The organism is Kribbella sp. NPDC050459 (genome assembly GCF_040655315.1).
Taxonomy (GTDB): domain Bacteria; phylum Actinomycetota; class Actinomycetes; order Propionibacteriales; family Kribbellaceae; genus Kribbella.
Map to the genome: position 1 here is coordinate 227989 of NZ_JBFAJQ010000004.1, position 55430 is coordinate 283418.

Here is a 55430-nt window from a genome sequence, read left to right on the forward strand (position 1 = left end):
GAGCCCGATCGCCAGTCCGCCGACCACGAGCACCCAGTACGACGCCTTGCCGAGCGACGCCAGGGTGGCGACAGTGCTGACCGCGACCAGCGCCCAGGACGCCGCGACGATCAGCAACCGCACCCGGTCGTGCCGGTCCGCGAACGCCCCCGCGAATGGCCCGAGCAGCAACGGCGCCAGCCGCACCGCCGTGTAGACCGCGACCAGGAAGTCGGAGTGCGTCGTCTCCCACGCGAGCCACCCGAGCACGAGCGTCTGCGTCCACACACCGCCGAAGAAGAACAGGTTCGAGAACCAGAACAGCCGGAAGACGCGGTTGTCCTGCAGTGAGCCCAGCGTCCGCCCGACCGCCGTACCGCTGCTCACACCCGGAGTTCGCCGTCGCGGACGACGACCTGCCCGCCGGCGATCACGAGCTCGCGACGCGGCGCGCGCACCAGCACGTCCGGCGCGTTCTCGGCGTCGAGCAGCACGATGTCGGCCCGCGCGCCCACGGTGAGGCCGTGGTTGGCGCGGTGCACGAACCCGGCGCCGTACGTCGTCGCAAGCTCGACGGCGTACGTCAGGTCCTCGTCGGTGCGGAGCCCGTGCAGCCGGGCGAAACCGCGCGCGACCTGCAGCAGGTCGCCGTCGCCGTACGGCGACCACAGGTCCCGGATGCCGTCGGTGCCGAGACCGAGCGGAACGCCCGCCGCGCGCATCTCGCGGAACGGCAACGGCGCCGACGTCGGCGGGGCGACCGTGGTCCAGGAGATCCCGGCCGCGCCGAGGTGGTCCACCAGCTCGGCCCGCCGCGCCGGCGGCAGCTCGCCGAGCGCGAACCCGTGCGAGACGTTCACCTTGCCCTGCAGCCCTGCCTGCACGGTGCGCTCGGCGATCAGCTCGTATTGGAAGCCGCCGAGGTCGCCGCGGTCGTGCAGGTGGATGTCGATCCCGACCCCGCGCCGGGCGGCGATCTCGAACAGCGCATCCAGCTGGCCGACCGGGTCGCGGTCGATCGTCGCCGGGTCCAGACCGCCGATACTCGTCGCGCCTTCGGCGGCGGCCTGGTCGAGCAGGTCGAGGACGCCGGGACGCCGGAGCACACCGTCCTGCGGGAACGCCACGATCTCCACGTCGACCGCGCCGTCGAGCGCGGCCGCGGCCTCGCGCACCGTGGCGATGCCGCGCAGCCCGACCCCGAGGTCGACGTCGACGTGCGTGCGGGTGGCCGTCGTCCCGTGCCGGAGGAACTCACGCAGCACGGCCTGCGCACCGCTCACGCTCGGGATGCCGTACTTGTCCCGCTCGGCGCGCTCGTGGGCGATCCGGCCCTGAGTCGTCGGCTCCCCGCCGTACGACACCCACGGCTGGCCCCACCAGCTCTTGTCGACGTGCGCGTGCGCGTTGACGAACCCCGGCAGCGCCAGGAGGCCGCGGCCTTCGATCCGCTGCTCAGCGGTCGCTCCGCTCCCGGCGGGAGAGAGGTCGGAGATCACGCCGTCGACGATCGTCACGTCGACCGGGTCGCCGCCCCAGGGGCGCACGTCAGCCAGCAGCAAGGAGGTCATGCCGGGAATGGTATACCAAAATTCTCACTCACCCGCGCGCCTGTTCCGGATCAGGGTCCGGGACTGCGTGAGGTGTTCGCCGGCCAGCCGTTCGGCGGCCTCGACGTCGCGGTTCGCGATCGCGGTGAACAACTCCTGGTGCTGGTCGGCGACCGCGACCAGGTCGTCGTGCTGGGTCAGCAGCCAGCGCATCCGGCTGCGCAACGGGCGCTCGATCTCGACGAGCAGCTCGTTCGACGCCAACTCGGTGACGAGCTCGTGGAAGTCGGCCGCCGTGCGCCGCGAGACGACGGCGTCCCCGGCGCGCGCCGCGCCGAGTTGCTCGTCCAGAACGGCCCGCAGGCGGTCGAGTCCGGCTCTGGTACGCCGCTCCGCCGCGAGTCGGAACGTCAGAGGCTCGAACGCGGACCGGACCTCGCTCAGGTCCGCGATGTCGGAGTCGGTGAACGTCCGCACCACCGCCCAGGACCGCGGCCGCAACGTCACGAGTCCCTCGCCGACGAGCGCCTTCAGAGCCTCGCGCACCGGCACCCGGCTGACGTCGAGCGCGGCCGCGAGCTCCCGCTCGACCAGCCGCTCACCCGGCAGCCGTGCGCCGTCCAGGATCTCGTCCCGCAGTTGCCGTGTGACCCGCTCGGTCTCCGACTCCCGGCTTTCGCTCATCGGCCTCTCCAGGGTTTGGTATGCCATTGTCCAGCATCTCGTACCAGCGGGTCCGCGGGCGAATCAGGTGCTACTGTCCGCGCAATGGAGGCACCGGAACCGCTGACCTGGACCACATCCGCGCGTGGACGGCGCGTCTCGGCGCCGTTCGTGATCTCGCAGCCGTACCTGAACTTCCGGATCGGCGGCGGCGACTACGAGTACAAGACCTGCTTGAACGTCGTCGTCAAGGGCGAGATCGTCCGCACCGAGACCGGCCGCGGCACCGAGCGGCCGCACCCGGCCTCCTTCGACCTGACGGACAGGCTCGGTCAGGAGGCGCACCTGGAGATCGTCTCCGAGGCCGGCCACAGTGACGTGCACGTGAGCGACGTCGTGCCGAGCTCGACCCCGGCGGTCGGCACGACGAGACCCCCGCTGTACCGGGAGGCGCTGCGCCCGCAACTGCACTTCACGGCCCGGCAGTGGGCCATGCACCGGCTGAACCCGGTCGAGCGCGAGGAGGGCTGGCTCAACGACCTCAACGGTCTGGTCTTTCACGAGGGCGAGTACCACCTGTTCGCGCAGCGCTGGAACAAGTGCTGGATCCATGCCGTGAGCAACGACCTGGTGCACTGGACGGAGCTCCAGCCGGCGTTCTTCGAGGAGTCCCTCGACACCGGCGTACAGTCGGGCAGCTGCGTTGTCGACGTCGGCAACACCTCCGGCCTCGGCGAGCCCGGCGGGGAGCCGGCCATGGTCGCCTTCTGGTCGCGCAACGACAATCGGTCGCAGTGCGTCTCGTACAGCCTCGACCGCGGCCGGACGTGGACGCATTACGCCGGCAACCCGATCATTGACCTGCCGGAGCGCGATCCGATGGTGTTCCGCGATCATCGGCGCTCGCAGTGGGTGATGGTGCTGTACGGCGACGACCGGTACCAGCTGTTGCGCTCCGACGACCTGCTGCACTGGGAGCTGCTGGACAGCTCGATCGCGGACAGCTTCGAATGCCCGGACTTCTTCGAGCTCCCGGTCGCCGGCACCGACGAGTCGCGCTGGGTCCTCGTGCGCGGCGACGGCCGCTACTCGGTCGGCAGCTTCGACGGGCAGGCCTTCGTCGAGGAGACACCGCAGTTGCAGGTCGACGGCGGGCCGCACTTCTACGCGACCCAGAGCTGGGCGGCCGATCCCGCCCCGCGCCGCGTCCAGGTCGCCTGGATGCGCGGCGGCCGCTACCCGAACATGCCGTTCAACCAGCAGGTGAGCATCCCGTGCGACCTGAGCCTGCACCGCACCGCGGACGGCCTACGCCTGTACCGCACGCCGGTGCCGGAGCTCGCGAGCCTGGAGCGCGACCGGAACGCCTGGCCGGCCCGGGTGCTGTCCACCAGCAGTCCCTGGCAGATCGGTACGGCGTGGCCGCTGCTCCGCATCACCTGCGAGGTGACCCTGCCGGCAGACGGCGAGCTGGCGTTCGACATCTGTGGCACGCGAGTCTCTGTGACGTCGGGCAGCATCGCCGTACTCGACGGTGAACAGCCGACGATCACCGCGCTCACCAAACTCGACATCCTCGTGGACATGACGTCCGTCGAGGTCTTCGCCAACGACGGTGAGGCCTCGCTGACGGCCTGCGTCCAGCCGGGTCACCACGAGCTCACTCTCACCGCGTCCGGAGCCGATTGCACGATCGAACGCCTCGAGGTCGCCGAGCTCGATTCGATCTGGCCGTAACCGGTCAGCTTGCGCTCTTCTGTTTGATCAGGTCCTCGACGGCCTTCGGGATCGTGGTCTCGAAGTCGAGCAGCTTGGCCCAGGTCAGCGTGATCGTGATGACGACCATCTCGTCGTACAGCCCCTTCACACCGGCCTCCCAGGCCGGGTACTGCTCGTCGGTCATCACCTTGTGACCGGCGACGAGGTAGCCCTCGGGGACACCCGGGACGGTGCTGAGCTCGGCGGTGCCGCGCAGCAGCAGGACCTTGGGCGGGAACGCCCCGGTGTCGATGGTCAGCGCGACCTTCGGATTCTTGCGGAGCGCGGCGACCTTGGCGGCCTTCGGCACGGTGGCGATCAGGATCTGGTCGCCCTCGACCCAGAAGCCGATCGGGACGACCCGCGGGTCCCCGTCCAGGCCGTCGTAGGCGAACCGGGCCGGCTCCGGCCCGTCGAGGAGCTGGCGTGCGTACGGCTCGGCGAGGATCTCGGCGATCTGCTGCTTGTTCATCTCGGTTCCCATCGCTGCGGAGGTCGGTTCTCATCAGGGGGACGGAGCCGTCGCGCGGTTCTCGACATCGATAGGTTGGCGGATCGTGGAAAGTTTTGATTTCGGTCGCGGGACGGTCCAGCTCGCCGACGACGGCTCGGTCGCGCAGGTGCTGCATCCGGACGGCAGACGCATCCTGCTGGACGAGGGGGTTGTGCACGACAGCCTGCACGCCTGGGGCAAGGGCTTCGTGATCACCGATCGCGGCGCGCACCGGTTCGACACCCCCGCGTTCACCCGGTGGCGGAGCAGCGGCATCGACCTCATGTACCGGTTCGGCGATCTCGAGTTGCGCGTCGGCCGCCGCTTCGGCGAGCAGTGGACCGAGACGTACGAGCTGCGCAACACCGGCACGGATCCGGTCGAGATCGGGTCGCTGGCCATCAGTACGCCGTACCGCGACGTCTACACCTCCAGCCGGGAGAGTCTCACCGGTGCGGTGCACGCCCATGTCTGGACCGGCGGCGCGGACGCCTGGGTGTGGGCGGTGCCGATGGACGGCAGCGGTCCGGGGCTCGGCCTGCAGCTCGAGGAAGGCGAGCTCTGGGCGTACTCGGTCGAGTCCCGCGAGCCCGGCACGAGCAGCAACATCCGCGGCCACATCTACCTCCACGTCACCGACCACGCCCGCGCGCCGCACGCGATGGGCGGCCAGCCGACCAAGGTCCTGGACCCCGGCCAGTCGTACCGCTGGACCTGGCAGCTGGCCTGGTACGACGACCTGCCCGCCTTCCACGCGGACCGCGCGCCGCTGATCGGCGCCGACCGCCTCGCGGCCGAGCTCGGCGAGACGATCCGGCTGCACGACGGACGCGAGATCACCGCCACCGAGCCGGGTCTCCAGTACGTCGACGCGCCGGACGGCAACGCGCGGATAGCCGTACTGTTCCACGAACCGCTCCGGCAGGTCGCCGAGCGCCGGGCACGGTTCGTGCTGGACCGGCAACGCCGGCCCGAGCTCGACGACAGCCGCAAGTACGCGTTCGTGCCGTACGACAACGACAGCGGGCTCACAGTCCTCTCGAGCGCGTGGCGCGACTGGTCCGACGCCCGTGAACGCGTCGGCATGGCGCTGCTGCTGCAGGAGGTCCGCGACCGCGGGTGGGGCGACCGCGCCGAGCTGGACGAGGCGCTGGCCGGCTACGAGCAGTTCGTCCGCGACCATCTGCTCGACGACCAGGGCACGATCCAGGACGACAGCATCCACCAGAACGCCGTCCGCCTGTATAACTTCCCCTGGTTCGCCCGCTTCCTGCTCGGCCAGGGCGATCGCGCCGGGGCGACCCGCATCCTGGACCGGTACTACGAGCTCGGCGGCGACCACTTCCTCGCCTTCGACCTCGGCCCGCTGCTCAGCGAGCTCGGCCTGCACGACCACCTGGTCCGGCACGCGAAGACCTTCGTCTCGTACGGCGACGAGCTGCCGCCGCACGAGGTCAACTACGAGCAGTCGATGGTCGCCCCGCTGCTCGAGCTGCTCGTCGCGGCGTACCGGATCGCGCCGGACGAGATCGACGGCGCCGAGCTGACCCGGCGCCTGCCGTGGCTGACCGCGTTCGCCGCCGACCAGCCCGACGTCCGGCTGCGGCACGTCCCGATCCGGCACTGGGACGGCTACTGGTTCGGGCGGCTGCGGCTGTGGGGCGACGTCTTCCCGCACTACTGGTCCGCGTTGAGCGCGGTCGTGTACGCCGCCTGGCCGCGCGAACTCGGCACGCCCGCGGACGCCGCCTGGCTGGACCGCGCGGAGGACGCGATCCTCCGCGCGAACCTGGTCAGCTTCGCCACGGACGGATCGGCGACCTGCGCATTCGTGTACCCGAGCTGCGTCAACGGGCAGCCCGCCCACATCGCCGATCCGCTCGCGAACGACCAGGACTGGGCGCTCGTCTACGCCTTACGACGTGAGCGTCGGGAGTAGCTCCCGGAGCTGCGTCATCAGGTAGTCGTGCACGCTCGTCCCGTACGAGATCCGGGTGGCGCCGGCGGCGGCGAGCTCGGCCGGCGTCGGGCCGCCGACCTTCGCGTGGCCGTTGATCGGCCCGCCGACCTCGGCCGCCACCTGGGCCAGCTGGTCCAGCGGCGCGAGGATCGGGTAGACGCAGTCGACGCCGGCGCGACGGTATTCGCGCCCCCGCCGGACGGCCTCGCCGACCGGGTCGTCGACCGGGCGGATGAAGGTGTCGACGCGGGCGTTGATCACCAGCTCGGCTCCCGCGGCGGCCCGTACCTCGGCCAGGTAGTCGGCCTGCCGCGCGACGTCGACCAGCGCGCCGCCGGCCGAGTCCTCGAGGTTGCAGCCGACCGCGCCGGTCTCCAGCAACCGCTCGGCGAACTCCTTCGGCGGCAGGCCGTACCCGGCCTCCATGTCGGCCGTCACCGGTACGTCGACCGCGCCGGCGATCCGTGCGACGGCGGCGAACATCGTCTCCGGCGGGGTCAGCTGCCCGTCGTCGTACCCGAGCACGCGGGCGACGGCTCCGCTGCTGGTGGCCACGGCGGCGAAACCGGCCTCGGCGACCAGGCGGGCGCTCACCGGGTCCCACGCGTTGGGGAGGACCAGGGGAGTGCCGCCGTGGTGCTGGGCCCTGAACTTCTCGGCAGTCATCGATGCGACCTCACGGCTGGTAGTGACCGGGCTCCATCTTCCCGGTCACCCCGACCCGGGTCCACATGTTGATCGTGATGATCAGCGAGATCAGCCGCGCCAGGTCCTTCTCGTCGAACGCCTGCGCCGCGACCTCGTACACGTCGTCGGGGACGTGGTCCACGCTGATCAGCGTGATCGCCTCGGTCAGCTGCAGTGCGGCCTTCTCCTGCTCGGTGTAGAACTTCGCCGATTCCCGCCAGACCGGGAGCAGGGCGATCCGTTGCTGCTGGTCCGCGCCGAACTGCAGCAGGTCGAGGGAGTGCATGTCGGTGCAGTACGAGCACCCGTTGATCTGCGAGGCCCGGATCCGCACCAGGTGCGCGAGCTTCGGGTCCAGGCCGGTGTCGGACACCCGATCCAGCTCGATCATCGCCTGGTAGAAGTCAGGCGCCAGGTTGGCGAGCTTGACCCGCCGCATCGTCGTTGTCATACCCTCAACCTACGGCCGGATCGGCCCAGATACCTGGTCCACTTCACTCGCGGATCGAAGGGCCATTTCGGGATGACGCGAGGTTCGCCTCGAGCTGCGCCAGAAGGTCGAGGGCGTCGGACCGCTGCTCCGGCGTGAGGTCGCCGACCGCGATCCTCTCCAGCTCCGCCCAGCTGCGCTCGACCTCGCGGCGGACTGCCTGGCTGGCCGGCGTCGGCTCGACGATCGTGGCGCGCTTGTCGGTCGGGCTCGGCCGGGTGCGGACGAAGCCCGCGTTCTCGAGGCGCCGGACCATCCGGGTCATCGTCGCGGAATCCGAATCGAGCGTGCGGACCAGGTCGGTCTGGGTCTGCGGACCGCGCTCCCACAGCTGCATCATCACCAACTCCTGGCCGAGGTGCAGGCCGACGCCGCGCAGCATCTGCTGCGCGAGCAGGCGCTGCAGCCGGGCCACCCGGACGATCGCGTTGGTCAGCGGCTGGGCCGGCATCGACGGCTGAGTCATCGGTTCCTCTGGTAGCTGTTCGGACAGCTGAACTCTAGCATGCCTTATTCAAAAGCGGTTCGGGAATGGATCCCGTACATTACCTGTTCGAACAGGTAATGCTCTCCGGACAGAACGGAACCCCTATGTCCCTCGCGTTCGATCCCTACGAGCTGGGCGGCGTACGCCTGGCCAACCGCATCGTCATGTCGCCGATGACGAGGAGCCGCGCCCACGGGCCGGGCGCCGTTCCCGGCGACCTCGCGGCCGAGTACTACGCGCAGCGCGCCGGCGCCGGCCTGATCGTCACCGAAGGAACCCAGCCGTCGCCGGTCGGCCAGGGGTATCCCGACACCCCCGGGCTGCACTCGCCCGAGCAGGTCGCGGCCTGGCGCCGGGTGACGGACGCGGTGCACACGGCCGGCGGCGTGATCTACGCCCAGCTCCTGCACACCGGCCGGATCGGGCATCCGAGCCTGCTGCCTGACGGCCTGCACCCGGTCGCCCCGTCGGAGACCCGCGCGGCCGGGCAGGTCTTCACCCATGACGGCCCGAAGGCCTTCGTCACGCCGGCCGCGTTGACCGACGCCGGCATCGCGCGCACCGCCGACGACTTCGCCGGCGCGGCGCGCAACGCGATCGCGGCCGGCTTCGACGGGGTCGAGCTGCACGGCGCCAACGGGTACCTGATCCACCAGTTCCTCGCGCCGAACACGAACCGCCGTACCGACAGGTGGGGCGGATCGCCGGCGGCCCGGGCCCGGTTCGGCGTCGCGGTGGCGACGGCGGTGACCGCGGCGATCGGGCCGGGCAGGACCGGATTCCGGATCTCGCCGGGCAGCCCGGTCAACGACATCGCCGAGGACGATCCGGAGGACACCTACCTGGCGTTGCTGACAGGTCTCGCACCGCTCGGGCTCAGCTACCTGCACGTGATGGAGGCGCCCCGCGGACGCGAGCTGACGCACCGGCTGCGCAAAGAGTGGGCAGGCACGCTGATCCTCAACCCGCACACCTCACCCGAGCCGACCGGGCCCGACGAACTGCGCCTGATCGAGGACGGTACGGCGGACCTGGTCGCCTTCGGCGCGCTGTTCCTCGCCAACCCCGACCTGCCGGCCCGGCTCGCGGCCGGCGGTCCGTACAACTCCCCGGACCGCGGCACGTTCTTCGGCGGCGACCACCGGGGCTACACCGACTACCCGCGACTCGGCCAGGAGGCCTGACCCGTGTCCAGCCAAACGCTCCCCAGGACCGGTCGTCTGATCCTCGCGCTGGCCTGTGTCAGTCAGTTCATGGTGATCCTCGACGCCTCGATCGTGAACGTCGCGATGCCCTCGATCCAGGTGGACCTGGGATTCAGCGGCACCGGCCTGGCCTGGGTCGTGAACGGGTACCTGCTGACCTTCGCGGGCTTCCTGCTGCTCGGCGGCCGCGCCGCGGACCTCTTCGGTCGTCGTCGCCTCCTGGTGTCGGGACTGCTCCTGTTCGCCGCGGCCAGTCTGCTGGCCGGCCTGGCGACCTCGCCCGAGGTTCTCGTCGCTGCCCGGGTCGTCCAGGGCATCGGGTCGGCTCTGCTGGCGCCGGCGACCCTGGCCGTGCTCAACACGGCCTTCACCGAGCCGCACGAGCGGGCGCGAGCGTTCGGCGCCTGGTCGGCCGCGGGCGGCATCGGAGGTACGGCGGGTGCGCTCGCCGGCGGCGCCCTCACGACCGGGCTGTCCTGGCGCTGGATCTTTCTGATCAACGTGCCGATCGGTGTCGCACTCATCGCGGCGGCGCTGACATCGCTGCCCGGCGCCCGTCCACTGCGACGCGAGCCGCTCGACCTGACCGGTGCGCTGACGGCAACAGCGGGGCTGGCGGCGGCGATCTTCGGGGTCATGCAGAGCGCGGACCACGAGTGGACGTCGGTCCGGGTCGTCGGCCCGGTGCTCGCCGGGGTGCTGCTCCTCGTCGCGTTCACGATTGTCGAGGCGCGGATCGCCGTCCGGCCGATGCTGCCGTTGCGGTTGTTCCGGAGCCGCAGGGTCGCGGTCGGCACCGCCATGTTGCTGGTGTTCGGCGGGATCGGGATCGCGATGTGGTACTTCGGTTCGCTGCTGCTCCAGAACGTGCTCGGCTACAGCGCGTTGCGCGCCGGGCTCGGACAGACACCTGCAGCCGTCACGTTCGTGGTCGTCGCGCGGCTGGCCGCCGGGCTGCTTCCGCGGACCGGCGTGCGTCCGCTGATCCTCGCCGGCGCCGTCCTGTTCCTGGCCGGCTTCGGCTGGCTGTCCCAGGCGGGCTCCGGCAGCGGGTACCTGCTCGCCGTGCTCGGGCCGATGCTGCTGGTCGCGGGCGGGATCGGGCTGACGTTCCCGACGCTGATGGCCACGGTGACCGCCGGGGTGGCCGAGGACGACGCGGGGATCGTCGGCGGGCTCGCCAACACCGCGAGCCAGATCGGCGGATCGATCGGCCTCGCGGTGCTGACCACGGTCGCAGTCGGCGGCTACCACCTGGTGTTCCTGGTTGCGGCCGCTCTGGGACCGGCGATCGCGCTGGTGAGCGCGCTCCTGCCGAGGTCCTCGCGGGCCTGATCGCTGTATGGTCCCGTGCCATGGAGGATTCGGGGGCCGACCTGCATCTCGAGCTGACGTCGGCGCGCGGCCGGGGGGACCTGGTGCGGGCGTTGCACGAGTCGATCCGGAGTGGGCGGCTGGTGGCCGGGACCCGGTTGCCGTCGTCGCGGTCGTTGGCCAAGGACCTCGGGATCGCGCGGAACACCGTCGCGGACGCGTACGGGCAGCTGGTCGCGGAGGGGTGGCTGACGGCGCGGCAGGGGTCCGGGACGGTCGTCGCGAACCGGGCTGCCGTGCCGCCGGCGCCGTCCGTGCTGTTGCCCGAGGCCCGCACCTTCCGGTACGACCTGACGCCGGGAGCGCCGGACGTGGCGACGTTCCCGCGGACCGAGTGGCTGGCGGCCGCGCGCAAGGCGCTCATCTCGGCGCCGAACGAGGCGTTCGGGCTGAGCGATCCGCGCGGCCGGATCGAGCTGCGCACCGTGCTCGCGGACTACCTCGCCCGGGCCCGCGGCGTCCGCGCCGACCCGGAACGGATCCTGATCTGTTCGGGTTACGTGCAGGCTGTGAGCCTGCTCGGCGAGGCGGTCCGGACGCTCGGCGGGACGACGATGGCGGTCGAGGAGTTCGGGTACGGGCTGCACCGCGACGTGATCCGGGCCCGCGGCCTGGAGGTGGCCGCCGTACCGGTGGACGAATTGGGTGCGCAGACGTCGAGGCTGACCGGGCAGGGGGTGCTGCTCACGCCGGCGCACCAGATGCCGACGGGCGTGCCGCTGGCGCCGGAGCGTCGTACGGCTGCTGTCGAATGGGCGCGGGAGTCGGGGGCGGTGCTGATCGAGGACGACTACGACGGGGAGTTCCGCTACGACCGGCAGGCGGTCGGGGCGTTGCAGGCGCTCGACCCGGAGCGCGTCGTCTACACCGGCACGGCGAGCAAGAGCCTCGCGCCCGGACTGCGGCTGGCGTGGATGGTGCTGCCGCAGCGCCTCATCGAGCCGGTCGTCGCCGCGAAGCGGACCGCCGACTACCAGACCGCGACGCTGGAACAGCTCGTCCTCGCGGAGTTCATCGCCTCCGGCCACTACGACCGGCACGTACGGCGGTCCCGCCTGCACTACCGGCGCCGCCGCGACCGCCTGGTCGAGCTGCTCGCGGTCCGCGCGCCGACCGTCGAGGTCGCCGGCATCTCGGCCGGAATGCACGTCCTGCTCGACGTGCCCGGCGACGCCGAGGACATCGTCACCCGGGCCGCCCGGCAGGGCCTCGGCCTGACCACGCTCACGACGTACCACTTCGACCCCACGCCGGCCACCCGCCAAGCCGTGATCGTCGGCTACGGCACCCCACCCGACCACGCCTACCCCGGCGCCCTGGACCTCCTCTGCCAGGTCCTGGGTGTCTGAGGGACGACCGGCTCATCCACTCAGAGAACTGAGGCGGCGGATGTCGTCCGGGCCGACTCGGCAGCAACCGCCGATGTACGTCGCTCCGGCCGCCAGCCAATCGGGGGCGAAGGTCGCCGGGCCGGTGCCGTCGCCGATCCAGCGACGGGCGATCGGGTCCCAGGACTCGCCGCGGTTGGGATAGGCGATCGCGGGTTTGCCGGTGGCGGCGACCGCAGTCCGGACGGCGGGCAGGACGTCCGCGGGACGGCAGCAGTTGATGCCGACAGCAACCACTTGGTCGACGGTCGCGATGCCGAACGCCTCGGCGAGCGGTTGCCCGGCCCGGGTGCGGTCGCCCTCGATCGAGTAGGAGAACCAGGCGGGGAGATCGAGATCACGCAGGAGCTCGGCCAGGACCTCGGCCTCCTGGGTGTCGGGGATGGTTTCGACGGCCAACAGATCAGGTCCCGCGGCGGCGAGGAGTTCCAGCCGCGGACCGTGGAAGTCGCGCAGGACCGTCGAGCTGACGCCGTACCGGCCGCGGTACTCCGAACCGTCGGCGAGCATCGCGCCATACGGGCCGACGGAGGCCGCGACCAGCCGTCCGGGGAACTCGTCGCGGACCTCGCGAGCGATCCGTACCGAGCTCGTGATCAGGCGCTCGGCCTCGGAGCGGTCGACGCCGGCACGCTCGAAGCCGGGCACGCTGGCCTGGTAGCTCGCCGTGGTCGCGACCATTGCGCCGGCCTCGTAGTACGCGCGGTGCACCGCCGCGATCTCCGCCGGATCGTCCCGCAGCAGCCGGGCCGACCACAGTGTGTCCGACAGGTCATGGCCGCGGTCCTCGAGCGCGTTCGACAGACCGCCGTCCAGGACGACCGGCCGGTCAGACACCTTGGACAAGTTCGAAGACCTCGTCCGCGCAGCCCCACGAGACGGTGACCCCGCTGCCGCCGTGGCCGTAGCAGTGGATGATCGGCTCGCCGGAGCGAGTGCGGACGAGCTCGCACCGGATCGTCGGTCGCGCCGGACGCAGCCCCACGCGCTGCCGGATGACCTTCGCCATACGGAGTTGGGGAACCAGCTCGGCGGCGCGCTCCAGGATCTCCGACGAGGTCCTCGGGTCGACCGTCAGGTTCCAGTCGCCGGGCTGGCTGGTGCCGCCGACGACGACGTCGTTGCGGCGCGGGACCACGTACGTCATCTCGTCCGGCGAGCGGTCCGCGAGCAGCCATTCGGTGAGCCCGCACGGCTCGACCGTCAGCACCTGCCCCCGGACCGGTGTCACGGTCGGATCGCTCGCCGTCAGCCGGGCACCCAGTCCGGTGCAGTTCACGACGAGATCGGCTCCGGTCGGCAGCGCGGACAGCGCAGCGCGGGTCAGCGTCCCGCCGGCCGCCTCGAGCCGTTTCACCAGCGCGGGCAGGTACGCCGGCATGTCGATCACCGGGGTCGTGAACGACCAGCCGTCCGCGAATCCAACCGGCGGCGAGCCGACCCGGGTGAGATCCGGCAGGACGTCGGCCCATCGCGGATCCGGCGTCCGCTCCACCAGGAACTCCCGCCCGTGCAGCAGCTGCACCGACGGCTCGACCTCCGCCAGCTTCGCGAACTCCTCGTACGACGTCCGCGACCAGCCGGCCACTCGATCTTCCGGCGCCGACAGGTACGGGTACCAGATCGCGGCCGCCACCGACGACGTGGTCTCCAGCGGCAGGTCGCGGGCGAACACCGCCACGTCGTACCCGCCCTCCGCGAGCCGGATGGCGCAGCTGAGCCCGATCACGCCCGCACCGACAACGATCACGCGCATTCACCCAGTGTTACGCACGCACCGACATCGCACCACCCGGCAACGAATCTGCAGCTCGACCGTCGAAGTCGCCGACCTACTCGCTGACGCCGCGGCTCAGCAGGACGGTCGCGATGAAGGTCCGATACAGCCGCAGCGGATCGTCGTTGCGCAAGACAACGACTCTCTCTTCGCGCCGCTCGACGCCGCGCAGCTCGCAGGCCAGCTCGGCGAAGGCCCGGGTGTGGAACCGGACGGTCAGCTCGGCCGGCAGCGTGATGCTCGGCAGCCGGATGTCGCTCAGCCGGGCGAGCGCGCGGCGGGCGCCGTCGTGGATCAGCTCGCGGGCCCGCTCGGGATGGACCGACAGGGCGGCGTTGTGCGACACCGAGTTCTTCACCACGACCGACTCGATGTCCGGACAGAACGCCTGCGCCTCGTCGATCGTGATCCGGTCACCGGAGATCAGCACGACGGGCACCCGGCAGGCGAGCGCCACCAGGGCGTTGATCCCGGCCTCGCCGGTGATCGCGCCGTTCAGCCGGACCTCGGCGATCGCCCGCGGGTTGTACGTGTGGTGCAGCACGGACCCCGTCGCGCCCGCCGACCCGTGGTACGAGACGAAGAACGCGGCGTCGAACGACTCGTCCAGGCCCTGCATCATGTAGAGCGGCTTGTGCTTCCCGGACAGGTAGCTCGCGCGCCCGTGCAGCTCGTCGGGGCGCAGGTTCTGCATCGTCGAGTGCGAGTCGTTCACCAGGAACTCGGTCCCGCCCGCGGCCAGCGCGCCGTCGATCGCGGCGTTCACCTCGGCCTGCAGCTGTCCCCGGTAGTACTCGTACTCCGTGGCGGGTCCGCGGGCCTGGCTCCAGTCGACGACCCCCGCCGTACCTTCCATGTCCGTGGAGAGGAAGACCTTCATCTAACGCACCATACAAGGCCGTTTCGGGTCGAACTCCCAGTCCTCGACCAGGCACCGCATCGCGATCGCGTCGTCGCGGGCTCCGAGGCCGTGCTCCAGGTACAGCTCGTGGGCGGCGGCCAGCGCCTCGCGGTCGAGCTCGATCCCGAGCCCGGGTTTTGCCGGTACGGCGATCTCGCCGCCGGCGATCCGCAGCGGGTCCTTGGTCAGCGCCTGACCGTCCTGCCAGATCCAGTGCGTGTCGAGCGCGGTGATCTCACCCGGTGCGGCCGCGCCGACGTGTGTGAACATCGCCAGCGAGATGTCGAAGTGGTTGTTCGAGTGCGAGCCCCAGGTCAGCCCGAAGTCGTGACACAGCTGGGCGACGCGCACCGATCCGGCCATCGTCCAGAAGTGCGGATCCGCCAAGGGGATGTCGAGGGCGTCGGTGCGGATCGCGTGTGCCAGTTCGCGCCAGTCGGTCGCGATCATGTTCGTGGCCGTCCGCAGACCGGTCTGCCGCTTGAACTCGGCCATCGTCTCCCGCCCGGAGAACCCGGGCTCGGCGCCGCACGGGTCCTCGACGTACGCGAGGACGCCGTCCAGACCCGAGCAGACCGCGACGGCTTCGCGGACCAGCCACGCGCCGTTCGGGTCGACGGTGATGCGCGCGGACGGGAAGCGGTCGTGCAGCGCCCGGACCGCGTCGATCTCGACATGCGGATCGAAGACGCCGCCCTTCAGCTTGAAGTCCGCGAACCCGTACCGCTCCTGAGCCGCCAGAGCCAGTTCGACAATCGCATCAGCAGTCAGCGCCGGCCGCCGACGCAACTCCGACCACCTGTCGCCGGCATCCTCCGCCCGGTAGGGCAGGTCTGTTTGGGTCGCATCGCCTACGTAGAACAGATAACCCAGTACGGGGACCGCGGTGCGTTGCTGTCCTTCCCCGAGCAGATCCGCGACGGGCACGCCGAGGTGCTGCCCCAGGAGATCCAGCAGCGCCGACTCGAGACCTGTGACCGCATGCACCGTCGTACGGAGGTCGAACGTCTGTAGTCCACGGCCGTCGCTGTCGAGGCCCTGGAATCTGGTGGACACGGTGCGGAGCAGGGATCGGTAGCGGGCGAGCGGTTGGCCGACGAGCAGCGGAGCGGCTTCGCGGATCGTGGCGGCGATCTTCTCGCCGCCGGGGACCTCGCCGAGGCCGGTGTTGCCCGAGCTGTCGGTGACGATGACGACGTTGCGGGTGAAGAACGGACCGTGCGCGCCGCTCAGGTTGAGCAGCATGCTGTCGTACCCGGCGACCGGCACGACCTGCACCGCGGTGACGGTCGGGGTCATCCGACCTTGCCGATCAACTCGGTGAGCTGTGCGAGCTCCTCGTCGCTGAGGTCCTGCAGCGGCGGCCGGACCGGCCCGGCGCCGCGGCCGATCGCGTTCACACCGGCCTTCACGATCGACACGGCGTACCCCTTGGTCCGGTCGCGGATGTCCAGGTACGGCAGCACGAACTGGTTCAGCTTCCGGTACACCGAGGCGCGGTCCTGTGCGATCACGTCGGCGTAGAAGCCGAGCGCGAACTCCGGCACGAAGTTGAAGATCGCCGACGAGTACGTGCTGTAGCCGAGTTGCAGCAGCGGCAGCGCGAACGTCTCGGCCGTCGGCAGCCCGCCGACGTACGTGAGCCGCTCACCGACCCGCGCGTACGTCCGCGTCATCTGCTCGACGTTCCCGACGCCGTCCTTGAAGCCCACCAGGTTCGGGTTCCGGTCCGCAAGCTCCGCGACCGTCACGTCGGTGAGGATCGCGTTCGCCCGGCTGTAGACCGTCACCCCGAGGCTCGTGCTGCGACAGACCGCCGACACATGCTCGATCAAACCACGCTGACCCGCCTCGGTCAGGTACGGCGGGAACACCAGGATCCCGTCCGCGCCTGCCTCCTCCGCCGCTCGCGCACCCGCCACCGCCGACGCGGTCCCGCCGGTCGCCGGCGCGATCACCGGCACGCGCCCGTTCACCTCCGACACAGCCGTCCGGACGACGGTGTCGATCTCCGCCGGTGTCAGCGAGAAGCCCTCGCCGGTACCGCCCGCGGCGAACAGACCCGCGATGTCGTACCGGCTCAGCCAGGACAGGTGCTCGCGGTACCCGGCCTCGTTGAAGCTGAGGTCGGCGTGGAAGTGCGTGACGGGGAACGACAGCAGCCCGGTCTTCAGCTGCGCGGCGAGTTCTGCGGGGGAGTAATGGGTCACGCCGGTCAGCGTAAGAACGTCGGTGGATACCTGTCCAAGATCGATTTTGGATCTAATGATGCTCTGGGAGCATCGTGAGCACGCGCTGCAGGACCGGGCTGGTCGCGTCGCGGCGCCAGATCGCGTGCAGTTCGACCGGGCTGCCCGGGCCGTCCAGGTCGCAATACGTCACACCCTCGACGCCGAGGTGCCGGGCCGACGCGGGCACCAGCGCGACGCCGCGGCCGGCCGCCACCAGCAGGATCACGGTCAGGATCTGCTGCACCCGCTGCTCGATCCGGGGATGCGACTCGGCGAGGAACCGGACCGTCAGCTCGTGGAAGTACCGGGCCTGGGTCGGTGAGTAGCTGATCACCTGCTCGCCGCTGAAGTCCGCCGACGTCAGCGGCCGGCCGAGGGCGGCGAGCCGATGGTTGCCGGGGACAACGGCGCACAGCGGTTCGCGGGACACGATCCGGGAGTCCAGGACGTCGGAGTCGAACGGCGGCCGCCCGAGCCCGAGGTCCAGCTCGCCGCGCAGCAGCCCGTCGATCTGTGCGGGCGTGACCCGTTCGTGCAGGATCACGTCGACGTCCGGCAGCTCCTCGGACAGCCGGCGCAGCAGCGGGCCGAGCGTCCGGATCGCCGACGTGGCCGTGAACCCGAGCCGCAGCGTCCCCGCCGCGCCCCGGTCGACCCGCCGGGCGAGGTCTCCCGCAGTCTCGACCAGCGCCAGCAGCCGGCGCGCCTCGGTGAGGAACGCCTGCCCCGCCTCGGTCAGCTCGACCTTGCGGTTGTCGCGTTCCAGCAGCCGGGCGCCGACGGCGCGCTCGAGTTTCTGCACCTGACGGCTCAGCGGCGGCTGGGTCATGTTCAGCCGCTCGGCGGCGCGGCCGAAGTGCAGCTCCTCGGCGACGGCGACGAACGCGCTCAGCTGGTCGAGCGAAAACATGATGCAGGAAAGGTATCACTCGATGCCACATCGGCCTTGGACACGCATGATCGACCCTTCCTACGCTCACGCAATCGAGCCGGGGGACCACGCTCCGCAAAGGAGGAGATCCGATGCAGTTCACGCGCAACCGCCACGTCCTGGTGATGGCGGTCAGTGCTTCAGTCCTGTTGGCCGGCTGCAGTGGGGTGAAGACGACCTCGACCGGCGGCGACGGCGACTATCCGACGGGCAACATCCAGATGAGCGTCGGTGCGTCTCCCGGCGGCAGCACCGACCTGATCACCCGCGCGATCGCGGAGGGCATCGGCAAGGAGCTCGGCGTCTCGGTGCCGGTGGTCAACAAGCCCGGCGCGAACGGCGCGCTGAACGCCAAGGAACTCCAGTCCGCGAAGGCCGACGGCTACAAGATCGCGGTCCAGAACGCGTCGCTGTTCACCATCACGCCGCTCGCGGTCTCGGCCGACGAGGTCGTCAAGCTCGACGACTTCGACCTGCTCGGCGGCATCTCGCAGGACGACTACGTGCTGATCGCTCCGGTCGGCTCCGGCTACAAGACGATCGCCGATCTGAAGAAGGCCGGCAAGAACATCAAATACGGCACGACCGGCGTCGGCACCGGGGCACAGCTCGCGTCCGCGCTGACGTTCAAGCAGGCCGGGATCCCCGCCACCGACGTACCGTTCGACGGGGGTGCGCCGGCGCTCACCGCGCTGCTCGGCAGCCAGGTCGACGTGGCGACGATCCAGGTCGGTGACGGGATCGAGCAGGTGAAGGCGAAGAAGGTCGTCCCGCTCGCGGTCTTCTCGGCCGAGCGGATCAAGTTCCTGCCCGACGTGCCGACGGCCAAGGAGCAGGGGTACGACGTGGTGGTGTCGCAGTACCGCTTCCTCACGGCGCCGAAGGGTACGCCGGACGCCGCGAAGACGAAGCTGCTCGACGCGGCGCAGAAGACGTACGCGACCGACGCGTACAAGAAGTTCAACGACGCGCACTGCCTGACGCCGATCGAGGTCTCGCCGGACGAGGTGCGCAAGATCCTCGACGAGTACGCGACGAAGTACAAGGGACAGCTCGACCAGCTCGGCATCTCGCTGGCGGCGAAGAAGTGAGTGAGGCCGCGCTGCAGGAGCAGTTGGCCGCGGACCGGCCGCCGCACGCGGGGCCGTGGTCCCAGCTCGGAGCGGCGATCGTTGCCGGTGTCATCGGGGCCGGCGGCCTGATCGGGTCGCTCGCGCTCGGGCTGGGCCGGTTGACTCAGCCGGGGCCGGGGCTCTGGCCGTTCGTGGTCAGCGTCGTCGTGACCGTGCTGTCGATCGTCCTTGCGCTGGTCGGCCGGCGGGGGACGGACACCGAGAAGTTCTCGCGGTTCAGTGTGCTGACCGCGGTCGCCGTCCTGACCCTCGTGGTCTTCGCGGCCGTGCTGCCGTTGATCGGGTTCGAGATCCCGTCGCTGCTGCTGGCGTTCGTGTGGCTGCGGTTCCTCGGCAAGGAGTCGTGGATCTCGTCGGTCGTGATCAGCGTCGGCACGGTCGCCGCGTTCTACGTCCTGTTCGTGCTGGTGCTCCAGATCCCGCTGCCCAGGCTGATCTGATGGGCGGCCTGATCGACGGCTTCGGCGTCGTGCTGGAGCCGGCCAACCTGCTGTACTGCCTGGTCGGCGTCGTCATCGGCATGCTGATCGGCGTGCTGCCCGGGCTCGGTCCGGCCGCGACGATCGCGATCCTGCTGCCGATCACGTACGGCGTCGAGCCGGTGTCGGCGATCATCATGCTGGCCGGCATCTTCTACGGCGCGCAGTACGGCGGCACGATCACGTCCGTCCTGCTGCGGCTGCCGGGCGAGGCGTCGTCGGTGGTCACGGTCTTCGACGGGTTCGCGCTGGCGAAACAAGGACGGGCCGGTACGGCGCTCGGCGTGGCGGCGATCGGGTCGTTCATCGGCGGCACGGTGTCGATCATCGGGCTGACGCTGCTGGCTCCGGTGGTGGCCGGCGTGGCGCTCGACTTCGGCCCACCGGAGTACGCCGCGCTGTCGTTGTTCGGCGTGCTGCTGGTGGCGACCGTCGGGAACGGCGGCCGGCTGAAGGCCGTGATCGCCGCCGGCCTCGGGTTGCTGCTGGCCACCGTCGGGCGGGACACGTTCACCGGTGCGAGCCGGTTCACGTTCGACAGCCTGAACCTTGCCGACGGCATCGACTTCGTGCCGATCGCGATGGGCCTGTTCGGGCTCGGCGAGATCCTCTACAACCTCGAGGAACGCCACACCAAGCAGCACGAGCCGGTCGCGGTCGCGAACGCCTGGCCGTCGCGAGCGGACCTGCGGCAGGCGCGCGGCGCGATCGGGCGCGGCTCGGTGATCGGGTTCGTGCTCGGTGTCCTGCCGGGCGGCGGCGCGACGCTGTCGTCGCTGGTCGCCTACGCGGTGGAGAAGCGGCGGGCGAAGCAGCCGGAGCGTTTCGGCCGCGGCGCGGTCGAGGGCGTCGCAGCCCCGGAGACGGCGAACAACGCGGCGGCCACGTCGTCGTTCATCCCGCTGCTGACGCTCGGCATCCCGGCGAACGCGACGATGGCGCTGATGTTCGGCGCGCTGCTGATCCAGGGGATCCCGCCGGGGCCGCAACTGGTCTCGGAGCACCCGGACCTGTTCTGGGGCGTGATCAACTCGATGTACCTGGGCAACATCCTGCTGCTGATCATGAGCATTCCGCTGGTCGGGCTGTTCGTGAAGATCCTGAGGGTCCGGCCGGCCGTGCTCGCGCCGATCACCGTGCTGATCACGCTGCTCGGCGTGTACACCGTCGCGAACCAGGTGTTCGACATCTTCCTGGTGATCGTGTTCGGCGTCGTGGGCTACCTGATGAAGAAGTTCGGGTTCGAGCCGGGCCCGCTGGTGCTGGCCTTCGTGCTCGGCAGCGTGATGGAGACCGCGGTCCGGCAGTCGCTGCTGATCTTCGGCGGCAACCCGGCCGGCTTCTTCACCCGGCCGATCTCCGGCACGATCCTCGCCGCGTTGATCGTCGTCCTCGCCCTGCCCGCACTCCGGTTGCTCGTGAAGCGCCAGAAGGAACGTGTATGACCAAGATCGCCCGTGTCGAACTCACCCCGGTCGCGTTCGCGGACCCGCCGCTGCTGAACGTGGTCGGCGTCCACGAGCCGTACGCCCTGCGCACGATCGTCCAGCTCCACACCGACGACGGACTCGTGGGCCTGGGCGAAACCTACGCGGCAGCTGACCATCTACTCCGTTTGCAGGCGGTCGCGGACGTCCTGCCCGGGCTGGATGCCTTCGACCTCAACGGGCTCCGTCGGCGAGTGAGCGACGTACTGACGGCGGGAGGTGCGCAGGTCGGCGGAATGCTCAACCTGCAGGACCCGGCCGACGTGGTGTCCTCGCCGTACGAGGTCGCGCTGCTCGACATCCAGGGCAAGGCGCTGGGGCGGCCGGTTGTGGATCTGCTCGGAGGTGCGGTGCGTGAGGCAGTGCCCTTCAGCGCTTATCTGTTCTACAAGTGGGCCGCGCATCCGGGGCGTGAGCCGGATGAGTGGGGCGAGGCAGTCGACCCGGACGGGATCGTGCGGCAGGCGCGGAAGATGATCGGGGAGTACGGCTTCTCGGCGATCAAGCTGAAGGGCGGCGTGTTCCCGCCGGCGCAGGAGGCCGACGCGGTGCGCGCGCTGGCGGAGGCGTTTCCCGAGCACAAGCTGCGGATCGATCCGAACTGCGCGTGGACCGTGGACACGTCGGTGCGGGTCGCCCGGGAGCTGGCCGGCGTCCTCGAGTATCTGGAGGATCCGACGCCGGGGATCGAGGGGATGGCGGCCGTGGCGCGGCAGACCGCGATTCCGTTGGCGACGAACATGTGCGTAATCGCGTTCTCGCATCTGAAGCCGGCTGTGCTCGCGGACGCCGTACAGGTGGTGCTGTCGGATCATCACTACTGGGGTGGGCTGCGGCGGTCGCAGCTGCTGGCGGGGATCTGCGACACGTTCGGGATGGGGTTGTCGATGCACTCCAACTCGCACCTCGGGATCAGCCTGGCGGCGATGACGCATCTCGCGGCGGCGACGCCGAACCTCACGTACGCGTGTGACACGCACTATCCGTGGAAGACCGAGGACGTGATCAAGCCCGGCGTGCTGTCCTTCGAGTCCGGGAGCGTGCGGGTGCCGTCCGGGCCCGGGCTCGGCGTGGAGCTGGACGCCGACGCGTTGGGGACGCTGCACGAGCAGTACCTGGCGTGCGGGATCCGGAAGCGCGACGACACGACGTACATGCGGACCGTCGATCCCGGCTTCAGCCCGAACACGGCGCGGTGGTAGTTAGATCGGCCAGCCGTTGGCGGAGAGGGCGTTCAGTACGGCGGTGCGCTGCGGGTTGAGCGGGACGTACAACAGGGTCTTGCCGTCCGGGCCGCGAAGGCGCACGTACCGCCGTCCGATCGAGCTGGAGGTGACCGCCGTCCGCTGCACCACCTGCGAGGCGAGCGTGCCGTGGGCAACCGTGACCCGATCCGGCCCGACGGTGACAGCCAACCTGACCCGCAATGCATGCCGAACAGACAACCCGACCAGCCCCAACGCCAGCAGAATGCTCGGCCCCAGCACAACCGCCACGATCGCAGCCGGCGACCCACCCTCGAACGCCAGCACCATCACCCCAGCCGCGCCCACCACAGCCCACCCCATGGCAACCTTCGGGGCGACCCGACTACCAGCCCACGGCAACGGCCCTCGACCGCCGTCCCGAAGCAGAACGCGGGTCTCCCGCCGGACGGCCGCCCCGCCTCCGCCACCCGACGCGAGCCCAGCAGCCCGCCCAGCCGGGGCGGGGGACCAGGGCCAGCCTTCGGTGTGCGTGGCCTCCTGGATCTCGTCGACGTCGAACCGGGCGAGGGGGATTCGGCCGCTGGACGTCATGCCGTCGAGCTGCAGATAGGGCCGGCCCTGGGACTGCACAATCCGCAAGACGCTGTCGTCGTTGCGGATGAGTTCCCACGAGGCTCCGGAAAGGCGTAAGGCCGTGATGCCATCGGATCGCACGTCGATCCGGTCCGGATGCCGCCGGACGGCCCGCCCAGCGATCACGAACGCCACCGGTAGCAGCGCCACCGCCAAGACCGCCAGCGCCGCTGCGACCTGCCACACACCGTCCGCGAACGCCAGCACAGCGAACGCACCCAGCGCGACCGACCCGCCGAACTCGACCCGCGTCCGCGGCGGCACCGGCTTGCGGGCGTGTACGAGCTGCGCCATGCCGCGCAACGCTAGCCGGGGCTCTGGGTCAACCGGTGCCGGGTGCCGGACAGGTGCACACGCATCGCCGCCCGCGCCGCCTCCGCATCGGACCGGCCGATCGCCGCGGCGATGTTCTCGTGCTCGTGCACGACGCGGGTCAGGTGCCCGGGGTCCGACATCTCGTACGCCGGGTCGAGCCGGGTCCGCGGCAGCATGATCATCATCGGCCCGAGCTCCCCGACCAGGTCCGCGTAGAACCGGTTGCCCGAAGCAACAGCAACCTTCAGGTGGAACGCGAAGTCGGCCGCCACCGACCGGCTCGGATCGTCCCCGACCCGCCGGAAGTCGTCCAGCGCCCGCTCGATCCCCTTCAGCTGATGCTCGGTCCGCCGGACCGCGGCCAGCCCGGCCGCCTCGCTCTCGACACCGATCCGGAAGTCCATCAGGTCGAGGACGTCGCGGTGCGACCGCACCTCGCGCAGCCCCGGCGTACGCTCCGGGACCTCGAGAACGAACGACCCGCGCCCCTGGAACGTCTCCACCAGCCCGGCCGCCTGTAGCCGCGAGACCGCCTCGCGAACGACCGTCCGGCTGACCCCGAACTCCTCGACCAGGCTGTTCTCAGCCGGCAGCTTCGCGCCCGGCGCGATCCCGCCGTCGAGGATCCGCCGCTTCAGATCGTCGACGATCTGATCGGCCAGCCCGCTCACGAGAACTCGCAGCGGTCGACCGTCCAGCGCGCGCACTGCTCGCTGGTGGTGAACCCGAGCCCCGGGCGGTCCGGGACCAGCATCCGCCCGTCGACCGTCTCCAGCCGCTCGTTGAACAAGGGATTCAGCCACTCGAAGTGCTCGACCCAGGGCTCCCGCGGGTACGCCGCGGCGAGGTGCAGGTGGATCTCCATCGCGAAGTGCGGCGCCAGCTGCAGACCGTTGTGGTCGGCGAGCGTCGCGAGTTTCAGGAACGGTGTGATGCCGCCGATCCGCGGCGCGTCCGGCTGGATGATGTCGGCCGCGCGAGCCTCGATCAGCCGCACGTGCTCGCCGACGCTGGACAGCATCTCGCCGGTCGCGATCGGGGTGTCGAGGGCCGCCGCCAGCTCCGCGTGCCCGAGCGCGTCGTACGCGTCCAGCGGCTCCTCGATCCACACCAGCCCGAACTGTTCCAGCACCCGTCCGATCCGCAGCGCCGTCGGCCGGTCCCACTGCTGGTTCGCGTCCACCATCAGCGGTACGTCGTCGCCGAGGTGTTCCCGCACCGCGCGGACCCGCTCGAGATCGATCCGGCTGTCGGGCTGGCCGACCTTGATCTTGATCCCGCCGATACCGTCGGCGAGCGACTTCGACGCGCGTTCCTTCACCTCGTCGAGAGGGGCGTGCAGGAAACCGCCGGAGGTGTTGTAGGCGCGGACCGAGTCGCGGTGCGCGCCGAGCAGCTTGGCGAGCGGGAGACCGGCCCGCTTGGCCTTCAGGTCCCACAGCGCGATGTCGATCGCGGCGATGGCCTGCGTCGCGACACCCGAGCGGCCGACCGAGGCACCGGCCCAGAGCAGCTTGTCGTACACCTTGCCGATGTCGGACGGGTCCTCGCCGATCAGGTTCGCTGCGATCTCCTTCGCGTGCGCGTACTGCGCCGGTCCGCCGGCCCGCTTCGAGTAGCTGAACCCGATGCCGTGCTGGTCCTGCTCGGTCGCGATCTCGGCGAACAGGAACACCACCTCGGTCATCGGCCGCTGCCGCCCGGTCAGCACCTTGGCGTCGCTGATCGGCTGGTCGAGCGGGAGGACGACGGACTTGAGCTGCACGTGGCGGATGCGGTCCATGCCGAGTGATCATACAAGTAGGAAACTTGTCCTACAACGTCGTCGTTTGATGCTGCCGTAACACCAGGTGACCTCTCCGGAAACACAAGAAGGACAAGCTGCTGCGCGCCGACAGCGTGGTCGTGCACGCCCGCCTGCCGCCAGCTGGGGAAGGAAGCAGCCAATGGACGTCTCGGAGAAGCTGCTCCGGTCGTACGCGACGATCGACACCGACGACGACGGCCGGATCTGGTCCTGGGAGTTGCTCAACACCCTCGGCCGGGCCGGGATCATGCCGGACGATCCGCGGGTCCGTGCGGCGCTGGACGGTGTCCGTGACGCCGCCGGCCGGCCCGCGATCACGCCGTACGCCCAGCCTGTGCAGCTCGATCTCGACACGTTCGCCGAGGTCGCGCGGCACGAGGTCATCCAGCGAGCGCTGACCGGTGATCTCGCCGTTCCCGCGGACGAGTTCGCGGCGTTCGCGCAGGCGGTGGAGCGGATCCACACCGACCTGCTGGACGAACGGTCCGGTGAGACCGCGGACTACATCCCGACCTTGCGGGACGCCGATCCGGAGAAGTTCGGGATCGCGATCTGCACCGCCGACGGCCAGGTGTTCTCGATCGGCGACACGGCGGCGGAGTTCAGCGTCCAGTCGACGTCGAAGCCGTTCAACTACGCGATCGCGCTGGAGCAGCTCGGGCCGGATGAGGTGCACCGCTGGGTCGGTCAGGAACAGAGCGGCGGTCCGTTCAACGATCCGCTGCTGTCGCTGGGTGCGGACGGCCGGCCGCACAACCCGATGATCAACGCCGGAGCGATCGGGACGCTCGCACTGGTCGACGCCGGGAAGGACCTGTCCGCCAGGTTCACCACCGTCCGGGACACGTGGGCCGCGATGACCGGCGAGCGTCCGCAGCTGCACGGTGCGACGTTCCTGGCCGAGCGCGAAACCGGGTTCGGGAACGTCATGTTCGCCAACGCGCTGGCGCGGAACGGGAAGCTGTACGGCGCGAGCCCGACCGACCGGCGCGCCCCCGAGGACGCCACCGAGCTCTACACGATGGGCTGCTCGCTCACCATGACCGCCGACAGCCTGGTGAAGGCCGGTGCCACGCTCGCGAACGGTGGAGTCGCACCCTTGAGCGGCCGGCAGGTGTTCTCCGAGGACACCGCTGCCCGTGTGCTGTCCATGATGGGCCACAGCGGGATGTACAACGACTCCGGACAGTTCTCGAACGAGGTCGGGCTGCCGGCCAAGAGCGGGGTGTCCGGCAACGTCATGATGGTGGTGCCGTCGAAGCGGATGGCCGTCGTGGTGTTCTCACCGCGTCTGGACGCGGTCGGCAACTCGGTGCGCGGGGTCGAGGTGTGCAAGCGGCTCGTCAACGAGTTCGGCCTGCACCCGTACCGGAGCATGGGCGCCGAGCGCGGCCGCGCCGCGGGGCAGCTGACCGGTGCGCTCAACGGGGCCGACCGGCGCGCGGAGGCGGCGAGCGCGGCCGACCGCGCCCTCGGCGGACTGGCCCGCCCGGGATCCGGCCGGGTGAACGTTGCCCGCGACGCCGAACAAGCCGCGACCACGGGCGCCGCCGCTACCCGGTCGCAGCGCGGCCCGGCAGCAATCGGGGACTGATCGCGGATCTCCAGCCCATCACAAAGCGGCGGCCCCCGTCACGCTCAGCGTGACGGGGGCCGTGGTGTCGCGATTGCGATGGCCTGCAGATCCGCAGGTTCTACTCGACGGTGACCGACTTCGCCAGGTTGCGCGGCTTGTCGACGTCGTGGCCGAGGGCGACCGCGGCGTAGTACGCGATGATCTGCAGCGGAATCGTCAGCAGGATCGGGTCCAGCTCGGCCTCGTTCTTCGGGACCACGATCTTCGCCGCGACCCCGTCCGGCACGTCGACGCCCGGGTGCGTGACGACGTACAGCGGGCCGGAGCGGGCGCCGATCTCGTGCAGCGCGCCGATGTTGCGGTCGAGCAGCTCGTCGTCGGGGACGATCGCGACGCTCGGCACGTCCGGCGAGATCAGCGCGAGCGGGCCGTGCTTCAGCTCGGAGGTCTGGTACGCCTCGGCGTGCCGGTACGAGATCTCCTTCAGCTTCTGCGCACCCTCGCGCGCGACCGGGTACCCGCGGGTCCGGCCGACGAAGAACAGGCTCTCGTGCTGCGCGAGCCGGCCGGCGATCTTGGCCAGCTCCTCCTCCTGCGCCACGATCGCGGCGATGTGCTCGGGGAGCTTCTTCAGGCCGTCGATCAGCCGGCGGCCGTCGGCGGGGGAGACGTCCCGGATCCGGCCGAGGTGGATGCCGAGCATCGCGAACCCGACCGCCATGTTGGTGAGCGCCTTCGTCGAGGCCACCGAGACCTCCGGGCCGGCGTGCAGGTAGACGCCGCCGTCGACCTCGCGGGCGATGCTCGACCCGACCGCGTTCACCAGGCCGATCACGCGGCCGCCCTTGCGCTTCAGCTCCTGGACGGCGACGAGCGTGTCGAGGGTTTCACCGGACTGCGAGACCGCGACGTACAGCGTGTCCCGCTCGACCACCGGGTTGCGGTACCGGAACTCCGACGCGGGCTCCGCGTCGGCGGGGATCCGCGCGACCTCCTCGATGAACTGCGCGCCCATCTGGCCGGCGTAGTACGCCGAACCGCAGCCGAGGATCTTGACCCGCTTGATCTCCCGCGCCTCGCGGGCGTCCATGTTCAGGCCGCCGAGGTGCACAGTGTGGAACCGCTCGTCCAGCCGGCCCCGGATGACCCGGCCGACCGCGTCCGGCTGCTCGTGGATCTCCTTCATCATGAAGTGCTCGTGCAGGCCGCGCTCGAACTCCTCGGCCTCCCACTCGACCGTCTTCGCGGTCTTGGTGGTCGGGGACGCGTCCTGGGTGAAGGTGCGGTAGCCGTCGGCCCGGACGGTCGCGAGCTCGCCGTCGTCCAAGTACACGACCTGGCGGGTGTAGCGGATCAGGGCGGCGGCGTCGGAGGCGATGTGCATCTCGCCGTCGCCGATGCCGAGGATCAGCGGGCTGCCGTTGCGGGCGACCACGATCCGGTCCGGGAAGTCGAGGTCGACGACCGCGATGCCGTAGGTGCCCTCGATCCGGCGCAGGCTGGCCAGCACCTTCTCCTCGAGGGTGTCGCCGTCGGCCTGCTCGATCAGGTGCGCGAGCACCTCGGTGTCGGTCTCGGAGCGCAGCTTGACGCCGGCGTCCTCCAGTTGCGCGCGGATCGCGGCGGCGTTGTCGAAGATGCCGTTGTGCACGACCGCGATCCGCTCGTTGCCGCTGGCGTGCGGGTGTGCGTTGTCCTTGCTCGGACCGCCGTGGGTGGCCCACCGGGTGTGGCCGATGCCGAGTTTGCCGCCGAACCGCTTCGGCAGCGACGCCTCCAGCTCACGGACCCGTCCGGCGTCCTTGTGCACCTTCAGCTCGCTCGACCCGAGGACGGCGACGCCCGCCGAGTCGTAGCCGCGGTACTCCAAGCGGGCCAGTCCGTCCACCAGGATGGGCGCGGCCGGCTTGGTGCCGACGTACCCGACGATTCCGCACATGTGATGGTGCCCCTTCGTAGGTTCGGTTGAGCGGCCCGGTCAGCCGTAGACGATCCGTCGCAGCTGCCGGGCGGAGAGTTCGGGCGAGCGGACCGGCCAGTGCCGGAGCTCGGCGCCGAGGCGCGCGAAGATCTCGTCGTTGCGGGCGCCGTAGGTCTGCAGCTCACGGTGCCGGCGCCGGACGTACTCCTCGGTCGTCTCGGTGAAATAGGCCAGTACGTCGGCGACCACCCGCCGCGCGACATCCGCCGACAGTCCCGTCGTCCGGCTGACCTGCTCGGCCAGCTCGTCGACCGGCTCCACGGCCGCCTCACTGATCACCCGTCAACCATGCAGTCTTTCCGGGGTCAACGCAAAGCATCTGCCCGAAATCGGGCAAATTCCCTGCTTTGTCAGGAGCTAGAAGAGACGGAGTACGTCGGACTCCATGCCGCGCAGGGCGTCGTAGTCGACGGTCAGGCACTCCAGGCCGCGGTCGGTGGCCAGGAACTGGGCCTGCGGCTTGATCAGCTGGGCGGCGAAGATGCCGCGGACCGGCGCGAGCAGCGGGTCGCGGTTCAGGAGTTCGATGTACCGGGTGAGCTGCTCGACGCCGTCGATCTCGCCGCGGCGCTTGATCTCGACCGCGACGTGCTTGCCGTCGGCGTCGCGGAGCAGCAGGTCGACCGGGCCGATCGCGGTCGGGTACTCCCGGCGGACCAGCGTCCAGCCCTCGCCGAAGGTGTGCACGTGCTCGGCGAGCAGTTCCTGCAGGTGCGCCTCGACGCCGTCCTTGATCAGGCCGGGGTCGGTCCCGAGCTCGTACGCCGTGTCGCTGTGCACCCCCTGGAGGGTGATCCGGAGCTCCTCGCCGGCCTTGTTGGTGACGCTCCAGACGCCGTCCTCCTCCGTCAACTTGCACGGTGGCGACATCCAGTTCAGCGGCTTGTACGACCCGCCGTCGGCGTGGATCAGCACGGACCCGTCCGCCTTCACCATCAGCAACCGGGGCGCCATCGGCAGATGAGCCGTCAGCCGCCCCGAGTAGTCAACAGAACACGTAGCAATCACCAAGCGCACGACAAAGCACCGTAGTGCACCGGGTGCGGGGAGTGGGAAGGTGGTGACCATGATGCCGAAAGTGAGTGACGCGGCGGTCGCGGCGTACGAGGATGTCGCGGCCGGGCTGGAGGCAGCCGGCGTGGTCCGGGGCAGCATGTTCGGTATGCCGTGCCTGAAGATCGGCAAGAAGGTGCTCGCCGGGATGTACGGCGACGGGATGACCTTCAAGCTCCCGCCGGAGCCGCGCGCGCAGGCGCTCGATCTGCCCGGTGTGGAGCAGTTCGACCCAGGGATGGGTCGACCGATGAAGGAGTGGGTAAGGATCCCTCTGGATCAGTCGGCCGTCTGGCCGGAGTACGCCGCCGAGGCCTTGGAGTACGTCGGTAGATGAACCTGATGTGTCCCGCCCGGATCCTGCTGCTGCCCGGTGACGTCCAGGACGCGGCGGTCGGCGAGCGGGTCGCCCTGGTGTACGCCGGCCCGTTCGAGGCGGCCGCCGGCGCCCGGCTGGCCGATCGCCTCGGTGTCAGGCTGACCGTCGTCCCGGAGCTGACCCAGCGCCCGGACGCCGAGCTGCAGTCGATCGCCGATCTGCACCGCGGCGAGACCGTGGTCGTGCTCGGGCTGGACCTCGGCCTCCGGCTCCCCGCGATCGTCGAGCACACCGGCGACGGCTGGACGCGGATCGCCTCCGACAACGAGGTGACGCTGGCGTCGTACGAGCAGGCCGCCGGCAAGTTCCGCGACTCGATCCCGACCGACGCCAACAACCTCCTGATCGACCTGCTCGCCGATTGCGTGGCTCCGGGCGGACGTCTGCTCGAGCTCGGCAGCGGCACCGGCAAGGACGCGATCGAGCTGGAGAGCCGCGGGTACGTCGTACGGCGCACCGACGCGACCCAGGCGTTCGTGGAGATGATGCGGTCCGACGGGTACGCCGCCGACCGGCTGAACGCGATCACCGACGACTACGGCGGCCCGTACGACGCGGTGTACGCGAGCGCGGTGTTCCTGCACTTCGACCGCGCCCAGCTGGACGGCGTACTGCGGAAGGCGGCCCGCGCCGCGCCGGTGCTCGCCTTCGCCACCCGGGAGGGCAAGGGGGAGGAGTGGTCGAACCGGCACCTCGACCTGCCGCGCCACTTCGTCCTGTGGCAGGAAGCCCCGCTGCGCGATCTGCTGGCCGCGACCGGATGGTCCGTCCGGCGACTGGAGCGCGGCGACTCCCGCATCGGAACCTGGCTGCAGATCCTGGCGGTGCGGGCGTGATCCGCGCCGGCGTCGTGCTGCTGAGCGAGCACGGGATCGCGGCGATCGAGCGGGTCCGCGGCGGCCGGACGTACCACGTGCTGCCCGGCGGTCAGGTGGAGGACGGGGAGAGTCCCGCGGAGGCCGCGCGCCGGGAGGTGCAGGAGGAGCTCGGCCTGCTGGTGAAGATCCGGGCGGCGGTCGCGGTCGTGCACTTCGGCGACAGCACGCAGCACTACTTCGTCGCCGACGTGATCGGCGGCGAGTTCGGGACCGGCGACGGTCCGGAGATGGCAAGCGCGGCCGACTCGGAGCGGGGGAGTTACCGCGCCGTGTGGATGCCGGTGACCGACCTCGTTGCGCGGGACCTCCGGCCACGACCCGTTGCGGCCGCACTGGAGGGCGCGCCCGACCCGCGGTGGCTGCTCGAAGGCTGGATGGAGACCCCGGTCGTCATCGACGAGGGTGTGTGAGGTTGACCTCGCCGGTGACGCAACTCATGGGCGGACCAGTACCCGGACTGGCATAGTGCAGAGCATGGCTCGGGAATTGACGACGGTTGGTGTGGTGGGTCTCGGCACGATGGGCGCCGGGATCGCCGAGGTGTTCGCGCGCAACGGCCTGACGGTGGTCGGTGTCGAGCGCGACGAGGAGGCCGTCGAGCGCGGCCGTGGGCACATCCAGCACTCGACCGACCGGGCCGTGAAGCGCGGCAAGCTGTCGGTCGAGGACCAGCAGGCGCTGTTCGACCGGGTCACGTTCGCCACCTCGCTGGAGGCGCTGGCCGGCTGCGACCTGGTGATCGAGGCCGTCGTCGAGCGGCTCGAGCTGAAGCGCGAGATCTTCGCCGCGCTGGACAAGATCGTCCGCGAGGACGCGATCCTGGCGACCAACACCTCGTCGTTGTCGGTCACCGAGATCTCCGTCGCCACCCAGCGCCCGCGGCGCGTCGTCGGCATGCACTTCTTCAACCCGGCGCCGGTGCAGGAGTTCGTCGAGGTGATCAAGACCGTGGTCACCGAGCCGGACGTGGTCGAGGACGTGCAGGCGCTGGCCCGCCGGCTCGACAAGGTGCCGGTGGTCGCCGCCGACCGGGCCGGGTTCATCGCCAACGCGCTGCTGTTCGGGTACCTGAACCACGCGGTGTCGATGGTCGAGTCCCGCTACGCCACCCGCGAGGACGTCGACGCGGCGATGCGGCTCGGCTGCGGGTACCCGATGGGCCCGCTGGCGCTGCTCGACCTGATCGGCCTCGACACGGCGTACGAGATTCTCGACACGATGTACAAGCAGGGCCGCAACCGGCTGCACGCGCCGGCGCCGATCCTCAAGCAGATGGTCACCGCCGGGCTGCTCGGCCGGAAGACCGGACGCGGCTTCTACACCTACGAGGCGCCGGACTCGCCGGTCGTGGTGGACGACGAGCACACCCCGCACCGCAACGGTGACGAGATCGCCGTCCGGCCGGTCAAGCAGGTCGGCGTGGTCGGCTCCGGCACGATGGCGGTCGGCATCGTCGAGGTCCTGGCCAAGGCTGGGTACGACGTCTTGTACGTCGCCCGCGGCACCGAGAAGGTCGACCGCGTCCGCGGTGTGCTGGAGCGCTCGCTGGAGAAGGGCGTGCAGCGCGGCAAGCTGTCCGCCGAGGAGCGGGACGCGGCGCTGCGCCGGGTGACCGGCACGGCGAAGCTCGACGACCTCGCGGGCGCCGACCTGGTGATCGAGGCCGTCGTCGAGGAGCTCAGCGTCAAGCAGGCGCTGTTCGAGACGTTCGACGAGATCTGCAAGCCGGGCGCGATCCTGGCCACCACGACCTCGTCGCTGCCGGTGATCGACCTGGCGATGGCGACCAAGCGGCCGGGTGACGTGGTCGGGCTGCACTTCTTCAACCCGGCGCCGGTGATGCAGCTGGTCGAGGTCGTCAGCACGGTGAGCACCTCCGCCGACGTCGCTGACACGGTGGCCGCCGTAGCCGTTGCCGCCGGCAAGCATCCGGTGCGGTGCGGCGACCGGGCCGGGTTCATCGTGAACGCGCTGCTGTTCCCGTACCTGAACGACGCGGTCCGGATGCTCGAGGCGCACTACGCCGGTGTCGACGACATCGACGCGGCGATGAAGCTCGGCTGCCGCCTCCCGATGGGTCCGTTCGCCCTGCTCGACGTGGTCGGCCTGGATGTCTCGCTGGCCATCCAGCGGACGCTCTACATGGAGTTCCGCGAGCCCGGCTTCGCCCCGGCGCCGCTGCTCGAGCACCTGGTCACCGCCGGGTACCTCGGCCGCAAGACGGGCCGCGGTTTCCGCGACTACAGCAACTGAGCCGCTGTAGCATCACCGCATGCCGGACGAACCCGCGAAGCACATCTCCGAGGCGCTCGGCGGGCGGCCCGTCGAGCCGTTGAGCGATGCGGAGCGCGTCGAGCGGGAGCGCGTCCGCAATCTCGTCCAGAGCGTGGCCTCGTGCTACAACGCGCTGGTCGCGCAGGCCACCGACCCGGGTCGCCGGGCCGAACTGTCCGAGCGGCTCGTCGGCCACGACGCCGAGCTCCGGCGCATCGACACCATGCCGCCAGCGGAACGGCGTACCGTCATCAGCACCTACCCGGAGCTGCTGACCCGGTTGCGCGCCGAGCTCGACCGATGATCGCGAGCGCGCGCCTCGACCTGACGTTGGGCGAGGCGCAGGCGGTGCTCGCCCGTCGGCTCGCGCAGATCACTCCGGACGAGCCGCCGGTGCGGGCCCCAGGTCAGCGTCCGCTGGTGGTGCTGATCGGCGGGCCGCCGGGGTCGGGCAAGTCGACCACGCAGTGGCTGCTGCAGACGTCGCTCGGCGCGCGGTCCGTCGCGGTGTACGACTTCGACGACGACATCACCGCGCACCCCCGGTACGACGCGATCATGCGGTCCCGGGGGATGGGCGGCGCCGACGAGATCGCCCGCAACCTCCCGCGCGGCATGATGGTGCGCTGCCTCGAACATCTCCGCCGCGGCGAGCCGCAGTACGACGTGATCGCCAGCGCCCCGCTGCACCGGGTGCCGCTGGCCACGAACTGGGTGGACGGCTTCCGCGCCGTCGGCTACCGCGTCGCGCTCGTGTACGTCACGACACACGAAGCCAACTGCCGGCTCGGCCGTGCGAGCAGGTTCCAGCAGGCGCTCGACGACACTGGAATCGGCCGGTGGGTGCGGCCAGAGCTCGGAGACCTGGCCTACCGGCTGGTGCCGGACACCGCTCAGGAGCTGGAGTCCCTGGCGTACGTCGATGACCTGTACGTCGTCGACCGCGACGGGTTCGTCTGCTACGAGACTCACCGCGGCGAGGACGGGCGGATGCCGGAGCCGTGGCTGGTCAAGCAGGAGATCCTTGCTGAGCGCAACCGTCCGCCGACGCCTGCCGAACACGAGCAGTTCCTCGCGACCGCGGTGCCGCTACTCGACCGCGGCGACGCCCTGGCCGCCCTCGTCATCGCCGAGGTCCGGGCCGCGAAGGAGCAGCACGAGGCCCGCGGAGAGCCCCGGCCCCGCGCGCTGGTCCTCCCGAACCGCCTCGACCAGCAGGTCAGCGACCTCCGCAGATTCACCACCACAGGCCTGGCCGCCCCGAGCACCATCGCCGCGCCGAACACCGCCAGCGGGTCACGCGGTCCGGGCTCTGCTCGGTCAGGGCCCGGGCACACGCTGGACCGTTGAGCTGCTGACTGTGATCGTCGTGTAGACCGCGGTCCTCGCGTACTGCGGCGACGGGTTTACGGCTCGGCCTGGGCATAGTCGCCGCAGGGGCCGCCGCCGATGGCTTCGGGGAGGATGGTCTCGCGGCGGTCGGGGCGGACCAGCGGGTTGTAGAAGGCGGCGATCTCGACGCTGTCCTCGGGGATGTAGTGGAAGATCAGCGAGCGGCGGAAGCGGTCCGCGGTGGAGTTCGGGCGGGAGCCGTGGACGACGCTGCCGTGGAAGAACAGGACGTCGCCGGCTTGCATCCGGGTCTGCACCCTGCTGAGGCCGTCGGGGATCGGCACCTCGACGCTGGTGAACGACTCGGTCAGGTCGGCCGGTTCCGGGCAGACCAGCTCGGTCTTGTGCGAGCCGGGCACGACCGCGAGCCCGCCGTTGTCCGCGTCTACGTCGTCGATCGCGATCCAGGCCGCGAGGCACGTCTCCGGATCCGCGCGCAGGAACGTGTTGTCCTGGTGCAGCGCCTGTCCGCGGGCGCCCGGCGGCTTGAAGTAGAACATCGACTGGGCGCCGAGCGCGGGACCGATCAGGGCCTGCACGACATCGAGGATCCGGCTGTCGAGCATCAGCTCCATCGAGAGCTTCCCGGCCTCGGTGCCGTCCGCCCGGTGCGGGTGCACGAACCGCGGGAACTTCGCGAGCGGGTCGTCGTCCGGCACGCCGTCGTCGATCGCGAGCGAGTGGTCCACCGCGACCTGTTCCATGAAGACCGACTTGATCCGCTCGACCTCGGCGGGTTCGAGCACCTGGGGGACCTGGACGATGCCGTCCCGCCGGTAGATGTCCACGACTGTCTGGGTCATGTTGTCCAGGATGCGGCGGGCGGGTCGCGGTCAGCGATAGCCTATTGAGCTGTGAACCTTCGACATCCTGCTGAGTCACCGCATCCGGTGGTGCGCCGGCTGGTGACCGGTGAGTTCGACGAAGGCCCTGAGTACGCGACGTATCGGCGGCGCGGGACGACCGACTGGCTGCTGGTCCAGACACTGGACGGCCAGGGACGATTCGGTCAGATCGCGGCCGCTCCGGGCAGCGTGACGCTGGTTCGCCCCGGCACCCTGCACGACTACGCCACGGTCGGCGACCGGTGGCATTTCCTGTATGCGCACATGCACCCGAAGCCCGACTGGCTGCCGCTGCTCGACTGGCCGGAAGTTGCCCCGGGCACCGTTCAGCTGCACCCGGCCGGACCGGCCTTCGAGCGCGTCGCCGACCACCTTCGCGACGCCGTACGGCATCAGCGCAGCGTGCTCCCGCAGGCCGAGCAGCTGAGCGCCAACGCGCTGGAGGCGGCCCTGCTGTGGTGCGACACCCAGAACCCGAAGGCCGTCCAGATCGACGACCGGCTGCTGCGCGCCATCGAGCTGATCGACCAGGACCTGACCGCTTCACTGGACGTTCCGCGCCTGGCGCGTGCGGTCAATCTGTCGGTGTCGCGGTTCGCGCACCTGTTCCGCGAGCAGCTCGGCGTCGGCCCGCAGCAGTTCGTCGAACGCCGCCGCCTCGACGCGGCCGCCCGCCTCCTCGAACTCACCAGCCGCCCCGTCGCGTCGATCGCGTCGCAGGTCGGGTACGCCGACCCGCTCTACTTCTCGACCCGCTTCCGCCGGCACACCGGATCCAGCCCCACCGCGTTTCGGAGGAGAGCCTAGGTCGATGAGGGCGGCTTCCGGGCGATCACGGCGCCGTTCGCCCCCGCCGCCTCGAACCAGACCGTGCCGATGTCCTGGAAGCCCAGGTTGTCGAGCCAGGCGCGATACTCGCGGGGTGTGTAGTTGCGGCCCTCGGTCTCGACGAGCATGTTGAGGCTCATCAGTGCCGCCGGTGGAGGGCCGGTCCGCTCGTCGTTGACCAGCAGTTCGGCGATGATCAGCCGGCCACCGCTCGGCAGCGCCGTCCAGCATTTGTGGAGGATCGCGCGGGCGCGGTCCTCCGCCCAGTCGTGCAGGATCATCGACAGCAGGATCGTGTCGTGCCCGCCGGGCAACGCGGAATCGTCGAAGAAATCACCGGCCACCGTGTCGATCCGGGCCGACAGTCCCGCCTCCTCGACCTTCCCGGCCGCGATGGCTGCGACCTTCGGCAAGTCGTAGACCGTCGCGGTCAGGGTCGGGTAGAGCCGGCACAGTTCGATGTCGAACGCCGCGGAGCCGCCTCCGACGTCGAGCAACCGGCGCGAACCGCGCAGATCGACGGTTCGGCCCAGCGCCCGGGCGGTGAAGGTCGACAGCGAGTGCATCGCCTCCCAGAAGACCGCGAGCAGGTGCGGATCCTCGCCGTCGAACACCGAGTGCTGCCGGTCCGGGTCCCAGGTGGTCGGGCGGTTCGTGCGGATCGCCTCGGTCAGCCTGGCCCACCCGGCGTAGAGTCGCTCGTCGAGCATCTGCACGAAGCCGCCGAAGTAGTAAGTACTGCCGCGGACCAGGAACTCCTCGGAAAGCGCGCTGTTGAGGTAGCGGCCGTCGTTCTTCTCGAGCAGCCCGAGTGCGGCGCACCCGGTGAGCAGCATCTCCGCCGGCCGCGCCTCGATTGCGAGCGCCTCCGCCAGCTCTTCGGTCGTGGTGCCGGCCGTGCCGGACAGACGCGAGAACAGATCGAGCTCATGGGCCGCGGCGAGTGTCTTGAACGCCCAGAAGCCGGTTGCCAGTTGCATCAGCGGGACGGGAGACAACGCTTGGTCGATGTCAGTGGTCATGGCTCCTCCGCACCACTCGTTGCGGTGCGTGCGGCAGCACGGGCGGGCATCGGTCGCGGAGTGGGGTAAGGATCATTGGTTGACGATGCGTGCGAACGGCGCTCTCGGCCAAGGACCGTTCGGCAGAGCCGAACGCGTCGGGGCTCAATCGGTGTCCATTGCCTCTCGGGTAGCTCTGCCACGACCGGGTGTGACGTGTGAGCGACCGTTCGTAGCGAGGGCTAGCATGAGTCGATGCTGAGCGTTCGCCGGGCCGCCGAGGTCCTGGAGCTTTTCTCGGTCGAGCGGCCCCACTGGGGCCCCACCGAAGTCGCCGCCGAGATCGGCGTGGCGAAGTCGAGCGCGCACGCGTTGCTCCGGGAGTTGGAGCACGCCGGCCTGCTGGAGGGCATGGCGTGCGGACGGTACCGGCTCGGCTGGCGGTTGGCCGAGTTGGCTCGCACGATGCTGCAGACGAACGGGCACAGCGCCACGGTCGTCCCTGTTGCGCACGAGCTTGCCCACGAGCTCGGCGAAACGGTCCACTTCGCTGCCCTCGACCGTGACCGGGTGTTGTACGTGGCCAGTATCGTGCCGCCCGGGGGAGTTGCCGCTCCAAGGGTCCCGGTGTCGGCCGAGTTGACTCCGCTTGGTCAGGTGCTGAGCACCGAACATCGCGGCGTCCTCGTCGGACCGCAGCGCGCGCTCATCGGCGTGACATGCGCCGCCACTGCCCTGCGCGTCCGCGACGAACCCACTGGGTCGCTCGGCGTCTGCGCCTCGACCGAAAGGTTCGCCACACAGCGGGACGTCTATGCGCGAGCTCTCGGCGCGACCCGGAAGCGCTTGGCTCGCGGTGTCCGCGAGTAGCGAACGGTCCTCGGCTCGAAGCGACGGCGTACCGGCTCAGCGGGACGAGAGGTAGGTGAGGACCGCCATCACGCGGCGGTTGTCGTCCTCCGACGGGGGCAGGTCGAGCTTGGCGAAGATGTTGTTGGTGTGCTTGCTGACGGCCTTCTCGGTGACGAACAGGGCGCCGGCGATGGCGGCGTTCGAGCGGCCTTCGGCCATCAGGCCGAGGACCTCGGACTCGCGCGGGGTGAGCCGGCTGATCGGCTCGTCGCGGGTGTTGCGGGCCAGCAGCTGACCGATCACGTCCGGGTCCATCGCGGTGCCGCCGCCCGCGACCCGCCGGACGGCGTCCAGGAACTCGGCGACGTTCGACACGCGGTCCTTCAGCAGGTACCCGACGCCGCCTCCGCCGCCGGTGAGCAGCTCCCGTGCGTACAGCTGCTCGACGTACTGCGAGAGCACCAGGATCGGCAGGCCGGGGACCTGCGTGCGAGCCTCGATGGCGGCCTTCAGACCCTCGTCGGTGAACGTCGGCGGCAGCCGGACGTCCACGACCGCGACGTCCGGCCGGTGCTCCACGAGTGCGGGCACCAGCCGGGGTCCGTTGTCGACCGCCTCCACGACCTCGAAGTCGTGCGCCTCCAGCAGGCGGATCAGGCCGTCCCGGAGGAGGGCGTGGTCTTCAGCGATGAGGACTCGCAAGGCAGCTCCATGATCACGGTGGTCGGCCCGGCGCTCGGGCTCACCACGGTCAACGTACCGTCGAAGGCGGCCAGCCGCCGCTCGATACCGTACAGACCGCCGCCGGGCTTGACCGCCGCGCCTCCCACGCCGTCGTCACCGACGATCATGTGCAGCTTCTCCTCCTCGTGGGTGATCTGCACCCACGCGTTCGTCGCGGCCGAGTACTTGACCGCGTTCGCCAGGCACTCGGCGACCGCGAAGTACGCCGCCGACTCGACCGGCGCGGGCGGCCGGCCGGGGACGTCGAAGGTCACGTCGACCTTGAACGGGCAGGTCAGCGCGAGCGCCTTGACCGCACCTTCCAGGCCGCGGTCGGCGAGCACCGGCGGATGGATCCCGCGGACCAGGTCGCGCAGCTCGGACAGCGCCGTACTCGCGGACTCGCGGGCCTCGGTGAGCAGCGCCGCCGCCTGGGCCGGGTCCCGCGCCACCATCTCCTCGGCCATGCCGAGGTTCATGCTCAGCGCAGCGAGCCGGGCCTGGGCGCCGTCGTGCAGGTCGCGCTCGATCCGGCGCAGCTCGGCCGCCTGGGTGTCGACGGTCTCGGCCCGCGACTCGGCCAGCTCGCGGACCCGCATCGCCAGCTTGGCGCTCTCGGTCGGGCCGAGCAGCGAGCGGGCGACGTACGCGTTCGCCTTCAGCAGCCGCTCACCGGCGGCCTGCCAGATCAGGAACGCGAGCAGCGCCACCGGCATCACCAGGAAGCTGGTCCAGAAGTTGACCGTGACGAGCCCGCCGAACGGCTCGGTGAAGACGCCCTCGGGAGTGACGCCGACCAGCAGCGGGTAGACCAGGTAGAACAGCCCGGCCAGGAACAGGACGGCGCTGAGCAGGCACAGCGTGAACCCGATCACAGCGTTGACGAGCAGCCAGATGATGTCCCGCCAGGTCTGCGGGTCGGTCAGGATCGTCCGCAGCCGCATCAGCATGCCGGGCATCGGAGGCTTCTTGTACGGCCGGGGGATGCGCTCGCCGAGGAAGCCGGCCAGCATCGTGCGGTGGCAGTTCGCGAACCAGCGCGCGGCCGGCACGACCACGAGCAGTAACGGGATCCCGACCCACACCGCGATCAGCGGCACGGACACCACACTGAGCACGAACAAGGCGATCCCGAGCTCGGCCAGGATCGCGAGGAACAGGGCGATCCACGGCTGGGCGAGCTTCGGGTAGCGCATCGGCGGCGCTGCGGTGGTGGCGACGGTGGTGGTGCTCATGTCTCCATCATGACCGAGCGTGAGAGCCACGGCAGTGGAGTTATGCCCACTCTCCGCCGGGCGCTGTCACCCCCAGCGAATTGGGTAGTAACTCCCATGTTTTCGGGCGTTCGACCGACAACGCTTGATGCCGTACGCTGGCCGCGGCTGTACGCCTAGGCCTCCCCCCGCTACCGAGACGAGGACCTGATGGCTCAGCCGATCATGTCACCTGTTGCGACCCGCCGCTCCGATTTTTCCCCGCTGTTGCGGGAGGTCAAGGCCGCCGGCCTGCTGGAGCGCCGTGCGGCGGCGTACGCGATGGCGATCGGGATCAACGTGGCGCTGATGGCGCTGACCTGGGCGGTGATCGCGGTGATCGGCGCCTCGTGGTGGGTGCTGCTGCTGGCGATCCCGCTGGGCATCCTGACCACCCGCGCGGCGTTCTTCGGGCACGACGCCGGGCACCAGCAGATCGCCGCCTCGCGCAAGCTGCACGACTGGATCGGCATGCTGCACGGCAATCTCCTGCTCGGCATGAGCTACGCCTGGTGGAACGACAAGCACAACCGGCACCACGCCAACCCGAACCACACCGGCAAGGATCCGGACGTCGGCGAGGGCGTGCTGGTCTGGACGCTCGAGCAGGCCGAGGGCCGCAAGGGGCTCGAGGGCTGGCTGACCCGCAACCAGGCCCGGATCTTCTTCCCGCTGCTGACGCTGGAGGGCTTCAACCTCAAGGTGTCGAGCATTCGCTTCCTGCTCGCCCGCCGGCGCACCGAGAAGGTCGAGCTCGGCCTGATGGCGGCGCACCTGGTGCTGTACTTCGGCGCGCTGTTCCTGATCATGTCGCCCGGCCAGGCGGTGCTGTTCGCGCTGATCCACCACATGGTCTTCGGGCTGCACCTCGGCAGTGTGTTCGCGCCCAACCACAAGGGCATGGAGATGCCTGACGACGACAGCAACTGGGGCCACCTGGAGAAGCAGGTGCTGACGTCGCGCAACGTGAACGGCGGCCTGGTCACCGACTGGATGATGGGCGGACTCAACTACCAGATCGAGCACCACCTCTTCCCGAGCATGCCGCGCGCCAACCTCCGCTTCGCCCAGCCGATCGTGCGCGCGTACTGCGAACGCATCGGCATGCCCTACGTCTCGACCGGCCTGATCGAGTCGTACCGCCTGGGGTTGCGCCACATGCACGAGGTCGGCGAGGAACTTCGAGGCGACCTCAAGGTGAGCTAGGCCACACGACTAGCCTGGAGGGGCTATGTCGCGCAGAAAGCCTTCCAAGTGGCAGCGGCCGGTCAGTGACCGGCCGCTGCTCGGTGGTACCCAGTCCCGCGAGGCGAAGGCGGACGGCGAGTGGAACGTCCGGCGGGTCTCCGGATCCGCGTCGGCGAAGTCGTACCGCTGCCCGGGCTGCGACCAGCAGATCCCACCGGCCACCCCGCACGTCGTCGTGTGGCCGGACAACCCCAGCCTGCTCGGCGCCCTCGGCGGTGCGCAGTCCCTCGACGAGCGGCGGCACTGGCACACGGCGTGCTGGCAACGGAGCCGCTGAAAGGTGTGCGGATGAAGCTTCCGGTCACGGCGTACGGCGAGACGGGATCGCCGGTCGTGGTGATGCACGGGCTGTTCGGCTCGGGGCGGAACTGGATGACCGCCGCGCGCCGGCTCGCGGACCGGCACCGGGTGTTCGCGCTCGACCTGCGCAACCACGGCACGTCGCCGCACGTCGCCACGATGAGCTACCCGGAGATGGCCGACGACGTCCGGGAGACGATCGAGTCGCTCGGGGTCGGGCCGGTCGCGCTCGTCGGGCACTCGATGGGCGGCAAGACGGCGATGCTCACCGCGCTGCGGTACCCGGCCGCGGTCGAGCGGCTCGTCGTCGTGGACGCGGCGCCGGTCGCGTACCCGCCGGCGTTCGTCGAGTACGCGCGAGCGATGCGGACCGCCGACCTGTCGTCGGTCACCCGGCGCGCCGAGGTCGACGCCCAGCTCGCGGACGCCGTACCGACGCCGGGGACCCGGGCGTTCCTGCTGCAGAACCTGATCCTGGACTCCGACGGCGCCCGGTGGCGGCCGAACCTGCCGGTGATCGAGGCCGCGCTGCCGGCCATCTCCGGCTGGCCCGCGGTCGAGGGGCTGCACTACGACGGACCGACGCTGTTCATCTACGGCGGCAAGTCCGACTACGTCCAGCAGGACCACCGCGCCACCATCGCGACGTACTTCCCGCACGTCCAGTACGCCGAGGTACCCGAGGCCGGCCACTGGGTCCACGCCGAACGCCTCGACGACTTCCTCGCCGCTCTGACACCCTTCCTCCCGTGACCCTGGCAAACGGTTGTCAGTAATCCATTGACCTTCGGCTGGCTGCGTCGGTAAGTTTTCAACCCAGTTCCTGCAGGATCCACGATCTGGGTTGGGTGTGGTGGCGATGGCGGTCCGGACCGGCGCGCAGCGGCTGGCCGAGGACCCGGGGCTGGTGCCGGACGGGCGCCTGGGACTGATCACGAACTTCACCGGCGTGCTGCCGGATCTCACGCCGACGCCGGTGGCGCTGCGTGCGGCCGGACTGCCGTTGACGGCGCTGTTCGGTCCCGAGCACGGCCTCCGCGGTACGGCGCAAGCGGGTCAGAGCGAAGGCGAGGGCATCGACCCGGACACCGGGCTCCCGGTCTTCGACACGTATCGGCGCACGGGGCGAGAGCTCGACGACCTGTTCTCCGGCGTCGACGTGCTGCTGTTCGACATCCAGGACATCGGGACGCGGTTCTACACCTACATCTGGACGATGTACGACTGCCAGCAGGCGGCCGCGCGGCTCGGTCTGCCGTTCGTCGTGCTCGACCGGCCGAACCCGCTCGGGGGAGCTCGCGTCGAAGGGCCGATGCTGCAGCCAGGGTTCGAGAGCTTCGTCGGGCGGGCGCCGATCCCGCTGCGGCACGGGCTCACGGCCGGCGAACTCGCCCGGCAACTGGGGGAGGCAACGGTCGTCGAGCTGGAGGGCTGGACGCGAGACAGCCGCGGCGTCGAGCCGTGGGTGCCGCCGTCGCCGAACATGCCGACGCCCGACACGGCCCTGGTCTACCCCGGCACCGGTCTCTTCGAGGGCACGAACCTCAGCGAGGGCCGCGGTACGACGCGGCCGTTCGAGACGATCGGCGCGCCGTACGTCGACGACCGGCTGGTGCCGGCGCTGCGGGCGTGCGAGCTGCCCGGCGTGATCTTCCGGCGGACGTGGTTCGAGCCGGTGTTCCACAAGTACGCCGGCCAGGCGCTGTCCGGCGTACAGCTGCATGTCGTGGACCGGGACGCATTCGAGCCGGTGCGGACCGCGCTGGTGATGCTGCGGGTGCTCAACGAGCTGTATCCCGACGACTTCGACCTGCTGCCGTCGCTGGACAAGCTCTGGGGTTCGGACTCGCTGCGGAAGGCGCTGGAGGCGGGCGACGACCCGGTCGAGCTCTTGCCCGCGGCAACGACACCGTCCGGCTGGGTGCGTCCCGACGTCCTGCTCTACGGAGGAGCCTCATGATTCGTTCGTTCCAGGTCGGTGACGGGCCGGCGCTCGCCGCCGCGTGGACCGCCGCCGCGCCGGCCGATCCGATCGGCTACCAGCGCTTTCGGGACCTGTTCCTGCTTGACCGCAACTTCGACGCGGCCGGCCTCCAGGTAGCCGTGATCAATGATCAGATCGTCGGCGCCGCGTACGCCGTCCGCCGCCTGATCGCCGTCGACGCCGACGACCTGGAGCCGGCGTCCGGCTGGATCCCGTTCTTCTTCGTGCACCCGTCGTTCCGGGGGCAGGGCATCGGCCGCGAGTTGTTGTCCGCGGCAATGGACTGGCTCCGGTCGCAGGGCCGGTCCGAGGTGTTCTTCTCGTCGTACACCCCGAACTACTTCCTGCCCGGTCTCGACGCGGAGCGCTACCCACAGGCCGCCCGGCTGCTCGGCGAACTGGGCTTCGAGCGCCGGTACGACGCGGTCGCGATGGACCGCGGCCTCGTCGGGTACGCCGTTCCGGACGACGTCCGGGAGCGGATCGACACCCTGACGGCCGAGGGCTACACGTTCGGCACACCGTCCGGCGACGAGCTGACCGCGCTGATCGCGATCGCCGGCGCGGAGTTCAACCCGGACTGGGCGCGCGCGATCCGCGAGGGCGTCGTGTCCGGTCTGCCACTCGATCGGATCGTGGTGGCACGCGCCCCGGGCCGGGCGATCCTCGGCTGGGCGATGCACGGGACGTACGAGGCGGTGATCGACCGGTTCGGGCCGTTCGGGGTCCTGCCGGCCTCCCGCGGCACCGGGCTCGGGAAGGTGCTGCTGCACCTGACGCTCGAACGGATGGTCGCCGCCGGCGCGCACAGCGGCTGGTTCCTGTGGACCGGCGAGAAGTCCGCCGCCGGACAGCTGTACCTGAAGACGGGGTTCGAGATCACCCGCACGTTCACCATCCTCCGGGCGCCCTTGCACCCGGCTGGCTGAAAGGAGTGACATGAGCATCGCCAGAGGTTTGCGGCTTGCTGTTGTCCTGGGGCTCCTCGCTACCGGCGCTGCCTGCGGCGGCGGCGGCAGCGGCTCGGGCGGCAGTGGCGACAAGGTCGAGCTGACACTGCTGAGCCACTACAGCGACGGCCCGTCGAAGGACGGGCTGGACAAGATGATCCAGCAATGGAACAAGGACAACCCGAAGGTCCAGGTGAAGGCGCAGGTGGTCAAGTTCGACGACCTGCTGACCACGATGACGGTCCGGCAGACCGGCGGTCGCGGCGCCGACATCGTCAGCGCGTACGGCCTGTGGGGCGGCCAGCTGATAAAGGCGAACGTCGTCGCGAAGGTGCCGGACGACATCGCCACGAAGATCAAGGCCGAGTACAGCCCGGCCGCGCTCGGCGCCGTCACCACCGGCGACACGTTGCTCGGCTACCCGACCGAGCTGAACACCTACGTGCTCTTCTACAACAAGAAGATCCTTGCCGCGGCCGGTGTCGCCAAACCGCCGACGACCTGGGCCGAGCTCGCCGACGCGGCCCGTAAGACCGTCAAGCGTGATGCTAAAGGCAACATTCAGGTCGAAGGCCTGAGCCTGATCCAGGACGGCGACAACAAGTCGGTGCATCCGTTCCTGTCGCTGCTCGACGCGGCCGGCGGGAAGTTCCTCGGCCCGGACGGTACGCCGCGGTTCGACAATGCCGAGGGCAAGGCGGCGCTGAAGTTCGAGGCCGACCTGGCCGCCGCGAAGGCGACCAACCCCTCGATCATGCCGACCAAGCAGTTCCGCAGCGGCGGGGTGGCGATGGCGATCCAGGCCGGCTGGTGGATCGGCAGCCTGAAGACCCAGATGAAGGACAAGTACGGCACCGATGTCGGGGTGACCGCGATCCCCGGCCCGACGCCGGGCAGCAAGGGCTCGCTGGCGTACGGCTTCTTCATGGGCGTGAACCAGCGCAGCAAGCACGCGGACGAGGCGTGGAAGTTCCTCACCTGGATGAACGAGCACAAGGCGGCCGAGGGTAACGTCACGGAGACCGGCAAGTGGCTGGCCGACCAGGGCCTGATCCCGCCGCGGACTGCCGACCAGGCGGAGTACAAGAAGTCGCTGTCCGACCCGAACCTGGCGCCGATCTACGACGCCGCGACGTACGCGATGGCCGAGCCGAACCAGCCGGGTGCGTACGAGGCGAAGACCGCGCTGCACAACGCGCTCATGGGTGTGCTCGCCGACGGCAAGAGCCCGGACGACGCGCTGGCGCAGGCCGCCAAGGCGGTCAAACCGCAATGACGACCGCGGTCAGCAGGGTCGGTGCCGTCGCGGCGCCGGCCCGGCGGCTCGGCAAGCTGCATCGCGAGGGACGGGCCGCGTACCTCTTCCTCGCGCCGGCGCTGCTGTTCTTCTGCGTGTTCCTGATCCTCCCGTTCATCTTCGCGATCGTGCTCGCGTTCTCGGACTGGGGCGGGTTCGACCTCGGCACGCTGAAATGGTCCGGGATCGGGAACTTCCGCGAGGTGCTGAGCTTCGACGGAACCTTCGTCAAGCCGATCCTGGTGAACACGCTGCTGTTCGCGTTCGGCTCGGTGTTCCTGGCGACGTTCGGGTCGGTGCTGGTGGCCTACTGCATCGACCGGCTGGCGTTCCAAGGGTTCTGGCGGGTGCTGTACTTCCTGCCGGTCGTCGCCACGGTCGTAGCCATCGGCAACGTGTGGAAGATGATGTACCAGCCGGCCGGGCTGATCAACGGCGTCCTGAACAAGCTCGGCGTGAACAGCGTCGGGTTCCTGTCCGACGCCTCGTACGCACTGCCGTCGGTGACCGTCGTCCACGCGTGGGCCTCGATCGGCGGCGCCGTGCTGATCCTGACCGCGGGGCTGAAGGCGATCCCGGAGATGTACTACGAGGCGGCCGAGGTGGACGGCGCGAACGCGTGGCACCTGTTCTGGTCGATCACCCTGCCGCTGCTCCGGCCGGCGTTGCTGTTCGTGCTGATCACGCAGTTCATCGGCGGGCTGCAGTCGTTCGCGCTGATCATCGTGATGACCGGCGACGGCGGGCCGGTGAACGCGACCAACGTCGCGGCGTTCGAGATGTACCAGCGGGCCTTCAAGTACGGCGCCTGGGGGACGGCCAGCGCGATGGCGATGGTGTTGTTCGTGATCATCCTGGCGATCACGCTGCTGCAGCTGTGGATCGCCCGGCGGCGCGGAGAGGAGACCTCGTGAAGCGGCGCGGCAGGTTCCCGTGGTTCGCGTACCTGGTGGTGGTGCTGGGCGGCGTCGCGATGGTGATGCCGTTCCTCGACATGGTGATGAGCTCGTTCAAGGGCCCGGGCGAGTACGGCGTGATCCCGTACCGGCTGCTGCCGTCGTCGTTCGGCCTGGACAACTACCGCGAGGCGTTCTCACAGCTGGAGCTGCCCCGGCTGTTCCGCAACAGCGTGATCGTCACGGTCAGCGTGACGGTGTCGGTGCTGATCACGTCGGCGCTGGCCGGGTACGCACTGGCCAAGCTGCGGTTCCGCGGCCGCGCGGTGATCTTCCGGTTCATCCTCGCGACCATGATGCTGCCGCCGTTCCTGCTGCTGATCCCGACGTTCCTGATCATGCTGAACTGGCCGTTGGCCGGCGGCAACGACATCCTCGGCCGCGGTGGCGACGGCGGCCTGACCACCAGCCTGCTCGCGCTGATCCTGCCGTTCACGGTGTCCGGCTTCGGGATCTTCCTGATGCGCCAGTTCATGGTCTCGTTGCCCGACGAGATGCTCGAGGCGGCCAAGATCGACGGCGCGAACCAGTGGCAGACGTGGCGGCTGATCGTGCTGCCGCAGACCAAGCCGGTCGCGATCACACTCGGCCTGATCACGTTCATCGGCACCTGGAACGAGTACATCTGGACGCTGCTGGTCTCGTCCTCGGACCCCTCGTTGCAGACGCTGCCGGTCGGCATCCAGTTGCTGCAGAGCTTCCTCGACCCGGACCGCACGATGCCGATCGTGATGGCCGGCCTGGTGATCAGCACGCTGCCGGTGCTGGTCGTGTTCCTGCTGTTCCAGAAGTACTACGTGCGTGGCGTCGTACTCAGCGGCCTGAAGTGAGGAGACCCTTGTGACCAGAACAGTGCTCGCCGTCGGGGCGCACATCGGCGACATGGACCTGACCGCCGGGCCGACCCTGGCCAAGCTCGTGCTCGAGGGCGCGTCGGCGACGATCGTCGCGCTGACGCCGGGCGAGCGCGGTCACCCGCGGATGACTCCGGCGGAGTACAAGACGCAGAAGATCGCGGAGGGTACGGCGTTCGCGGAGGCGATCGGCGCGGACTTCACGGTGCTCGAGCACAGCGACGGGTTCCTGCCGTCGACCGACGACGTGGCGCTGCAGCTGGCCCAGCTCATCCGCGAGAAGCAGCCCGACACGATCATCACGCACTGGAAACACTCCATCCACCGCGACCACGAACACACCGCGGTGCTCGCCGAGCGCGCCCGTTTCCTGGCCGGCCTGCCGCTCTCGGCCGACGACGACTTCCCGGCGATCACGGCGTACCCGGAACTCGCCGCGAAGGTGGCCGAGCTGCCCCGGCACGGTGTCCGCTCGTTCCTGCACGCCGAGAACTGGGAGGACATGGAGGGCTTCACGCCGTCGCTGTACGTCCCGATCCCCGACGAGGCCTTCTACCTCTGGGTGAACGCCATCCGCCACCAGGCCTTCGCGCGCGGCGAGACGTACGGCTTCCGCTACATCGACTACTACACCGCCCTGATGACCACCCGCGGCTGCCTCGCGTCGTACCCCCGCGCCTGCGCGTTCCACACCAGCCAGTCCCCGGAGGTCAGCAAGCTCGCGGGACCGTAGATTACGTCGTGCCGGTGATCGAGAGGAGTGGGCTGTGGCTGAGGTTCGGTTGGTGGTTCAGTCGGACGACTTCGGGATGTGTCATGCGGTGAACGCCGGCACGGTGCAGGCGTTCCGCGAGGGGATCGTGACACAGGTGTCGACCATGGCGGCCTGTCCGTGGTTCACCGAGGCCGCGGCCCTGGCGCGGGAGTTCTCGATCCCGGTGGGCGTGCATCAGACGTTGACGTGCGAGTGGGACAACCTGCGCTGGCGGCCGGTGACGGACGGGGCGTCGCTGGTGGGGGAGGACGGCACATTCCGCCGTACCGTGGCCGAGGCCGCGGCGGGCATTTCCCACGATGACGCGGTCCAGGAGCTGTCCGCGCAGGCGGCGAAGTTCGCTGCCGAGGGGCTGACGCCCGAGTACCTCGACTTCCACATGGGATCGTCGGTGCCGTCGGCGTACGACGAGGTGTCCACGGCGCTCGGCAAGCCGTTCATCTACGGGCCGGACTGGTCGTCGCGGTTCGCGTCGATCGAGATCCTGAGCGACCGCGACGCCGCGGACAAGAAGCCGTGGATGCTCGCGTATCTCGACGCGCTCACCCCCGGCGTACACCTCCTCGTCACCCACTGCGCCGCCGCCGACCCCGAACTGGCCGCCCTCCACCGCCCCGGCTCCGACACCTACCGCTGGGCCGAGGAATACCGCCTCTCCGACCAGGCCATCGTCCTGGACCCCGAAATCCACCAGTCGATCAAGAACCGAGGATTCGAGCTGACGACCGTCCAAGCCGCCTTCGCCAGCTGACCCCTGTCCGCCGAGTCGTGGATTTCGGCTGTCATCGTCAGCCACAATTCACGACTCGGCGATCGGGGGCGGAGCCAATCGCCACGACTCGGCGGGTCAGCGCTGTGGGCCGATCGCGCGTAAGGCGCCTGGTGGGGCGCCGGTCGCGGACTTGACGTGACGGGTCAGGTGGCTGACCGAGTGGTAGCCCGTCAGGTCGGCTACGGCTTGGAGTGGAAGGGTCGAGTTGCGGATGTGGGCGAGGGCGTGACGTAGGCGGACTGCCTGGAGCGCTGCCTGGGGGCTCGTGTTGCGGAGGCGGGCGAACGCGGCCCGGAGGCCGGAGACGGAGATACCCAGCTCGTCGGCGACCCGTGAGATCCGGAGTCCACCGGCGAAGCGTTCTTCGAACAACTGCTCCGCCTGGGCGACGAGTTGTTCGGCAGGAGTTACGGCGGGCGTGGCGGCGGCGCGACGAAGGCGGAGGTCCAGTTCGGACAGCAGCAGCGTGCGAAGCTCGTCGCTGTCGGGCGTGGGATGCGTGCTCTCGCGGACGAGTGCGTCGAACACGCGGCGCAGGGTGTGGTCGGTGTCGTCGTAGCACAGGCGCGGCCACGAGTGGGTGGTTGCGGCGTCCACCTGGAGGAAGCGGTTCGCGTACCCGGTGCGGCTCAGCTCGGCGTGCCATGTGTGCGGAGGCGTGAGGAGCACGGTGCCGGGCGTGGCGTCGTACGTCTCGTCGCCGACAGGGCAGGTGATCCGGCCGCGAACGTAGTACACGAGCTCCCATGAGGTGTGCGCGTGCGGCGGGTAGTCCTTGCCGGGCGCTGCGGTGTGGACGCCGGCGCCGAGGAGTCGTGGCGATTTGTGCATAAGCCCTGTCGCCTCCTGCATTGTTTCGCGCGTCCGTCGGGTCGATGCTGGCATCGATTCGTGCATCTTGTGAAGGAGTGCTTGGGATGGATATGACGACCGCGCTGCGCGAGCTCGGCGTGACCGACGACGTACTCACGCAGGACGAGAAGGACCAGCTCGACCGCGACGGGTACCTGCCGCTGGAGGGAATCCTGACGGCGGACGAGGTGGCCGCGATCAACGAACGGCTGGCCGAATTGACCGCCGCCGAGGGGGACCGGGCCGGCCTGGAGGTGCATCAGGAGAAGGGCACGGACCGGCTCGCGGACCTGGTCAACAAGGACCCGAGGTTCGCGGTGTGCTTCAGCCACCCGCGGGTGCTGGCGGCGATGCGGCACGTACTGGGCGAGTTCCGGCTGTCGTCGCTCAACAGCCGCGCGGCACTACCCGGCGAAGGACATCAGGCCCTGCACGCCGACTCCGGCCATCCGGTCGAGCCGGGTGCGTACGAGGTCTGCAACTCGATCTGGCTCCTCGACGACTTCACCCCCCAGAACGGCGCGACCCGCGTCGTCCCCGGCTCCCACCGTCGCGGCACCATGCCCGCCGACGAAATGCCGGACCCCGCCGCCCGCCACCCCGACCAGATCCAACTCACCGGCCGAGCCGGCACCGTAGTCATCTTCAACAGCCACCTCTGGCACGGCGGCACCCAAAACCACACCGACAAACCCCGCCGAGCCATGCACTCCTACTTCGCCCTACGCCACCTGCCCCAACAACTCGACCAGCAGTCCTACCTCCGCGTGAACACCTACAACCGCCTGACCCCCGCCCAACACTTCATCCTCGACGTCACCGCCTAGTTGCCGGGAAAATGGCTCGCCTCGTCTACAGTGAGGTCATGGACGGCGAGCAGATCAACATGGAGGAGCTGCGGCAGCGCTTCCCTTGGATTGGGCTGGCGAGCATCGACGAACCGGAGCTGTCAGCCCGGTACCGCGAGATCCAGGCCGAGGCTCGGAAAGACCGCGAGATAGTCGAGGCCATCGAAGCGGCTCGGCGGAGCGCGTGACCGCACTGCTCTGCGATTCTGGCCCCCTGATCGCCACCTTCAACGTTCGTGATTCGAACCATGTGCGCTGCGCCAAGGTTCTGGCGGAGTGGCCAGGGCGTCTGCTCATTCCAGAGCCCGTGCTGGGTGAGACCTGCAACTTTCTGAGGAACAACGTCCGCAACGGTCCCGCCCTCGAGGTGCGGTTCCTCGAGGCGGTCACTCGGAGGACCGCCGCGTTCGAGGTCGTCGATCCCACCCAGGAGGACCGGGCGCGAGCCTCTGAGCTCAGCGCGCAGCTGGTCTCGGGACCGCTTGGTTATGTGGATGCAACTGTGCTGGCCCTGGCTGAGCGCTTGCATGAACCCGCGATTGCCAGTGTCGACTTCAAGTTCCTCGGCATGGCGACGCCCGTTTGCAGGCTTCAGCCGCTCCGTTGGGTGCTTCAGGAACTCTGACGACTCTCGGCTGGCGTGGGCATCCGCTTGGATGCGCCGGACTAGGCGCGAGGCTGGCATTGCTGGTCGGGTGCAGTCTTGGTCTAATCCGTTCTTGTGAATGCGCTGACGAGGAACGCCTGGTGGTCGGGGGCGATGGGCAACCTCCGCACGGAGTTCGAGCTGTACGGCGTGCAGGCTCGGCGGGATGCGGCGGAGTACGCGAATGTCTACGCCGGGCGGCGAGCGGTGATGGTCTTCGATGTGGTGGCGAGTCGTCGGCGGAAGTACGAGACGCGGGTCGCCCGGATGGTCGAGCAGTATGCGGGTGATGCGCCGACGCTCGGGTCACTGGCTACTGATGGGCCGGGGGACGGGTACGGTCTGCGCGACGGTGAGGGCGAGACTATGCGACAGGTCGCGGCCGGGCTGTTGCGGTTCGGGGCAGAGCGCGAGCTCGACGACGAGCAGGCGATCAAAAGCTGGGCGGACAGTGTCGCCGAGTTCGAGCATGCGGCCAAGCTCGATCCGTACGTCGGCGCCGTGAAAGGCATCGGGCTTGCGCTGTTCGCGTACTTGAGGATGCGATGCGGCGCGGACGCGATCAAACCGGACGTACGGGTACGGCGCGCGCTCGTCCGGCTCGGTTTCCGGGTACCGGGGGACGAGCACGCAGTGCTTGTCGTCTGCGGTGCGGCCGCAGTCGAGCTCGGCGTCTCCAAGCTGGTGCTGGATCAGCTGCTCTGGTGGTCTGACACGCGTTGACGTTCTAGGAGGCGTCGGCTTTGCGGACCCAGACTTCTCGGATGATGAGGAGGATGGCGGCGGCGGAGGGGATGGCGAGGAGGGCGCCGACGACGCCGAGGAGGGCGCCGCCGAGGAGGGCGGCGATGACGGTGACGGCGCCGGGGATGTCGACGGCGCGGCGCATGATGCGCGGGGCCACGACGTAGTTCTCGACCTGCTGGTAGATGATGCCGTAGATCAGGCAGGCGAGCCCGGTCCACAGGCCGCCGGTGAAGCCGATCAGGGAGACCACGACGACGCCGATCAGGCCGCCGACCATCGGGATGAAGTCGCAGAACATCACCACGATCGCCAGCGCCACGGCGTACTCACGCAGGCCGATGATCTCCAGGAAGATGAACATGCAGACACCCGCGCACAGCGCCACCATGAACTGGCCGCTGACGTAGCCGCCGACCCGGCCGAGGACCTCGTCGCCGAGGATCGAGACGCGGGTACGGCGGGTGCGGGGGACCAGGCTGTACGCCGCGCGCTTCACGGAGGGGAGCGACGCGAGGAAGTACAGCGTCAGCACCAGGATCGTGAACGTGTTGAACAGCGCGCCCGCCACCACCCTGCCGACACCGAGGATCCCGCCGAACGCGCGCTGCGCCAGCGCCGGGTCCTGGATGTAGTCCTGGGCCTTCTGGATGAAGTGGTACTTGTTGTCGAGCTCGTTGAGGGTCTTCGACTTGGTCAGCAGGTCGAGCCACTCGGGCGCGTTCTTGATCAGGCTGTTGACCTGGTCGGTGACCACCGGCACGATCGCGAACCCGACGCCGGCGACCGCGAGGATCATCAGCAGGAACACCACGCCGACCGACAGACCGCGCTTCAGGCCGCGGCGCATGAACCACTCGACCAGCGGGTTCAGGCCGACGGCGATGAACATCGAGACCAGCAGCAGGATCAGGACCGAGCGCGCCTGGCCGGCTGCGTTCCACAGCCCCCAGGCGACGAGCACGCCGAGCGCGGCGAAGAAGCCGAACGTGAACGGGTTGCCCCGGCGCAGTGGCGGGCCCGGCGTACCCATACCGACCGACGGATGCCGCTGCTCGATCAGCAGCTCGTCCGCGATGTCCGTATCCGCCAGATGCCCAGCCGCCGCAGCCTCCTCCGCGGAGACATCAGCCTTGTCGGCCGGGACGTCCGCCTTGTCGGCGGAAGCGCCGGCCTTGTCCGCGGAGCCATCGGCCTTGTCCGCGGAGCCATCGGCCTTGTCGGCCGAGACGTCCGCCTTGTCGGCGAAGGCGTCGGCCTCGTCGGCTGAAGCATCCGCCTGCCGCGCCGAGTCGGCCGCCTCGTCGGAGGACACGTCCGCGGCTCGCGCGGAGTCGGCTGCCTGGTCGGATGACGAGTCGGCGGAGCGTGCTGAATCGGTCGCCTCGTCCGCGGAGGAGTCGGCCGCGCGTGCGGAGCCCGCTGCCTCGTCGGACGACACGTCCGCAGTGTGTGCGGAGTCGGCTGCCTCGTCTGCGGAGGAGTCGGCGGAGCGGGCGGCGTCGGTTGCCTTGTCCGCGGAGGAGTCGGCGGCTTCGGCCGCGGCCTCCGCCTCGTTGGCGGAGGTGGTGGCTTGGGTGGCGGCTTGTTCGCTCTTGCCGGCGGCGGCTTCGGCCTTCGCGGCCGCGGACTTCGCTTCGCGCGTTGCCTCGGCGAGGTCCGCGTCCGGGGTCGCTGTGGAGGTGTCGTCGCCGGGTGGCGTCACATCTTGTCCTTCGGGGATCGCGCGCTCGAGGTGGTCGTGGTGTCGCCCGCGGACGGCGTGCTCCCGGACTTTGCCGGGGCGGACGGCCGCGTCTGGCCCCGAGTCTCCTCGCTCGCGAGGTCACTCAGCCGGAACTCGTCCACCATCGTGGAGTCCTTCGGCTCCTCGGCGTCCTCCGCGGCGTCGTCGGCGTCGGCCGGCCCGCCGGCGGACCGGCTGGTCTTGTCCGCGAGGTCGTCGGCGTCCTTCGGGTCGACGCGCAGATTGGTGTCGATCCGGGTCTCGTCGACGCGCGCGTCCCCGGCCCCGGCACCGACGAACGGGCTCGCGCCGGTGAACGGCCCCTCTTCGTCGTCGTCGTACGACGTGTCGCTCGAGCCGGACGCGGCCGGCGTCGCTCCGGGGAACGGGTTGTCCTCCGGCGTGGTCGCCGGGTACGGGTTGTCGTCGTCGGCCGGAGCATCAGCCGGGGACTCCGCAGGGAACGCGGCCGAGCCGGCACCGGACGCCGCAACATCGGACGTGGCCGAGCCCGACGAAGCCTCGGGCGAGAACGTGCCAGCAGCCGGGCTCGACGAAGCCTCGGGCGAGAACGTGCCAGCGGCCGAGCTCGACGAAGCCTCGGGCGAGAACGTGCCAGCAGACGGGCTTGAGGTGGCCTCGGGGGAGAACGTGGACGAACCCTCTCCGGAGAACGGGCTCACCGCCGGGCCCTCGGAGGCGAACGGGCTGCCCGCGCCGGAGCCGGGTGTGCCGAACGGGCTGCCGCCCTGGGTCCCGCGGCCGGACGGACCGTTGTCCGCGAGACCGGACGACGACTCGGTGCCCCGGGCAAACGGGTTCACGTACGGCGCCGCGGCGGTCTCGGAGTCGAGCTCGGCCGCCTGGCGGGCGATGTTGCTGGCGATCTCGTTCAGGCCGGCGATCTGGGTGAGGATGCCGTCGCGGCGCTTCGCCAGCCGCTCGGTCTCGCGGGCGACGACGGTCCGGGACCGCTCCGCCTCGTCGGCGGCGTTCGCGAGCTCGGCCTCGGCGCGGGTCCGCGCGGTGGTCAGCAACTGCTCGGCCTCCCGGCGGGCGCGCGACAGCGTCCGCTCGGCCGACTCCTCGGCCTCGGCGCGGACCTTGCGGGCCTGCTCGGTCGCCTCGGCCACCCGGCGCTCGGACGCCTCGGCGGCCTCCTTCATCTGGGTAGTCAGGTTCTCGGTGTCGGCCGCGATCTGCTGGTGCTTGTCGGCGAGCTCCTTGGCCTGCTGCTCGCGCTCGTCCGCCAGCCGCGCCCGCAGCGCCGCCGACTCGCGCTGGATCGCGGTCCGGATCTTCTCGGCCTCGTGCAGCGCGCCGTTCTTCAGCGTGCTGGACTGCGACTCGGCCGTCAGCTGCAGCTGCTCCGCCTTCCGCTGGGCCGCCTGCAGGACCTCGGCCGCCTCGGTCTCCGCGGTCCGCCGCAGCTCGGCCGCGTCGCCCTCCGCCGTACGCCGCATGCTGTCGGCCTCGTTGAGCGCGACGGTCCGGATGTCCTCGGCCT

At 70.0% G+C, this 55430-nt stretch carries 58 protein-coding genes (2 of these 58 only partly in view); 32 read left to right on the forward strand and 26 right to left on the reverse strand.

Annotation, left to right across the window (positions count from 1 at the left end):
• The 3 genes in view from AB0I12_RS17080 to AB0I12_RS17090 are tightly spaced (at most 24 nt apart) and all read right to left on the reverse strand, a layout consistent with a single transcriptional unit that may run on beyond the window.
• A protein-coding gene (locus tag AB0I12_RS17080) for an MFS transporter (RefSeq protein ID WP_359930121.1) crosses the window boundary here: on the reverse strand, nucleotides 1–366 show its start. 879 nt of this gene lie to the left of the window's left edge; 366 of the gene's 1245 nt are visible here — the first part of the coding sequence; it begins with the start codon at nucleotides 364–366; the stop codon falls past the left edge of the window.
• On the reverse strand, nucleotides 363–1550 hold the full coding sequence (locus AB0I12_RS17085; RefSeq protein WP_359930122.1) for an amidohydrolase: 1188 nt from the start codon (nucleotides 1548–1550) through the stop codon (nucleotides 363–365). The genes AB0I12_RS17080 and AB0I12_RS17085 overlap by 4 nt, the downstream gene beginning before the upstream one ends.
• Before the next feature lie 24 nt (nucleotides 1551–1574).
• Nucleotides 1575–2213 (reverse strand): GntR family transcriptional regulator, encoded by a 639-nt coding sequence (locus AB0I12_RS17090; protein WP_359930124.1) that lies wholly within the window; start codon nucleotides 2211–2213, stop codon nucleotides 1575–1577.
• Nucleotides 2214–2297: 84 nt separating this feature from the next.
• On the opposite strand from AB0I12_RS17090, the gene AB0I12_RS17095 reads away from it, so the two are divergent.
• Complete coding sequence (locus tag AB0I12_RS17095) at nucleotides 2298–3929, forward strand: glycoside hydrolase family 32 protein (protein WP_359930126.1); 1632 nt, start codon at nucleotides 2298–2300, stop codon at nucleotides 3927–3929.
• 4 nt (nucleotides 3930–3933) lie between these two features.
• Here AB0I12_RS17095 and AB0I12_RS17100 read toward each other — a convergent pair whose 3' ends face one another.
• Nucleotides 3934–4422 carry a pyridoxamine 5'-phosphate oxidase family protein gene (locus tag AB0I12_RS17100; protein WP_359930128.1) on the reverse strand — a complete coding sequence of 163 codons (489 nt, stop codon included), beginning with the start codon at nucleotides 4420–4422 and terminating at the stop codon, nucleotides 3934–3936.
• Between the two features lie 85 nt (nucleotides 4423–4507).
• On the opposite strand from AB0I12_RS17100, the gene AB0I12_RS17105 reads away from it, so the two are divergent.
• Entirely contained in the window at nucleotides 4508–6382 is a 1875-nt protein-coding gene (locus AB0I12_RS17105; protein ID WP_359930130.1) for a hypothetical protein, read from the forward strand.
• Here the strand turns inward: AB0I12_RS17105 and AB0I12_RS17110 are convergent.
• From AB0I12_RS17110 to AB0I12_RS17120, 3 genes are read right to left on the reverse strand one after another with little or no spacing between them, the layout of a single operon-like run.
• Nucleotides 6359–7069: an isocitrate lyase/phosphoenolpyruvate mutase family protein gene (locus AB0I12_RS17110; RefSeq protein WP_359930132.1), complete on the reverse strand. Its 711-nt coding sequence runs from the start codon at nucleotides 7067–7069 to the stop codon at nucleotides 6359–6361. The two genes, AB0I12_RS17105 and AB0I12_RS17110, sit on opposite strands and share 24 nt — an antisense overlap.
• A 10-nt stretch (nucleotides 7070–7079) precedes the next feature.
• Nucleotides 7080–7541: a carboxymuconolactone decarboxylase family protein gene (locus AB0I12_RS17115; protein ID WP_359930134.1), complete on the reverse strand. Its 462-nt coding sequence runs from the start codon at nucleotides 7539–7541 to the stop codon at nucleotides 7080–7082.
• Nucleotides 7542–7584: 43 nt separating this feature from the next.
• A complete protein-coding gene (locus tag AB0I12_RS17120) occupies nucleotides 7585–8046 on the reverse strand; it encodes a MarR family winged helix-turn-helix transcriptional regulator (RefSeq protein ID WP_359930136.1) in 462 nt (153 codons plus the stop codon).
• Between the two features lie 125 nt (nucleotides 8047–8171).
• Here AB0I12_RS17120 and AB0I12_RS17125 point away from each other — a divergent pair, with 125 nt between their 5' ends.
• The 3 genes from AB0I12_RS17125 to AB0I12_RS17135 are packed head-to-tail and all read left to right on the forward strand — an operon-like array spanning nucleotide 8172 to nucleotide 11995.
• Nucleotides 8172–9251 (forward strand): alkene reductase, encoded by a 1080-nt coding sequence (locus AB0I12_RS17125; protein ID WP_359930138.1) that lies wholly within the window; start codon nucleotides 8172–8174, stop codon nucleotides 9249–9251.
• Between the two features lie 3 nt (nucleotides 9252–9254).
• Complete coding sequence (locus AB0I12_RS17130; protein ID WP_359930140.1) at nucleotides 9255–10607, forward strand: MFS transporter; 1353 nt, start codon at nucleotides 9255–9257, stop codon at nucleotides 10605–10607.
• Nucleotides 10608–10627: 20 nt separating this feature from the next.
• On the forward strand, nucleotides 10628–11995 hold the full coding sequence (locus tag AB0I12_RS17135) for a PLP-dependent aminotransferase family protein (protein WP_359930141.1): 1368 nt from the start codon (nucleotides 10628–10630) through the stop codon (nucleotides 11993–11995).
• A gap of 12 nt (nucleotides 11996–12007) precedes the next feature.
• On the opposite strand, the gene mmuM is transcribed toward AB0I12_RS17135, so the two are convergent.
• The 6 genes from mmuM to AB0I12_RS17165 form a co-directional block, all read right to left on the reverse strand.
• The gene (mmuM, locus tag AB0I12_RS17140; protein WP_359930143.1) at nucleotides 12008–12871 is read right to left on the reverse strand and encodes a homocysteine S-methyltransferase; all 864 of its coding nucleotides are present in this window, start codon (nucleotides 12869–12871) and stop codon (nucleotides 12008–12010) included.
• Entirely contained in the window at nucleotides 12864–13790 is a 927-nt protein-coding gene (locus tag AB0I12_RS17145) for an FAD-dependent oxidoreductase (protein WP_359930145.1), read from the reverse strand. Before AB0I12_RS17145 ends, mmuM begins: the two co-directional genes overlap by 8 nt.
• 76 nt (nucleotides 13791–13866) lie before the next feature.
• Complete coding sequence (locus AB0I12_RS17150; protein ID WP_359930147.1) at nucleotides 13867–14691, reverse strand: M55 family metallopeptidase; 825 nt, start codon at nucleotides 14689–14691, stop codon at nucleotides 13867–13869.
• Nucleotides 14692–16011, reverse strand: coding sequence for an enolase C-terminal domain-like protein (locus AB0I12_RS17155; RefSeq protein WP_359930149.1), 1320 nt, complete (start codon nucleotides 16009–16011; stop codon nucleotides 14692–14694).
• Nucleotides 16008–16922, reverse strand: coding sequence for a 5-dehydro-4-deoxyglucarate dehydratase (gene kdgD / locus AB0I12_RS17160; protein ID WP_359930151.1), 915 nt, complete (start codon nucleotides 16920–16922; stop codon nucleotides 16008–16010). The genes AB0I12_RS17155 and kdgD overlap by 4 nt, the downstream gene beginning before the upstream one ends.
• 52 nt (nucleotides 16923–16974) lie before the next feature.
• Nucleotides 16975–17853, reverse strand: coding sequence for a LysR family transcriptional regulator (locus AB0I12_RS17165; RefSeq protein WP_359930153.1), 879 nt, complete (start codon nucleotides 17851–17853; stop codon nucleotides 16975–16977).
• Nucleotides 17854–17966: 113 nt separating this feature from the next.
• Between AB0I12_RS17165 and AB0I12_RS17170 the strand changes: the two genes are divergently transcribed.
• From AB0I12_RS17170 to AB0I12_RS17185, 4 genes are read left to right on the forward strand one after another with little or no spacing between them, the layout of a single operon-like run.
• Nucleotides 17967–18965 carry a tripartite tricarboxylate transporter substrate binding protein gene (locus tag AB0I12_RS17170; RefSeq protein ID WP_359930155.1) on the forward strand — a complete coding sequence of 333 codons (999 nt, stop codon included), beginning with the start codon at nucleotides 17967–17969 and terminating at the stop codon, nucleotides 18963–18965.
• Entirely contained in the window at nucleotides 18962–19447 is a 486-nt protein-coding gene (locus AB0I12_RS17175; RefSeq protein ID WP_359930156.1) for a tripartite tricarboxylate transporter TctB family protein, read from the forward strand. The genes AB0I12_RS17170 and AB0I12_RS17175 overlap by 4 nt, the downstream gene beginning before the upstream one ends.
• On the forward strand, nucleotides 19447–20931 hold the full coding sequence (locus AB0I12_RS17180) for a tripartite tricarboxylate transporter permease (protein WP_359930158.1): 1485 nt from the start codon (nucleotides 19447–19449) through the stop codon (nucleotides 20929–20931). The genes AB0I12_RS17175 and AB0I12_RS17180 overlap by 1 nt, the downstream gene beginning before the upstream one ends.
• Entirely contained in the window at nucleotides 20928–22175 is a 1248-nt protein-coding gene (locus AB0I12_RS17185; RefSeq protein ID WP_359930160.1) for a glucarate dehydratase family protein, read from the forward strand. Before AB0I12_RS17180 ends, AB0I12_RS17185 begins: the two co-directional genes overlap by 4 nt.
• On the opposite strand, the gene AB0I12_RS17190 is transcribed toward AB0I12_RS17185, so the two are convergent.
• The 3 genes from AB0I12_RS17190 to AB0I12_RS17200 are packed head-to-tail and all read right to left on the reverse strand — an operon-like array spanning nucleotide 22176 to nucleotide 24912.
• Entirely contained in the window at nucleotides 22176–23108 is a 933-nt protein-coding gene (locus AB0I12_RS17190; RefSeq protein WP_359930162.1) for a hypothetical protein, read from the reverse strand.
• Between the two features lie 11 nt (nucleotides 23109–23119).
• Nucleotides 23120–23800, reverse strand: a complete 681-nt coding sequence (locus AB0I12_RS17195) for a FadR/GntR family transcriptional regulator (RefSeq protein ID WP_359930163.1) — start codon at nucleotides 23798–23800, stop codon at nucleotides 23120–23122.
• Complete coding sequence (locus AB0I12_RS17200; RefSeq protein ID WP_359930165.1) at nucleotides 23797–24912, reverse strand: mandelate racemase/muconate lactonizing enzyme family protein; 1116 nt, start codon at nucleotides 24910–24912, stop codon at nucleotides 23797–23799. Before AB0I12_RS17200 ends, AB0I12_RS17195 begins: the two co-directional genes overlap by 4 nt.
• Before the next feature lie 163 nt (nucleotides 24913–25075).
• Here AB0I12_RS17200 and glsA point away from each other — a divergent pair, with 163 nt between their 5' ends.
• Complete coding sequence (gene glsA / locus AB0I12_RS17205; protein ID WP_359930167.1) at nucleotides 25076–26530, forward strand: glutaminase A; 1455 nt, start codon at nucleotides 25076–25078, stop codon at nucleotides 26528–26530.
• 100 nt (nucleotides 26531–26630) lie between these two features.
• On the opposite strand, the gene glmS is transcribed toward glsA, so the two are convergent.
• From glmS to nucS, 3 genes are all read right to left on the reverse strand, one after another.
• Complete coding sequence (gene glmS / locus AB0I12_RS17210) at nucleotides 26631–28451, reverse strand: glutamine--fructose-6-phosphate transaminase (isomerizing) (RefSeq protein ID WP_355699981.1); 1821 nt, start codon at nucleotides 28449–28451, stop codon at nucleotides 26631–26633.
• A 39-nt stretch (nucleotides 28452–28490) separates the two neighbouring features.
• A complete protein-coding gene (locus tag AB0I12_RS17215) occupies nucleotides 28491–28769 on the reverse strand; it encodes a hypothetical protein (protein WP_359930894.1) in 279 nt (92 codons plus the stop codon).
• An 81-nt stretch (nucleotides 28770–28850) separates the two neighbouring features.
• The gene (gene nucS / locus AB0I12_RS17220; RefSeq protein WP_359930170.1) at nucleotides 28851–29510 is read right to left on the reverse strand and encodes an endonuclease NucS; all 660 of its coding nucleotides are present in this window, start codon (nucleotides 29508–29510) and stop codon (nucleotides 28851–28853) included.
• Nucleotides 29511–29559: 49 nt separating this feature from the next.
• Here nucS and AB0I12_RS17225 point away from each other — a divergent pair, with 49 nt between their 5' ends.
• The 6 genes from AB0I12_RS17225 (at nucleotide 29560) to AB0I12_RS17250 (ending at nucleotide 34427) form a co-directional block, all read left to right on the forward strand.
• On the forward strand, nucleotides 29560–29883 hold the full coding sequence (locus tag AB0I12_RS17225; RefSeq protein WP_359930171.1) for a hypothetical protein: 324 nt from the start codon (nucleotides 29560–29562) through the stop codon (nucleotides 29881–29883).
• A complete protein-coding gene (locus AB0I12_RS17230) occupies nucleotides 29880–30761 on the forward strand; it encodes a class I SAM-dependent methyltransferase (RefSeq protein ID WP_359930173.1) in 882 nt (293 codons plus the stop codon). The genes AB0I12_RS17225 and AB0I12_RS17230 overlap by 4 nt, the downstream gene beginning before the upstream one ends.
• Nucleotides 30758–31213 (forward strand): NUDIX domain-containing protein, encoded by a 456-nt coding sequence (locus AB0I12_RS17235; RefSeq protein WP_359930175.1) that lies wholly within the window; start codon nucleotides 30758–30760, stop codon nucleotides 31211–31213. Before AB0I12_RS17230 ends, AB0I12_RS17235 begins: the two co-directional genes overlap by 4 nt.
• 64 nt (nucleotides 31214–31277) lie before the next feature.
• Complete coding sequence (locus AB0I12_RS17240; protein ID WP_359930177.1) at nucleotides 31278–33056, forward strand: 3-hydroxybutyryl-CoA dehydrogenase; 1779 nt, start codon at nucleotides 31278–31280, stop codon at nucleotides 33054–33056.
• Nucleotides 33057–33075: 19 nt separating this feature from the next.
• Nucleotides 33076–33381, forward strand: a complete 306-nt coding sequence (locus AB0I12_RS17245) for a hypothetical protein (protein WP_359930178.1) — start codon at nucleotides 33076–33078, stop codon at nucleotides 33379–33381.
• Nucleotides 33378–34427 carry a zeta toxin family protein gene (locus tag AB0I12_RS17250; RefSeq protein ID WP_359930180.1) on the forward strand — a complete coding sequence of 350 codons (1050 nt, stop codon included), beginning with the start codon at nucleotides 33378–33380 and terminating at the stop codon, nucleotides 34425–34427. The genes AB0I12_RS17245 and AB0I12_RS17250 overlap by 4 nt, the downstream gene beginning before the upstream one ends.
• A 56-nt stretch (nucleotides 34428–34483) precedes the next feature.
• Here the strand turns inward: AB0I12_RS17250 and AB0I12_RS17255 are convergent, their stop codons facing one another.
• A complete protein-coding gene (locus tag AB0I12_RS17255) occupies nucleotides 34484–35272 on the reverse strand; it encodes a phytanoyl-CoA dioxygenase family protein (protein WP_359930182.1) in 789 nt (262 codons plus the stop codon).
• Nucleotides 35273–35323: 51 nt separating this feature from the next.
• On the opposite strand from AB0I12_RS17255, the gene AB0I12_RS17260 reads away from it, so the two are divergent.
• Nucleotides 35324–36121 (forward strand): helix-turn-helix domain-containing protein, encoded by a 798-nt coding sequence (locus tag AB0I12_RS17260; protein WP_359930184.1) that lies wholly within the window; start codon nucleotides 35324–35326, stop codon nucleotides 36119–36121.
• On the opposite strand, the gene AB0I12_RS17265 is transcribed toward AB0I12_RS17260, so the two are convergent.
• The gene (locus AB0I12_RS17265; RefSeq protein ID WP_359930186.1) at nucleotides 36118–37164 is read right to left on the reverse strand and encodes a methyltransferase; all 1047 of its coding nucleotides are present in this window, start codon (nucleotides 37162–37164) and stop codon (nucleotides 36118–36120) included. The genes AB0I12_RS17260 and AB0I12_RS17265 overlap by 4 nt on opposite strands.
• A 234-nt stretch (nucleotides 37165–37398) precedes the next feature.
• Between AB0I12_RS17265 and AB0I12_RS17270 the strand changes: the two genes are divergently transcribed.
• On the forward strand, nucleotides 37399–38013 hold the full coding sequence (locus AB0I12_RS17270; protein WP_359930187.1) for a helix-turn-helix domain-containing protein: 615 nt from the start codon (nucleotides 37399–37401) through the stop codon (nucleotides 38011–38013).
• 36 nt (nucleotides 38014–38049) lie between these two features.
• On the opposite strand, the gene AB0I12_RS17275 is transcribed toward AB0I12_RS17270, so the two are convergent.
• Both AB0I12_RS17275 and AB0I12_RS17280 read right to left on the reverse strand, forming a co-directional pair.
• Nucleotides 38050–38697 (reverse strand): response regulator transcription factor, encoded by a 648-nt coding sequence (locus AB0I12_RS17275; protein WP_359930189.1) that lies wholly within the window; start codon nucleotides 38695–38697, stop codon nucleotides 38050–38052.
• Nucleotides 38649–39953, reverse strand: coding sequence for a sensor histidine kinase (locus AB0I12_RS17280; protein ID WP_359930190.1), 1305 nt, complete (start codon nucleotides 39951–39953; stop codon nucleotides 38649–38651). Before AB0I12_RS17280 ends, AB0I12_RS17275 begins: the two co-directional genes overlap by 49 nt.
• A 189-nt stretch (nucleotides 39954–40142) precedes the next feature.
• Here AB0I12_RS17280 and AB0I12_RS17285 point away from each other — a divergent pair, with 189 nt between their 5' ends.
• From AB0I12_RS17285 to AB0I12_RS17330, 10 genes are all read left to right on the forward strand, one after another.
• A complete protein-coding gene (locus AB0I12_RS17285) occupies nucleotides 40143–41177 on the forward strand; it encodes an acyl-CoA desaturase (protein ID WP_359930192.1) in 1035 nt (344 codons plus the stop codon).
• Between the two features lie 25 nt (nucleotides 41178–41202).
• Nucleotides 41203–41496, forward strand: a complete 294-nt coding sequence (locus AB0I12_RS17290; protein WP_350274463.1) for a hypothetical protein — start codon at nucleotides 41203–41205, stop codon at nucleotides 41494–41496.
• 11 nt (nucleotides 41497–41507) lie between these two features.
• Nucleotides 41508–42272, forward strand: a complete 765-nt coding sequence (locus AB0I12_RS17295; RefSeq protein WP_359930193.1) for an alpha/beta fold hydrolase — start codon at nucleotides 41508–41510, stop codon at nucleotides 42270–42272.
• Between the two features lie 106 nt (nucleotides 42273–42378).
• On the forward strand, nucleotides 42379–43479 hold the full coding sequence (locus AB0I12_RS17300) for a DUF1343 domain-containing protein (protein WP_359930195.1): 1101 nt from the start codon (nucleotides 42379–42381) through the stop codon (nucleotides 43477–43479).
• A complete protein-coding gene (locus tag AB0I12_RS17305; protein WP_359930196.1) occupies nucleotides 43476–44432 on the forward strand; it encodes a GNAT family N-acetyltransferase in 957 nt (318 codons plus the stop codon). The genes AB0I12_RS17300 and AB0I12_RS17305 overlap by 4 nt, the downstream gene beginning before the upstream one ends.
• A 10-nt stretch (nucleotides 44433–44442) precedes the next feature.
• Complete coding sequence (locus AB0I12_RS17310; RefSeq protein ID WP_359930198.1) at nucleotides 44443–45729, forward strand: extracellular solute-binding protein; 1287 nt, start codon at nucleotides 44443–44445, stop codon at nucleotides 45727–45729.
• A complete protein-coding gene (locus tag AB0I12_RS17315) occupies nucleotides 45726–46664 on the forward strand; it encodes a sugar ABC transporter permease (protein ID WP_359930200.1) in 939 nt (312 codons plus the stop codon). Before AB0I12_RS17310 ends, AB0I12_RS17315 begins: the two co-directional genes overlap by 4 nt.
• Nucleotides 46661–47536, forward strand: a complete 876-nt coding sequence (locus tag AB0I12_RS17320) for a carbohydrate ABC transporter permease (protein WP_359930202.1) — start codon at nucleotides 46661–46663, stop codon at nucleotides 47534–47536. The genes AB0I12_RS17315 and AB0I12_RS17320 overlap by 4 nt, the downstream gene beginning before the upstream one ends.
• Nucleotides 47537–47546: 10 nt before the next feature.
• Nucleotides 47547–48293, forward strand: a complete 747-nt coding sequence (locus AB0I12_RS17325) for a PIG-L family deacetylase (protein ID WP_359930204.1) — start codon at nucleotides 47547–47549, stop codon at nucleotides 48291–48293.
• A gap of 34 nt (nucleotides 48294–48327) precedes the next feature.
• Nucleotides 48328–49086, forward strand: coding sequence for a ChbG/HpnK family deacetylase (locus AB0I12_RS17330; RefSeq protein ID WP_359930206.1), 759 nt, complete (start codon nucleotides 48328–48330; stop codon nucleotides 49084–49086).
• Between the two features lie 96 nt (nucleotides 49087–49182).
• On the opposite strand, the gene AB0I12_RS17335 is transcribed toward AB0I12_RS17330, so the two are convergent.
• Nucleotides 49183–49938, reverse strand: coding sequence for an AraC family transcriptional regulator (locus tag AB0I12_RS17335; RefSeq protein ID WP_359930207.1), 756 nt, complete (start codon nucleotides 49936–49938; stop codon nucleotides 49183–49185).
• An 86-nt stretch (nucleotides 49939–50024) separates the two neighbouring features.
• Between AB0I12_RS17335 and AB0I12_RS17340 the strand changes: the two genes are divergently transcribed.
• The 4 genes from AB0I12_RS17340 (at nucleotide 50025) to AB0I12_RS17355 (ending at nucleotide 52176) form a co-directional block, all read left to right on the forward strand.
• On the forward strand, nucleotides 50025–50786 hold the full coding sequence (locus AB0I12_RS17340; RefSeq protein ID WP_359930209.1) for a phytanoyl-CoA dioxygenase family protein: 762 nt from the start codon (nucleotides 50025–50027) through the stop codon (nucleotides 50784–50786).
• A 38-nt stretch (nucleotides 50787–50824) separates the two neighbouring features.
• Entirely contained in the window at nucleotides 50825–50995 is a 171-nt protein-coding gene (locus tag AB0I12_RS17345; RefSeq protein ID WP_359930211.1) for a hypothetical protein, read from the forward strand.
• Nucleotides 50992–51432: a PIN domain-containing protein gene (locus AB0I12_RS17350; protein ID WP_359930213.1), complete on the forward strand. Its 441-nt coding sequence runs from the start codon at nucleotides 50992–50994 to the stop codon at nucleotides 51430–51432. Before AB0I12_RS17345 ends, AB0I12_RS17350 begins: the two co-directional genes overlap by 4 nt.
• 96 nt (nucleotides 51433–51528) lie before the next feature.
• Nucleotides 51529–52176: a hypothetical protein gene (locus AB0I12_RS17355; protein WP_359930214.1), complete on the forward strand. Its 648-nt coding sequence runs from the start codon at nucleotides 51529–51531 to the stop codon at nucleotides 52174–52176.
• A gap of 4 nt (nucleotides 52177–52180) precedes the next feature.
• Here the strand turns inward: AB0I12_RS17355 and AB0I12_RS17360 are convergent, their stop codons facing one another.
• Together AB0I12_RS17360 and AB0I12_RS17365 are read right to left on the reverse strand one after the other, a co-directional pair.
• Nucleotides 52181–53902, reverse strand: coding sequence for an AI-2E family transporter (locus AB0I12_RS17360; protein ID WP_359930216.1), 1722 nt, complete (start codon nucleotides 53900–53902; stop codon nucleotides 52181–52183).
• Nucleotides 53899–55430 carry the 3' portion of a transposase gene (locus AB0I12_RS17365; protein WP_359930218.1) on the reverse strand. It continues 385 nt past the right edge of the window, so 1532 of the gene's 1917 nt are visible here — the last part of the coding sequence; the start codon falls outside the window, past its right edge; its stop codon occupies nucleotides 53899–53901. The genes AB0I12_RS17360 and AB0I12_RS17365 overlap by 4 nt, the downstream gene beginning before the upstream one ends.

Bases quoted from the DNA above. Each gene is read 5' to 3' on its own strand.
- AB0I12_RS17085 (WP_359930122.1), bottom strand. From the start codon at position 1,550: ATGACCTCCTTGCTGCTGGCTGACGTGCGCCCCTGGGGCGGCGACCCG.
- AB0I12_RS17090 (WP_359930124.1), bottom strand. From the start codon at position 2,213: ATGAGCGAAAGCCGGGAGTCGGAGACCGAGCGGGTCACACGGCAACTG.
- AB0I12_RS17095 (WP_359930126.1), top strand. From the start codon at position 2,298: ATGGAGGCACCGGAACCGCTGACCTGGACCACATCCGCGCGTGGACGG.
- AB0I12_RS17100 (WP_359930128.1), bottom strand. From the start codon at position 4,422: ATGAACAAGCAGCAGATCGCCGAGATCCTCGCCGAGCCGTACGCACGC.
- AB0I12_RS17110 (WP_359930132.1), bottom strand. From the start codon at position 7,069: ATGACTGCCGAGAAGTTCAGGGCCCAGCACCACGGCGGCACTCCCCTG.
- AB0I12_RS17115 (WP_359930134.1), bottom strand. From the start codon at position 7,541: ATGACAACGACGATGCGGCGGGTCAAGCTCGCCAACCTGGCGCCTGAC.
- AB0I12_RS17120 (WP_359930136.1), bottom strand. From the start codon at position 8,046: ATGACTCAGCCGTCGATGCCGGCCCAGCCGCTGACCAACGCGATCGTC.
- AB0I12_RS17125 (WP_359930138.1), top strand. From the start codon at position 8,172: ATGTCCCTCGCGTTCGATCCCTACGAGCTGGGCGGCGTACGCCTGGCC.
- AB0I12_RS17135 (WP_359930141.1), top strand. From the start codon at position 10,628: ATGGAGGATTCGGGGGCCGACCTGCATCTCGAGCTGACGTCGGCGCGC.
- AB0I12_RS17145 (WP_359930145.1), bottom strand. From the start codon at position 13,790: ATGCGCGTGATCGTTGTCGGTGCGGGCGTGATCGGGCTCAGCTGCGCC.
- AB0I12_RS17150 (WP_359930147.1), bottom strand. From the start codon at position 14,691: ATGAAGGTCTTCCTCTCCACGGACATGGAAGGTACGGCGGGGGTCGTC.
- AB0I12_RS17155 (WP_359930149.1), bottom strand. From the start codon at position 16,011: ATGACCCCGACCGTCACCGCGGTGCAGGTCGTGCCGGTCGCCGGGTAC.
- AB0I12_RS17165 (WP_359930153.1), bottom strand. From the start codon at position 17,853: ATGTTTTCGCTCGACCAGCTGAGCGCGTTCGTCGCCGTCGCCGAGGAG.
- AB0I12_RS17170 (WP_359930155.1), top strand. From the start codon at position 17,967: ATGCAGTTCACGCGCAACCGCCACGTCCTGGTGATGGCGGTCAGTGCT.
- AB0I12_RS17180 (WP_359930158.1), top strand. From the start codon at position 19,447: ATGGGCGGCCTGATCGACGGCTTCGGCGTCGTGCTGGAGCCGGCCAAC.
- AB0I12_RS17185 (WP_359930160.1), top strand. From the start codon at position 20,928: ATGACCAAGATCGCCCGTGTCGAACTCACCCCGGTCGCGTTCGCGGAC.
- AB0I12_RS17190 (WP_359930162.1), bottom strand. From the start codon at position 23,108: ATGGCGCAGCTCGTACACGCCCGCAAGCCGGTGCCGCCGCGGACGCGG.
- AB0I12_RS17200 (WP_359930165.1), bottom strand. From the start codon at position 24,912: ATGGACCGCATCCGCCACGTGCAGCTCAAGTCCGTCGTCCTCCCGCTC.
- glsA (WP_359930167.1), top strand. From the start codon at position 25,076: ATGGACGTCTCGGAGAAGCTGCTCCGGTCGTACGCGACGATCGACACC.
- glmS (WP_355699981.1), bottom strand. From the start codon at position 28,451: ATGTGCGGAATCGTCGGGTACGTCGGCACCAAGCCGGCCGCGCCCATC.
- AB0I12_RS17225 (WP_359930171.1), top strand. From the start codon at position 29,560: ATGATGCCGAAAGTGAGTGACGCGGCGGTCGCGGCGTACGAGGATGTC.
- AB0I12_RS17230 (WP_359930173.1), top strand. From the start codon at position 29,880: ATGAACCTGATGTGTCCCGCCCGGATCCTGCTGCTGCCCGGTGACGTC.
- AB0I12_RS17240 (WP_359930177.1), top strand. From the start codon at position 31,278: ATGGCTCGGGAATTGACGACGGTTGGTGTGGTGGGTCTCGGCACGATG.
- AB0I12_RS17245 (WP_359930178.1), top strand. From the start codon at position 33,076: ATGCCGGACGAACCCGCGAAGCACATCTCCGAGGCGCTCGGCGGGCGG.
- AB0I12_RS17250 (WP_359930180.1), top strand. From the start codon at position 33,378: ATGATCGCGAGCGCGCGCCTCGACCTGACGTTGGGCGAGGCGCAGGCG.
- AB0I12_RS17255 (WP_359930182.1), bottom strand. From the start codon at position 35,272: ATGACCCAGACAGTCGTGGACATCTACCGGCGGGACGGCATCGTCCAG.
- AB0I12_RS17265 (WP_359930186.1), bottom strand. From the start codon at position 37,164: ATGACCACTGACATCGACCAAGCGTTGTCTCCCGTCCCGCTGATGCAA.
- AB0I12_RS17270 (WP_359930187.1), top strand. From the start codon at position 37,399: ATGCTGAGCGTTCGCCGGGCCGCCGAGGTCCTGGAGCTTTTCTCGGTC.
- AB0I12_RS17280 (WP_359930190.1), bottom strand. From the start codon at position 39,953: ATGAGCACCACCACCGTCGCCACCACCGCAGCGCCGCCGATGCGCTAC.
- AB0I12_RS17285 (WP_359930192.1), top strand. From the start codon at position 40,143: ATGGCTCAGCCGATCATGTCACCTGTTGCGACCCGCCGCTCCGATTTT.
- AB0I12_RS17290 (WP_350274463.1), top strand. From the start codon at position 41,203: ATGTCGCGCAGAAAGCCTTCCAAGTGGCAGCGGCCGGTCAGTGACCGG.
- AB0I12_RS17295 (WP_359930193.1), top strand. From the start codon at position 41,508: ATGAAGCTTCCGGTCACGGCGTACGGCGAGACGGGATCGCCGGTCGTG.
- AB0I12_RS17300 (WP_359930195.1), top strand. From the start codon at position 42,379: ATGGCGGTCCGGACCGGCGCGCAGCGGCTGGCCGAGGACCCGGGGCTG.
- AB0I12_RS17305 (WP_359930196.1), top strand. From the start codon at position 43,476: ATGATTCGTTCGTTCCAGGTCGGTGACGGGCCGGCGCTCGCCGCCGCG.
- AB0I12_RS17310 (WP_359930198.1), top strand. From the start codon at position 44,443: ATGAGCATCGCCAGAGGTTTGCGGCTTGCTGTTGTCCTGGGGCTCCTC.
- AB0I12_RS17315 (WP_359930200.1), top strand. From the start codon at position 45,726: ATGACGACCGCGGTCAGCAGGGTCGGTGCCGTCGCGGCGCCGGCCCGG.
- AB0I12_RS17335 (WP_359930207.1), bottom strand. From the start codon at position 49,938: ATGCACAAATCGCCACGACTCCTCGGCGCCGGCGTCCACACCGCAGCG.
- AB0I12_RS17340 (WP_359930209.1), top strand. From the start codon at position 50,025: ATGGATATGACGACCGCGCTGCGCGAGCTCGGCGTGACCGACGACGTA.
- AB0I12_RS17345 (WP_359930211.1), top strand. From the start codon at position 50,825: ATGGACGGCGAGCAGATCAACATGGAGGAGCTGCGGCAGCGCTTCCCT.